60 protein-coding genes and 2 pseudogenes (2 of these 62 only partly in view) are annotated in these 55,556 nt (G+C 67.3%); 33 read left to right on the top strand and 29 right to left on the bottom strand.

Translation table 11 applies throughout. The annotated features are described in order from the left end of the window. The 3 genes from ACFXIV_RS16490 to ACFXIV_RS16480 form a co-directional block, all read left to right on the top strand. On the top strand, nt 1-500 hold the 3' portion of the coding sequence (locus ACFXIV_RS16490; protein WP_379397099.1) for a CoA transferase subunit A. The gene continues 271 nt to the left of window position 1, outside the view; the window shows 500 of its 771 coding nt (coding positions 272-771); its start codon lies beyond the left edge, outside the window; it ends in the stop codon at nt 498-500. Next, nucleotides 497-1,153, top strand: a complete 657-nt coding sequence (locus ACFXIV_RS16485; protein WP_379397097.1) for a 3-oxoacid CoA-transferase subunit B — start codon at nt 497-499, stop codon at nt 1,151-1,153. The genes ACFXIV_RS16490 and ACFXIV_RS16485 overlap by 4 nt, the downstream gene beginning before the upstream one ends. Before the next feature lie 208 nt (nt 1,154-1,361). Then, entirely contained in the window at nt 1,362-2,126 is a 765-nt protein-coding gene (locus tag ACFXIV_RS16480; RefSeq protein ID WP_379397096.1) for a hypothetical protein, read from the top strand. 10 nt (nt 2,127-2,136) lie between these two features. Here ACFXIV_RS16480 and ACFXIV_RS16475 read toward each other — a convergent pair whose 3' ends face one another. Next, the gene (locus tag ACFXIV_RS16475) at nt 2,137-2,502 is read right to left on the bottom strand and encodes a hypothetical protein (RefSeq protein WP_379397094.1); all 366 of its coding nucleotides are present in this window, start codon (nt 2,500-2,502) and stop codon (nt 2,137-2,139) included. 518 nt (nt 2,503-3,020) lie between these two features. Between ACFXIV_RS16475 and ACFXIV_RS16470 the strand changes: the two genes are divergently transcribed. Further along, nucleotides 3,021-3,953 (top strand): hypothetical protein, encoded by a 933-nt coding sequence (locus ACFXIV_RS16470; protein ID WP_379397092.1) that lies wholly within the window; start codon nt 3,021-3,023, stop codon nt 3,951-3,953. A gap of 211 nt (nt 3,954-4,164) precedes the next feature. On the opposite strand, the gene ACFXIV_RS16465 is transcribed toward ACFXIV_RS16470, so the two are convergent. Then, nucleotides 4,165-4,347, bottom strand: coding sequence for a hypothetical protein (locus tag ACFXIV_RS16465; protein ID WP_379397090.1), 183 nt, complete (start codon nt 4,345-4,347; stop codon nt 4,165-4,167). 142 nt (nt 4,348-4,489) lie between these two features. Here ACFXIV_RS16465 and ACFXIV_RS16460 point away from each other — a divergent pair, with 142 nt between their 5' ends. Then, entirely contained in the window at nt 4,490-4,807 is a 318-nt protein-coding gene (locus tag ACFXIV_RS16460; RefSeq protein ID WP_379397088.1) for a hypothetical protein, read from the top strand. Between the two features lie 117 nt (nt 4,808-4,924). Then, a complete protein-coding gene (locus tag ACFXIV_RS16455) occupies nt 4,925-5,716 on the top strand; it encodes an SAM-dependent methyltransferase (protein WP_379421281.1) in 792 nt (263 codons plus the stop codon). Nucleotides 5,717-5,777: 61 nt separating this feature from the next. Here the strand turns inward: ACFXIV_RS16455 and ACFXIV_RS16450 are convergent, their stop codons facing one another. Then, a complete protein-coding gene (locus tag ACFXIV_RS16450) occupies nt 5,778-6,386 on the bottom strand; it encodes a GNAT family N-acetyltransferase (protein WP_379397084.1) in 609 nt (202 codons plus the stop codon). 4 nt (nt 6,387-6,390) lie between these two features. Then, nucleotides 6,391-7,347, bottom strand: a complete 957-nt coding sequence (locus tag ACFXIV_RS16445) for an MBL fold metallo-hydrolase (RefSeq protein ID WP_379397082.1) — start codon at nt 7,345-7,347, stop codon at nt 6,391-6,393. Nucleotides 7,348-7,394: 47 nt separating this feature from the next. Here ACFXIV_RS16445 and ACFXIV_RS16440 point away from each other — a divergent pair, with 47 nt between their 5' ends. The 6 genes from ACFXIV_RS16440 to ACFXIV_RS16415 all read left to right on the top strand — a co-directional run bounded on the left by ACFXIV_RS16440 (nt 7,395) and on the right by ACFXIV_RS16415 (nt 11,150). After that, nucleotides 7,395-7,817, top strand: coding sequence for a MerR family transcriptional regulator (locus ACFXIV_RS16440; protein WP_379397080.1), 423 nt, complete (start codon nt 7,395-7,397; stop codon nt 7,815-7,817). A gap of 107 nt (nt 7,818-7,924) precedes the next feature. Continuing rightward, nucleotides 7,925-8,536 (top strand): DUF4232 domain-containing protein, encoded by a 612-nt coding sequence (locus tag ACFXIV_RS16435; protein ID WP_379397079.1) that lies wholly within the window; start codon nt 7,925-7,927, stop codon nt 8,534-8,536. A 431-nt stretch (nt 8,537-8,967) separates the two neighbouring features. Beyond that, entirely contained in the window at nt 8,968-9,210 is a 243-nt protein-coding gene (locus ACFXIV_RS16430) for a flavoprotein (RefSeq protein WP_379397077.1), read from the top strand. Between the two features lie 13 nt (nt 9,211-9,223). Then, nucleotides 9,224-10,291, top strand: a complete 1,068-nt coding sequence (locus tag ACFXIV_RS16425; protein ID WP_379397075.1) for a UbiD family decarboxylase — start codon at nt 9,224-9,226, stop codon at nt 10,289-10,291. Further along, nucleotides 10,186-10,725 carry a hypothetical protein gene (locus ACFXIV_RS16420; protein WP_379397193.1) on the top strand — a complete coding sequence of 180 codons (540 nt, stop codon included), beginning with the start codon at nt 10,186-10,188 and terminating at the stop codon, nt 10,723-10,725. The genes ACFXIV_RS16425 and ACFXIV_RS16420 overlap by 106 nt, the downstream gene beginning before the upstream one ends. Before the next feature lie 11 nt (nt 10,726-10,736). Further along, nucleotides 10,737-11,150 (top strand): VOC family protein, encoded by a 414-nt coding sequence (locus ACFXIV_RS16415; protein ID WP_379397073.1) that lies wholly within the window; start codon nt 10,737-10,739, stop codon nt 11,148-11,150. A gap of 128 nt (nt 11,151-11,278) precedes the next feature. On the opposite strand, the gene ACFXIV_RS16410 is transcribed toward ACFXIV_RS16415, so the two are convergent. Further along, nucleotides 11,279-12,607 carry a cytochrome P450 gene (locus ACFXIV_RS16410; protein ID WP_379397071.1) on the bottom strand — a complete coding sequence of 443 codons (1,329 nt, stop codon included), beginning with the start codon at nt 12,605-12,607 and terminating at the stop codon, nt 11,279-11,281. 137 nt (nt 12,608-12,744) lie between these two features. On the opposite strand from ACFXIV_RS16410, the gene ACFXIV_RS16405 reads away from it, so the two are divergent. Together ACFXIV_RS16405 and ACFXIV_RS16400 are read left to right on the top strand one after the other, a co-directional pair. Then, complete coding sequence (locus ACFXIV_RS16405) at nt 12,745-13,893, top strand: epoxide hydrolase family protein (RefSeq protein WP_379397069.1); 1,149 nt, start codon at nt 12,745-12,747, stop codon at nt 13,891-13,893. Between the two features lie 56 nt (nt 13,894-13,949). Continuing rightward, a complete protein-coding gene (locus tag ACFXIV_RS16400) occupies nt 13,950-14,603 on the top strand; it encodes a 1,4-alpha-glucan branching protein (protein ID WP_379397067.1) in 654 nt (217 codons plus the stop codon). A gap of 52 nt (nt 14,604-14,655) precedes the next feature. Here ACFXIV_RS16400 and ACFXIV_RS16395 read toward each other — a convergent pair whose 3' ends face one another. Continuing rightward, nucleotides 14,656-15,930: a GH25 family lysozyme gene (locus ACFXIV_RS16395; protein ID WP_379397065.1), complete on the bottom strand. Its 1,275-nt coding sequence runs from the start codon at nt 15,928-15,930 to the stop codon at nt 14,656-14,658. A gap of 210 nt (nt 15,931-16,140) precedes the next feature. Between ACFXIV_RS16395 and ACFXIV_RS16390 the strand changes: the two genes are divergently transcribed. From ACFXIV_RS16390 to ACFXIV_RS16365, 6 genes are all read left to right on the top strand, one after another. Continuing rightward, nucleotides 16,141-17,310 carry a helix-turn-helix transcriptional regulator gene (locus tag ACFXIV_RS16390; protein ID WP_379397063.1) on the top strand — a complete coding sequence of 390 codons (1,170 nt, stop codon included), beginning with the start codon at nt 16,141-16,143 and terminating at the stop codon, nt 17,308-17,310. A 20-nt stretch (nt 17,311-17,330) separates the two neighbouring features. After that, the gene (locus tag ACFXIV_RS16385; protein ID WP_379397061.1) at nt 17,331-17,897 is read left to right on the top strand and encodes a DUF308 domain-containing protein; all 567 of its coding nucleotides are present in this window, start codon (nt 17,331-17,333) and stop codon (nt 17,895-17,897) included. Between the two features lie 157 nt (nt 17,898-18,054). Further along, entirely contained in the window at nt 18,055-18,285 is a 231-nt protein-coding gene (locus ACFXIV_RS16380; RefSeq protein ID WP_379397059.1) for a hypothetical protein, read from the top strand. Next, nucleotides 18,282-18,941 carry a nitrate reductase molybdenum cofactor assembly chaperone gene (narJ, locus tag ACFXIV_RS16375; protein WP_379397057.1) on the top strand — a complete coding sequence of 220 codons (660 nt, stop codon included), beginning with the start codon at nt 18,282-18,284 and terminating at the stop codon, nt 18,939-18,941. The genes ACFXIV_RS16380 and narJ overlap by 4 nt, the downstream gene beginning before the upstream one ends. Before the next feature lie 170 nt (nt 18,942-19,111). Continuing rightward, nucleotides 19,112-19,984 (top strand): NAD(P)-dependent oxidoreductase, encoded by an 873-nt coding sequence (locus ACFXIV_RS16370; protein ID WP_379397056.1) that lies wholly within the window; start codon nt 19,112-19,114, stop codon nt 19,982-19,984. Between the two features lie 216 nt (nt 19,985-20,200). Further along, on the top strand, nt 20,201-20,290 hold the full coding sequence (locus tag ACFXIV_RS16365) for a hypothetical protein (RefSeq protein ID WP_379397054.1): 90 nt from the start codon (nt 20,201-20,203) through the stop codon (nt 20,288-20,290). On the opposite strand, the gene ACFXIV_RS16360 is transcribed toward ACFXIV_RS16365, so the two are convergent. The 3 genes from ACFXIV_RS16360 to ACFXIV_RS16350 all read right to left on the bottom strand — a co-directional run bounded on the left by ACFXIV_RS16360 (nt 20,251) and on the right by ACFXIV_RS16350 (nt 22,395). Beyond that, nucleotides 20,251-21,090: an NAD(P)H-binding protein gene (locus tag ACFXIV_RS16360; RefSeq protein WP_379397052.1), complete on the bottom strand. Its 840-nt coding sequence runs from the start codon at nt 21,088-21,090 to the stop codon at nt 20,251-20,253. The two genes, ACFXIV_RS16365 and ACFXIV_RS16360, sit on opposite strands and share 40 nt — an antisense overlap. Nucleotides 21,091-21,177: 87 nt before the next feature. After that, nucleotides 21,178-21,537: a VOC family protein gene (locus ACFXIV_RS16355; protein WP_354832850.1), complete on the bottom strand. Its 360-nt coding sequence runs from the start codon at nt 21,535-21,537 to the stop codon at nt 21,178-21,180. 9 nt (nt 21,538-21,546) lie between these two features. Continuing rightward, nucleotides 21,547-22,395 carry an alpha/beta fold hydrolase gene (locus ACFXIV_RS16350; RefSeq protein ID WP_379397050.1) on the bottom strand — a complete coding sequence of 283 codons (849 nt, stop codon included), beginning with the start codon at nt 22,393-22,395 and terminating at the stop codon, nt 21,547-21,549. A 137-nt stretch (nt 22,396-22,532) separates the two neighbouring features. On the opposite strand from ACFXIV_RS16350, the gene ACFXIV_RS16345 reads away from it, so the two are divergent. The 6 genes from ACFXIV_RS16345 (at nt 22,533) to ACFXIV_RS16320 (ending at nt 26,465) form a co-directional block, all read left to right on the top strand. Continuing rightward, nucleotides 22,533-23,273, top strand: a complete 741-nt coding sequence (locus ACFXIV_RS16345; protein WP_379397048.1) for an ABC transporter ATP-binding protein — start codon at nt 22,533-22,535, stop codon at nt 23,271-23,273. 64 nt (nt 23,274-23,337) lie between these two features. After that, the gene (locus ACFXIV_RS16340; RefSeq protein WP_379397046.1) at nt 23,338-23,631 is read left to right on the top strand and encodes a hypothetical protein; all 294 of its coding nucleotides are present in this window, start codon (nt 23,338-23,340) and stop codon (nt 23,629-23,631) included. A 23-nt stretch (nt 23,632-23,654) separates the two neighbouring features. Continuing rightward, on the top strand, nt 23,655-24,299 hold the full coding sequence (locus ACFXIV_RS16335; protein WP_379397044.1) for an ABC transporter substrate-binding protein: 645 nt from the start codon (nt 23,655-23,657) through the stop codon (nt 24,297-24,299). Nucleotides 24,300-24,373: 74 nt separating this feature from the next. Further along, nucleotides 24,374-24,856 (top strand): NUDIX domain-containing protein, encoded by a 483-nt coding sequence (locus ACFXIV_RS16330; protein WP_379397042.1) that lies wholly within the window; start codon nt 24,374-24,376, stop codon nt 24,854-24,856. Nucleotides 24,857-24,986: 130 nt separating this feature from the next. Next, the gene (locus ACFXIV_RS16325) at nt 24,987-25,538 is read left to right on the top strand and encodes a carboxymuconolactone decarboxylase family protein (protein ID WP_379397040.1); all 552 of its coding nucleotides are present in this window, start codon (nt 24,987-24,989) and stop codon (nt 25,536-25,538) included. A 99-nt stretch (nt 25,539-25,637) separates the two neighbouring features. Then, the gene (locus ACFXIV_RS16320) at nt 25,638-26,465 is read left to right on the top strand and encodes an alpha/beta fold hydrolase (protein ID WP_379397038.1); all 828 of its coding nucleotides are present in this window, start codon (nt 25,638-25,640) and stop codon (nt 26,463-26,465) included. Between the two features lie 474 nt (nt 26,466-26,939). Here the strand turns inward: ACFXIV_RS16320 and ACFXIV_RS16315 are convergent, their stop codons facing one another. After that, nucleotides 26,940-27,260: a hypothetical protein gene (locus ACFXIV_RS16315; RefSeq protein ID WP_379397036.1), complete on the bottom strand. Its 321-nt coding sequence runs from the start codon at nt 27,258-27,260 to the stop codon at nt 26,940-26,942. A gap of 236 nt (nt 27,261-27,496) precedes the next feature. On the opposite strand from ACFXIV_RS16315, the gene ACFXIV_RS16310 reads away from it, so the two are divergent. Next, complete coding sequence (locus ACFXIV_RS16310) at nt 27,497-28,225, top strand: VIT family protein (protein ID WP_379397034.1); 729 nt, start codon at nt 27,497-27,499, stop codon at nt 28,223-28,225. Between the two features lie 31 nt (nt 28,226-28,256). Here ACFXIV_RS16310 and ACFXIV_RS16305 read toward each other — a convergent pair. Next, nucleotides 28,257-28,424, bottom strand: a pseudogene (locus ACFXIV_RS16305) (IS3 family transposase); the annotation flags it as partial. A gap of 747 nt (nt 28,425-29,171) precedes the next feature. On the opposite strand from ACFXIV_RS16305, the gene ACFXIV_RS16300 reads away from it, so the two are divergent. Next, a complete protein-coding gene (locus ACFXIV_RS16300; protein WP_379397032.1) occupies nt 29,172-31,664 on the top strand; it encodes a patatin-like protein in 2,493 nt (830 codons plus the stop codon). 33 nt (nt 31,665-31,697) lie between these two features. Here ACFXIV_RS16300 and ACFXIV_RS16295 read toward each other — a convergent pair whose 3' ends face one another. Then, nucleotides 31,698-32,408 carry an SDR family NAD(P)-dependent oxidoreductase gene (locus ACFXIV_RS16295; protein WP_379397030.1) on the bottom strand — a complete coding sequence of 237 codons (711 nt, stop codon included), beginning with the start codon at nt 32,406-32,408 and terminating at the stop codon, nt 31,698-31,700. Between the two features lie 390 nt (nt 32,409-32,798). Between ACFXIV_RS16295 and ACFXIV_RS16290 the strand changes: the two genes are divergently transcribed. After that, nucleotides 32,799-33,341, top strand: a complete 543-nt coding sequence (locus ACFXIV_RS16290) for a hypothetical protein (protein ID WP_379421279.1) — start codon at nt 32,799-32,801, stop codon at nt 33,339-33,341. 49 nt (nt 33,342-33,390) lie between these two features. Here the strand turns inward: ACFXIV_RS16290 and nuoN are convergent, their stop codons facing one another. The 15 genes and pseudogenes from nuoN to ACFXIV_RS16215 form a co-directional block, all read right to left on the bottom strand. Further along, nucleotides 33,391-35,004 carry an NADH-quinone oxidoreductase subunit NuoN gene (gene nuoN, locus ACFXIV_RS16285; RefSeq protein ID WP_379397026.1) on the bottom strand — a complete coding sequence of 538 codons (1,614 nt, stop codon included), beginning with the start codon at nt 35,002-35,004 and terminating at the stop codon, nt 33,391-33,393. After that, nucleotides 35,001-36,617, bottom strand: a complete 1,617-nt coding sequence (locus ACFXIV_RS16280) for an NADH-quinone oxidoreductase subunit M (protein WP_379397191.1) — start codon at nt 36,615-36,617, stop codon at nt 35,001-35,003. The genes nuoN and ACFXIV_RS16280 overlap by 4 nt, the downstream gene beginning before the upstream one ends. A 29-nt stretch (nt 36,618-36,646) precedes the next feature. After that, the gene (gene nuoL, locus ACFXIV_RS16275) at nt 36,647-38,518 is read right to left on the bottom strand and encodes an NADH-quinone oxidoreductase subunit L (protein ID WP_379397189.1); all 1,872 of its coding nucleotides are present in this window, start codon (nt 38,516-38,518) and stop codon (nt 36,647-36,649) included. Between the two features lie 19 nt (nt 38,519-38,537). After that, nucleotides 38,538-38,837: an NADH-quinone oxidoreductase subunit NuoK gene (gene nuoK, locus ACFXIV_RS16270; RefSeq protein WP_357010729.1), complete on the bottom strand. Its 300-nt coding sequence runs from the start codon at nt 38,835-38,837 to the stop codon at nt 38,538-38,540. Then, entirely contained in the window at nt 38,834-39,709 is an 876-nt protein-coding gene (locus ACFXIV_RS16265; RefSeq protein ID WP_379397024.1) for an NADH-quinone oxidoreductase subunit J, read from the bottom strand. The genes nuoK and ACFXIV_RS16265 overlap by 4 nt, the downstream gene beginning before the upstream one ends. Beyond that, on the bottom strand, nt 39,706-40,281 hold the full coding sequence (gene nuoI / locus ACFXIV_RS16260) for an NADH-quinone oxidoreductase subunit NuoI (protein ID WP_379397187.1): 576 nt from the start codon (nt 40,279-40,281) through the stop codon (nt 39,706-39,708). The genes ACFXIV_RS16265 and nuoI overlap by 4 nt, the downstream gene beginning before the upstream one ends. After that, nucleotides 40,264-41,466, bottom strand: a pseudogene (gene nuoH / locus ACFXIV_RS16255) (NADH-quinone oxidoreductase subunit NuoH); the annotation flags it as partial. The pseudogene nuoH and the gene nuoI, both read right to left, overlap by 18 nt. 7 nt (nt 41,467-41,473) lie before the next feature. Next, complete coding sequence (locus ACFXIV_RS16250) at nt 41,474-43,945, bottom strand: NADH-quinone oxidoreductase subunit G (protein ID WP_379397022.1); 2,472 nt, start codon at nt 43,943-43,945, stop codon at nt 41,474-41,476. Then, entirely contained in the window at nt 43,942-45,261 is a 1,320-nt protein-coding gene (gene nuoF, locus ACFXIV_RS16245; RefSeq protein WP_379397020.1) for an NADH-quinone oxidoreductase subunit NuoF, read from the bottom strand. The genes ACFXIV_RS16250 and nuoF overlap by 4 nt, the downstream gene beginning before the upstream one ends. Beyond that, nucleotides 45,258-45,974 (bottom strand): NADH-quinone oxidoreductase subunit NuoE, encoded by a 717-nt coding sequence (gene nuoE, locus ACFXIV_RS16240; RefSeq protein WP_379397018.1) that lies wholly within the window; start codon nt 45,972-45,974, stop codon nt 45,258-45,260. Before nuoE ends, nuoF begins: the two co-directional genes overlap by 4 nt. Further along, the gene (gene nuoD, locus ACFXIV_RS16235; protein WP_379397016.1) at nt 45,971-47,302 is read right to left on the bottom strand and encodes an NADH dehydrogenase (quinone) subunit D; all 1,332 of its coding nucleotides are present in this window, start codon (nt 47,300-47,302) and stop codon (nt 45,971-45,973) included. The genes nuoE and nuoD overlap by 4 nt, the downstream gene beginning before the upstream one ends. Beyond that, entirely contained in the window at nt 47,302-48,051 is a 750-nt protein-coding gene (locus ACFXIV_RS16230) for an NADH-quinone oxidoreductase subunit C (protein WP_379397014.1), read from the bottom strand. Before ACFXIV_RS16230 ends, nuoD begins: the two co-directional genes overlap by 1 nt. After that, nucleotides 48,048-48,602, bottom strand: coding sequence for a NuoB/complex I 20 kDa subunit family protein (locus ACFXIV_RS16225; protein WP_379381074.1), 555 nt, complete (start codon nt 48,600-48,602; stop codon nt 48,048-48,050). The genes ACFXIV_RS16230 and ACFXIV_RS16225 overlap by 4 nt, the downstream gene beginning before the upstream one ends. 74 nt (nt 48,603-48,676) lie before the next feature. After that, the gene (locus ACFXIV_RS16220) at nt 48,677-49,057 is read right to left on the bottom strand and encodes an NADH-quinone oxidoreductase subunit A (RefSeq protein WP_379381072.1); all 381 of its coding nucleotides are present in this window, start codon (nt 49,055-49,057) and stop codon (nt 48,677-48,679) included. Between the two features lie 328 nt (nt 49,058-49,385). Further along, complete coding sequence (locus ACFXIV_RS16215) at nt 49,386-49,805, bottom strand: hypothetical protein (protein WP_379381070.1); 420 nt, start codon at nt 49,803-49,805, stop codon at nt 49,386-49,388. A 199-nt stretch (nt 49,806-50,004) separates the two neighbouring features. Here ACFXIV_RS16215 and ACFXIV_RS16210 point away from each other — a divergent pair, with 199 nt between their 5' ends. The 3 genes from ACFXIV_RS16210 (at nt 50,005) to ACFXIV_RS16200 (ending at nt 52,753) form a co-directional block, all read left to right on the top strand. Further along, nucleotides 50,005-51,201 (top strand): FHA domain-containing protein, encoded by a 1,197-nt coding sequence (locus ACFXIV_RS16210; RefSeq protein WP_379397012.1) that lies wholly within the window; start codon nt 50,005-50,007, stop codon nt 51,199-51,201. A gap of 208 nt (nt 51,202-51,409) precedes the next feature. Next, complete coding sequence (locus ACFXIV_RS16205; protein ID WP_354832789.1) at nt 51,410-51,841, top strand: CBS domain-containing protein; 432 nt, start codon at nt 51,410-51,412, stop codon at nt 51,839-51,841. 81 nt (nt 51,842-51,922) lie between these two features. Continuing rightward, a complete protein-coding gene (locus ACFXIV_RS16200; protein ID WP_379397010.1) occupies nt 51,923-52,753 on the top strand; it encodes a dienelactone hydrolase family protein in 831 nt (276 codons plus the stop codon). Nucleotides 52,754-52,954: 201 nt separating this feature from the next. Here ACFXIV_RS16200 and ACFXIV_RS16195 read toward each other — a convergent pair whose 3' ends face one another. Then, a complete protein-coding gene (locus ACFXIV_RS16195) occupies nt 52,955-53,443 on the bottom strand; it encodes a hypothetical protein (protein ID WP_379397008.1) in 489 nt (162 codons plus the stop codon). A 455-nt stretch (nt 53,444-53,898) separates the two neighbouring features. Then, on the bottom strand, nt 53,899-54,747 hold the full coding sequence (locus ACFXIV_RS16190) for a TIGR03620 family F420-dependent LLM class oxidoreductase (protein ID WP_379397006.1): 849 nt from the start codon (nt 54,745-54,747) through the stop codon (nt 53,899-53,901). Nucleotides 54,748-55,390: 643 nt separating this feature from the next. Here ACFXIV_RS16190 and ACFXIV_RS16185 point away from each other — a divergent pair. Further along, nucleotides 55,391-55,556 carry the 5' end (the start) of an epoxide hydrolase family protein gene (locus ACFXIV_RS16185; RefSeq protein ID WP_379397004.1) on the top strand. The gene runs 1,019 nt beyond the window's last position, so only the first 166 of its 1,185 coding nucleotides appear in the window; the start codon lies at nt 55,391-55,393; its stop codon lies off the right edge, out of view.

Raw genomic sequence — 55,556 nt, 5'->3', positions numbered from 1 at the left:
GCGAACTGGAGGTCGAGCTGACCCCGCAGGGCACCCTCGCGGAGAAGCTGCGGGCCGGCGGCGCGGGCATTCCGGCGTTCTTCACGCCGGCGGGGGTCGGCAGCCCGGTCGCCGATGGCGGGCTGCCGTGGCGGTATGCCGCGGACGGATCGGTCGCGGTGGCCTCGCCCGCCAAGGAAGTACGCACCTTCGGCAGCGGCTGGGGTGAGCGGCGTTATGTGCTCGAAGAAGCGCTCACCGCCGACGTCGCGCTGGTACATGCCCGCATCGGCGACACCGAGGGAAACCTGGTGTTCGAGAAGTCGGCCCGCAACTTCAACCCGCTGGCCGCCATGGCCGGACGCTGCTGCATCGCGCAGGTCGAGTATCTGGTTCCCGCGGGCGATCTCGATCCGGCGCGCATCCACCTGCCCGGCGTCTTCGTCGACCGGGTGGTGCACACCGGACCGCAGCTCAAACACATCGAGAAGCGAACCGTCGCCCAGGAGCAGTCGACATGACCACGGCCACCACGAATCTGGGCTGGTCCCGCACCGAAATGGCCGCCCGAGCCGCACGCGAACTCCGCCCGGGCGAATACGTCAATCTCGGCATCGGACTGCCGACCCTGATCCCGAACCATCTGCCCGCCGGCGTCCGCGTCACCCTGCACTCCGAGAACGGAATCCTCGGCACCGGGCCCTACCCGGAGGCGGGCGAGGTCGACGCCGATCTGATCAATGCGGGCAAGGAGACCGTCACGACGCTGGCGGGAGCGTCGTTCTTCGACTCGGCCACCAGCTTCGGCATGATCCGCGGCGGGCACATCGACACCGCCGTCCTCGGCGGTATGCAGGTCTCGTCCGCCGGCGATCTGGCGAACTGGATGGTCCCCGGCCACATGGTCAAAGGTATGGGCGGGGCAATGGATCTGGTCCACGGCGCCGGTCGCGTCCTGGTGCTCATGGAACACACCGACAAGACCGGAGCGCCGAAGATCGTGTCCCACTGCACGCTTCCGCTGACCGGCGAACGGGTGGTGCACCGCATCATCACCAACCTCGCCGTCATCGACGTCACTCCGGACGGGCTGATGCTGCGCGAATGCGCCTCCGGTATCACCGCGGCGCAAGTACGGGCCGCCACCGCCGCACCCCTGGCCGTCGCGTCCTGACCGGCCGACACCCTGCCGACGACTGCCAGCGGCAAGATCCTCGAGCGCGAACTCGTCGCGGCCCACACCGCGACGGCGACAACGGTTCTCGCCGACTACACAGCCTCCGGCGCCTGACCGCCGGATGCGGGGGCGGAACGAACCCCCGCTCCTCACGGGCGACGACCGCAGGGCCGCGCCCGATTCCATCAATGATGATGAGGTACCCATGAAGATGAGGAAATCCGCGGTGGTCGCCGCGTTCGCAGCGACCGCAGTGGTCATTCCCGCCGCGACGGCCTATGCGGAACCAACCGCAGACGGCGAATCCGCGCCGGTGGCATACGAAGTCACCCGGCAGGGCGACTCCGCCGTTCTCACCGTCAGCGACGGCACGCTGCGCCGTCTCGACGAGCAGCTGGTGCTCTTCGACCGCCACGACCGACCCGTCGCCGCGCTCCCGTTGACCTACCGTATAGACGACACCGCCTACCCTGTCACCGCCCGGCTCGACGGCTCGACCGCGACCCTCACACCGTCGAAGGCCAACCCGCAGCAGATCACTCGGGTAGACGCCCGCGAGGTCGTGACCGTCGACCAAGCGGTAACCCAAGTGGCCGAATCCTTTACGCCACGTGACGCACAAGCCCTGGGTGCATTCGCCCAACGCGTCGCAGTCGGTGCGGCCGTCAGCGCTGTGCTCGGTGCCGTCCTCGGCGCCGGTGTCGGCTGTCTGGTCGGCGGTGCCGCGGGCGCCGTCATCTCCAGCCCGGTCATCGCCCTGCTGGTGCCTTTCGTCGGCGCCACCGTCGCCGGCTGCGTGCTCGGCATGGCAACCCTCGGCGCGGTCGGCTCCATGGCCGGCATCGTCCTCGCAGGCGGCCCCGTCACCCTCTTCTCCGCCATCCAGTACTTCTCCACCATCCTCACCCCCTGCGCACCTGAACTCCCGTACTGCAAGGATCCGGCGCAGCCTGCGCCACAGGCGAAGTAGCCGACGCTGCTTATCCGTTCGCGCCGGAACTGCGGGCATCCAGTTCGGCGCGGGCGGTGGCAAACCACGCCTGGGTGCCGACCAGGCCGGCTTCGATGTCCTTCCGGGCGCCCTTGAAGCCGTACAGATCGCCGGCGAATCGGGTCAGCACGGACCCCTCCTGCTCGTCGAGTTCCTCCAGCAGGTCGCCTTCCTCCAGCAGGTAGGCGACACCGGCAACCTCGCCACTGGTCCACACGGACCGGTACTGGTCCCACCCGTTCCGCCTGACCGCAAGCGCCCGTTCGACAAGGTCTGCTCGCAGCGCATCTCGTTCGGCATCGGTCGGCTGCCGAGTCTTGAGATGGTCCCAGTTGATCCGTTCTGCGTCGGACACGTCGGATCCCGTCCTTCCGGGTCGGTTATGGGCGGTACTGCGCAAATGTATGCCGCAGCCGCGATCTTGTCCCTGCTCGGGTCACGAGTCGCCGCATCTCGTGAGAAATGGTACGGGCGTACATGTGTGCCCAGTTTTCGAAGGGTTTCGTTGAATTTCCGTAGCGTGTGGGACAACCAAACGTAAACGAAACGGAATCAAGCGTTTTCAGGGGGAGTGGCGAGCCTGACCCCCGATAACGTTCACTTATCGGTGGTCAGAACGGCTCGGTTCGATTTGGGGTACTTCAGGTTTCGTTTCGTGTTGTTCCGTTGGATTCGACGAAACCAACGCTACGATTTTCCGTTGTGTCGAGCATCTGCAACTACCCCGGCTGCACCAAACCGATTACGCGTGGCGGAGGGCCGGGGCGTCCGTCGGAATACTGTGATCACCCGGAGCACACCCGCTGGCGGGCCTGGCGAGAGCGGCAACGGCAGCAACAGGCCGAGGGGGAGGCGCCCCCGGCGAATGTCACTGTGACGCAACGGGGGCCGGTGACCGTGGCCCGGCTGCGGGCCGATGAGCTGCTCGGCCAGTTCCGTGCGATCGCCGAACAGCTTGGGACGACGCTCAATACCGCCGTGGCCGAGTTGTCCACGCTGGCCGATCCGGCCGTTGCGGAAGCTCAGGTCCAGGCCGTGCAGGCGGATGCGGCACGGCGGATCGCGGAGGCGGAGATGGCCACAGTGGCGGCCGAGCAGGCGCGGCGGGAGGCCGAAGAGGCCCGGGCGGCAGCCGAATCGGCGGCCGAGGACGCGGCGCTGGCCGCAGAGGAAGCCGAGAGCCGGATCGCGGAGGCACTCACCGCCCGCGACGAGGCGCTGAAGGAAGTCGAGCGGGTCACGAAGCGGGCGGCGGACGATGTGTTCGCGGCGCGGGCGGAGGCCGAGGCCGAGATCCGCACCATCCGGCGAGAATCCGCCGAGGACACCGAGCGGGCGCGCCAGCAGGCCGGCGAGGACATCGAGCTGGCCCGCTCGAAGGCGGCCGCCGAGATCGAGCAGGTGCGCCGGGACGCCACCCAGCGGATCACCGCCGCGGGCGCGGAACGCGATCTCGCCGTACAGCGTGCCGCCGATGCCGAGCGCACCATCGAACGGGCCGAAGCCGCTGTGGCCGAACGCAATCAGGTGGTCGCCGACACCCGGGACGAACTGAAGGGGGCCCGCACCGAGGTCGACCGGTCGCGGACGGAACTCGCCGAGGTACGCCGGCAGGCCGCCGCCGATCTGGCCGCGGTGCGCACGGAATCGGCGACCGCCCTCGACAAGACCCGGCAGGAGGCCGCCGAACGGCTCGCTGCCCTGGACGATGCTCGCACCCAGACCCTGGCCCGTGCCGAACGCGCCGAAAGGCAGCTGGATGCCCTGCTCGCGCAACGTGATCCGGCCTCGGTGACGAAGCTGTGAGAGTAGAGTCGGCACTCAATCGATAAATCGCAGGTACCTGATCGATAAGTGGCCCACAGAAATAGGGGCACCGAGGACGATGGCGTCCGGTTGCTGGAGCCCTTAGTGTCGAGCGGGGGTGTAAATGCCCCTGGATTCAAGGTGGCCGATTCGGTTCCGGATCGGCGAAAGATGTTCGTGCAGCGGATGAGTCGGGGCTGGGGCTGCACCCTCAGGAGGAATCGATGTCCGCTCTGGCGGAATGGCGTGGTCCGTCGCGCCTGCAAACGGCCACGCGTATCGCTGTGTTGATGATGACACCGGTGGTCGCGCTGGTGGCGGGTTGCTCGAGCGACTCGGGAAAATCGACCGCGATCGCGACGACGGTCAAGCCGTCGGCCAGTGTGACGAGCACGGTGGCAGTCTCGACTACTTCCGGTGCGCCCGTGGCGAGTCCGGGTGCGGGCCAGCCGGTCGGGGGAAGTCCCGTGGGGGGCTCGCCTGGCGGCGCGGCGCCGCAGCAGCAGCCCCCGGGCGAGTCACCCGATACCCCGCCCGTGTCCGACTCGCCCCCCGGCGGAGCCCCCGCGCCGGACGGTTACGTCAAGTGCACCGACAAGATCAACTATGTCGGTGACCCGCGCAGCAATGCCGAGATCAACCGTCTCGGTGAGATACTCGGCCATTGCCCCGATCCGGTTTCCGCGTCCATAATCCCGACGCCGACCACCACGGTCGCCCCGACCACCACCACGGATCCGGGAACCGTCGCACCGGTCACGACCACGACGACCGCGCCCCAAACCACCACTCCCGCACCGACAACGACGGCGGCGGCGCCGACGACCACGGCCGCCGCGGGCGCTACGCAATAGGCACGATCCGTCGTTCGGGGCGGCTGGCGGCGTTTGCCCGGTTGGCGCAGGATTTCCTGGTGGATAGCCGGTATCGTCGGTGAGGAAAGAGGGGTGTGACACTTGAACATCAACGCCATGCGAGCGCGGCAGTCCCGGCCGAGCGTGGCACGCGTATACAGCTACGTACTCGGCGGGCGTGACAACTACGGTGTCGACAAGGATGTCGGTGACTACTTCATCGAGGACCTACCCGGATCCGAGCGGTTGGCCATCACGAATCGGGACGCTGTGCTGCGAGCCGTGAAGGCCATGGCGGCGGCCGGAATTCGCCAGATCATCGATATGGGCTGCGGCCTGCCTGCCAGCGTCAATGTGCACCAGGTGGTGCGGCAGGTGTGTCCGGACGCCCGCGTCGTGTATGTGGACGACGACCCGTTCGTGGCCTCCCACGGGCGGGCCCTGCTCGCCGTGGATGACGGAATCGTGGTGCTGGAAGCGGATATTCGTGATCCGGACAGCATCCAGAAGCATGCCGACGTACAGCGTGTGATCAACTTCGACGAGCCGGTGGGCATCCTGTTCGGGATCACTCTCAGCTTCGTCAATGACGAAGAGGATCCGGCCGGCGTGGTTCGGTACTGGTCGGATCGCTTCCCTTCCGGTAGCCAGGTCTATATTTCACACTTCCGTTCCGGCGCCACCCGCGAGGCCGTGGCAACCGCGAACAAGATCGTGGAAGCGTTCGGTCGCGGTCGTTTCCGCACCGAGCCGGAGATCGAGTTCCTCTTCGGTGCACTCACACTGGAGGAGGACGGCCTGCGCCCATGCGCCCAGTGGCGTCCCGATCCATCGGAGTCCGACGCCGGCAATCCGGAGCTGACAGTCTGGGAACAGCTGGTGGTCGGCGGCATGGCCCGCAAACTGTAACCCTGTCACGCAAATGCGGTGTTGCCGACCGAATTCCGATCGGCAACACCGCATTTGCGCGTCAGCGCGGAGTGCGCCACATCGGCCACAGCGGTGGACCGCCGGCGGTTGCATCGAGGGTGCCGGTGACGTCGAAGCCGAAGCGTTCGTAGTACGGGACGTTCTGGGGTTTGCTGGATTCCAGGTAGGCGGGGATGCCCTCGGCGTCGCACCGCTCGAGGCGGGACCGCATCAGCGCCTGGCCGTAGCCCTGACCGCGGACGCCGGGCAGCGAGCCGATGACGGCGAGATACCAGTGCGGTTCGCGAGGATGGGCAGCCGCCATGCGGTCGGCGAGCCTGCCGGCCATGAGCAGGCGGTGCCGGAAGGCGTAGGCGAGGCCCGGCAGCTGGGGCGGCATCGCGGTGTCGGCGACGTGCCAGTGGCCGGGTGGCGCCCAGAGTGCCGCGCCGACTACGGAATTCGCGTCATTGCAGGCCACCTCGACACCGCCCAGGGGAACGAAGTGGTGGCGAGCCTGGGCGGCGAAGAGGGCGGCGGCGCGGCGGGCCCGGGTGGCATCGTCCCGGATCAGCCACGTGATGAGTGGATCGTCGGAGAACGCGATGCCGAGCACGCGCGCTAATTCGGGAATGTCGGACATTTGCGCCGGGCGCACGGTGATCCCCATGCGTTCACGGTAGCTGTTCGGTGGCCTCCGCATGAGGTGCTACCAGCTGCTGTGCCGCATCGTGATCATGGGTGGGGATAACCGGCAGGAGCCGCTGCGCCAGGTGCAGCCGGTGCAGAGTTTTGAAGGTCAGGTCGCGATTCTCGTCGACGAAAATGCCTGGGAAGCCGGACTTCTGGCGCACCTTCTCGATCTGCAACGCATGCCAGGCGGCATCGCCCGCCAGCAGGATCCACCCGCGCGCGGTGTGCGCGAGCAGGCCCACGCTGCCGGGCGTGTGGCCCGCGAGATCCACCAGGACCACGCTGCCGTCGCCGAACAGGTCACGGCTGCGGGTGAAGGTGAGCACCGGTGGGCCGTCGAGGTCGTACTCGACCGTGGGACGGTCCACCAGCGCATCGCGCACACCACCGACCGGCGCGACCGGCCCGGTCATAACCCAGTCCTTCTCTGTGCTGTGGAGGTGAACCGGCAGCCCCGGGAAGTCGAGGAGTCCGCAGACGTGGTCCCAATGCGCGTGCGTGGGCAGGGCGAAATCGAGCGCGGGCAGGGTGGGCTCGGACTGCAGGCCGGTGATGGTCGGGATTGTCTCGACGGGCGGGCGCACGACGGGACGAATGGCCGCGGGCAGCTGCGCGATGGCGCGGTGCTCCGCATCGATGCAATAGCTCGGATCGATGATGAAGGTGGCGTCGGGGTGCTGGACGACGAAGGAGGTCAGCGAGCTGGCGATGCGTCGCGGTGTGAACACCCCCTCCACGATCGCCGCGGTCGGCGCCGACCGCGGAAACTGCGGCAGCGGCGTGACCGTGACGGTGCGCTCGGTCGCCGGCAGCCCGGCGTCGGTGATGGACCGCAGGAACCGCTGGTCGATGGGCCGCGGCCGGACCGCGCCGTGAATGGAACTCACTGCCGCGGTGCAGCATTGGATGATGGTGGACTTGCGCACTGGATCGGACATGCTGGAACGCTAATACTTAAGGTCGACATGAAGTAAAGGGGTACATCGTGGCCACAGCCCAGGACATGAGAATCGGTGACGCCGCCGCCGCGCTCGGTGTGGAGACGCACGTGCTGCGGCACTGGGAGTCGGTCGGCCTGCTCGCGCCGCCGCGCAGCCCGTCGGGTCACCGCAGCTACAACGAACACATCCTCGACTACGCCCGCGTGATCCAGACGCTGCAGCGAACCGGACTGTCACTGGACCAGATCCGGCAGCTCGGAGTGAGCGGGTGTGACGGCCGGCGGGACATGATCGCCGACCGCCGCGCCGAGGTGCGCGAGCGCATCGAACTACTGGAGGCGACGGACCGGTTCCTCGAGCACCTGCTCGAGTGCAACCACTCGATCATCAGCGAATGCCCCGACTGCTCGGGGTTCGTGGCGCGAGCGCATGCGCGGCGAGCCGCGGAGTTCCCTGACCGCCCCTAGGCTGGGCGGTGGAGTGAGCGCTCACACTCGCGCGGCGTGAACCGATACAAGGTGTGGGGACGCCGGGGGCCGCCCGCCAATGTTCCCGGACCGGGAGGAGTTGGGAAATGCGCTATCGCACAGGGATTCTCGCCGCACTGGGAGTCCTCGCACTCGGCCTGACCGCCTGTTCGTCGAGTGCGTCCACCACCTCACCACCGGCGACATCGCCGGGCGTCACAGGCGGGTCCACGGTCGCGGGCGGGAGCACCGCGGCTCCCGCCACCCCGCCGAGTTCCCAGGAAGCAAAGACCCCCCCGGCGCGGCAGGCGGCCTGCGGCGCAGGCCAGGTCGACGTGACCGCCGACGTCATGTCCCCGGCCACCGGGCACCGGGGCGTGAAACTCACTTTCAGCCTCGCCGCCGGCGCGGCCCCCTGCACGCTGACCGGGTATCCGGGCGTCGACACCGGCGCGGGCGGCCCACTGCTGCACGCCGATCGGACCCCGCGCGGATACATGGGCGGTCTGCCACAGGGCAGCGACGAACCGCCCACCGTGACACTGGAATCCGGTCGTCCGGGCACCGCGGTCGTCGAGGGCATCGCCGTCGACGCCTCCGGCAATCACTGCCCGCTGTACACGAATCTGCAGGTCACGCCACCGAACTCGACCGACACCCGCACTGTCACAGTGACGATCGACAGCTGTGCCCTGCACGTGCACCCGGTCACCGGGTAAGGCCCGATAGCCAGGGGTTCCGGTAGTAATCGCCGAAAACCAACGGATGTGGCGTAACCGCAGGTAGTCGGCGTGGCGAGGCTGACCGGGACCGGCAACAGGAACTGGACTGGTCCGCGCAGGGCCTAGTGACCGCCCGAGCCGCAGACGTGTCGCTGGAAGGTTGACCGCCCCTGTCGTAATCGGTTACGCCACTGACGTCAATCGTCCTTACGCGCATCTCTTCTACGTCGCTAGTCTTCGAGCTGTTCGTCTGGCGAAACACGCTGACTGCCAGCCGAATTCGATGACTCGGAGGTCCGAACGTGCTATGGACGACGAGGTGAAGCCGCGCCGACTGGTTGTGGGAATCAGTGGCGCCACGGGCATCGCCTATGGGATGCGGGTGCCGGAACTGGCCCGCAAGGCCGGGGTGGAAGACGCATCTGGTCGTGACGCCCGCGGGCCAGCAGACCCGGCGACGCCAGGTGCTGATGGTCCGGGAGACGCCGCTGACGCTCGGGCATCTGCGCGCGATGGCCGCCGTGACCGAATCCGGAGGCACCGTGATGCCGCCGGTCCCCGCGTTCCATCTGCAGCCGCACAGCGTGCAGGACATCATCGACCACTCCGCCGGCCGTGCGCTGGACCTACTCGACATCGACGTACCCGACCTGCCCCGTTGGGGCGACTAGAACAGGAAACCCCGTGGCCCACTCGAGAAGTCTGCGCGAATTCATCGCCCAACTGGAGCAGATAGGCGAGGTACTGACCATCGACAAGGAGGTGGACTGGAATCTCGAGGTCGGCGCGATCATTCGGCGCAGCTACGACTTGCGTGCTCCGGCACCACTTTTCACGAATCTGACCGGTTACGCCGACAGTGGTTTCCGACTGTTCGGAGCGCCTGCGGCACTGAGCTCGCCACGGCACCGGCTGGCCCGGCTCGCACTGTCGATCGGACTCCCGGCCGACGCCACAGGTCAACAGATCGTCGACACCCTCGCCGACGCGCGCACCAGGCCCGGCATCCCCCCGACGGTGGTCGCCGCCGACAGTGCGCCGTGCAAGCAGCACATCATGCGAGGCGACGACATCGACCTATTCGCCTTCCCGACGCCGTGGATCCACGGCAATGACGGCGGCCGCTACATCCAGACCTTCGGTGCCAATATCGTCAAGACGCCCGACGGATCCTGGACGAATTGGTCCGTCAATCGAATGATGGTGCACGACAAGCGAACTCTTGCCTGCCTGCTGCCCAAGTCGCAGCAGATCGGCATCATCCGGGCGATGTGGACCGAGGCGGGCAAGCCGATGCCGATCGCCGTCGCCCTCGGAGTCGAGCCGGGCCTGCCGGTGGTCAGCGGAATGCCGCTGCCCCAGGGTATCGATGAAAGCCACTACCTGGGAGCACTTTTCGGCGAGGGCATCGAGGTCGTGGCTGCCGAGACGGTCGACTTGTTGGTCCCGGCCACCGCCGAGATCGTGATCGAGGGCCACGTCCTGCTCGACGACGATGTCGAGGAAGGCCCCTTCAACGAGTACCCGGGCTACAACGCGATCGGGAGCTCGCTCAAAGCCCGCTTCGAGGTCTCCGCGATCACCTACCGGGACAACGCGATTCTGCCGGTGGTCGCCGCCGGCCGCCGGTCGAGGAGGACGACACTATCACCGGCACGGCGGCCGCAGGTGAAATCCTGCACCTGCTACGCGAGGCCGAGCTACCGATCTCGTCGGCCTGGTACAACTTCGAGGCCGCCGTGCACTGGCTGACCCTGGCGGTGCGTCAGGACTGGCACGAGACGACGGGGCTGGCGTCGCACGAACTGGTCGACAAGGTCGCCGAGGTGGTGCTCGGCGGGCCCGCCGCGGTGCACGCCCCCAAGATCCTGCTGGTCGAAGACGATATCGATATCACCGAATTGGATCAGGTGGTGTGGGCATTCGCCACCCGCTCGCACCCTGACGTGAACCGCGGCGAATTCCATTTCGAACGCAAGCTCACCGATCCACTCGGGATCTATCTGTCACCCGAGGAACAGCAAGGTTTCAGCGCGGGCAAGGTCATCTACAACTGCCTGCTTGCCGACCTCTATCCGATCGGCAAGCGGCCGATCAAGGGCAGTTTCGAGAACGGCTGGCCCGCCGAGATCCAGCGGCGGGTGCTCGCGAACTGGCACGAATACGGCTTCCCCGAGGCGAAATAGATAGGCGGACAATGAGAATCGTCAAGTCATACACCCCGGTTCGAGTAGAGAGCGAGCGTTTCGCACCGACCCTCGACTACTACGAGCAGGCCCTCGGCCTCGCCTGCGATCTGCACTTCCGTTTCGAGGCGGGAGATCTCGATATCGCGACCATCGGGCCGGTGGTACTGATCGGTGGCCCGGCCGAGGCACTCGCGTCCGCCCCCAGGCAGGACATGGTGATCTCGGTGGATTCGCTCGAGGAATGGCAGGCGAGCCTGCTGGCCCGGGGCGCCACCCTCGTCACGCCACCGGCCGACATTCCGACGGGACGAAACATGATGGTGCGCAACCCCGACGGAACGCTGTTCGAATACGTCCAGTGGTCGCAGGCGAAACTGGCCGCAGTCGATCTGTCCCGTTCCGCCCAGCGGGTCAGCCCCTGATCCGAGCGCGCCCGGACGCAGTCGGATCGCGCAACCGTCGGTCCCAGCGTCCGGCCGCGCGGATCGGCCAGCGACTGCCACGAATACGCGACGGTTGAATACGCGCCTCCGCCGGTCCGGGACCCCAGCTACACCCGAACGGTGTTGTCGGTGGTGACCACCACGCGCGCGCCGTGTGCCGGAACGTGGGTGATGTTGCGCATACGCGACGGTTCGCTGCCCGCCCCGTCGGGCAGTGAAAGCTGGTAGCGGGTCAGGATTTCCCGCAGCACCGCCGTGCCCTCCATGAGCGAGAACCCCGCGCCGATGCAGCGCCGCACCCCGCCGCCGAACGGCAGCCAGGTGTTGGCGGCGACCGAACCGTCCAGGAATCGTTCGGGCCGGAAGGTCAGGGCATCCGGGAAGGCTTCCGTGCGCCGATGCGCGAGCAGGATCGAGGTCGCGACCACGGTTCCCTTCGGCAGTTCGTATCCACCGAGTGTCATGTCGCGGGTGAGTCGCCGTCCGGTCCCGCCGATGACGGTGTGCAGGCGCATGGCCTCCTTCAGCACCGCCTCGAGGTACTTCTCGTCCCCGTCGTGCGCGGCCCGGCGCGCCAGGTCCTGGACATCCGGGTTGGCGGCCAGCTCGTGGCAGGTCCAGGACAGCGCCGACGCGGTGGTCTCGTGCCCGGCCAGCAGCAGTGTCACCAGCTGGTCGCGCAGTTCCTCGTCGGACAGCGGTGCGTCGGTGGAGTTCTCGCCGGAGCCGACCGCCAGCAGCCGCGACAGCACATCGGTGCGCGCCTCCAGGTCCGGATGCGCGCGCCGCTCCGCGATCTCGCTGTAGAGCAGCTCGTCGATGGCGTTCTGGTTGTCGCGGAAGCGTTTCCACGGCCCGCGCCGTTCCAGGAACGGATACTTCCAGCCGAAGAAGATGATCGGATCGATATTGACGATCCGGCGCAGCCGCGGCGCCAGCTGGGCGCGGCGGCGTTCGTCGGTCATGCCGAACACCACCTGCATGATGACATCGAGTGTCAGATCGTTCATCGCGTCGAGCGTGGGCACTGTCGACCCCGACACCCACCGGTCGACATGGGTCGCGGCAATGGTGTCGACCAGCCCGCGATATCCGCGCAGTGACGAGCCGACGAACGCCGGCATGAGCAGTCGCCGCGCCCGCGCGTGCTCGTCCTCATCGGTGAGCAGCAGTGAATGTTCGCCCATGATGTGCACCAGCAGTCGATTGCCCTCGCCGGCATGCAGATCGGCGGGGTCGGCGGCGAAGATCTCGCGGATGTGCTCCGGCCGCGAGAACACCACCAGGTTCTCGGCATAGGGCGCGACCAGATGGAGCGTGAAGACGTCGCCGTAGCGGCGCGCGGACCGGCGCACCAGGGTCCCGCGCCATTTGCCGTAGAGGGCGGTCTGCACCGCGCGTGGCAGTGGCGGTCCCGGTGGAAAAGCGGTGCCCACGATGCCTGATCCCTTCACCTGGCCGCCTCGCTGCGGCTGAAACGCTTGTCCAACAGCGTAGAGCGCGGGTGAACCCGAGGGGAATCCGCTGACGGTATAGGACAGCACCTGACCTAGTTGATTCCTACCGTGGACGCATGACGATTTTCGAGCCCTTCCGAATCGAGATCCCGGCCACCGACATCGAGGACCTGCGGACCCGCCTGGCCCGCACCCGCTGGCCCGCGGACCTGCCCGGGGTGGGCTGGACCTACGGCATTCCGACGGCCTACGTGCGGGAGCTGTGCGAGTACTGGGGGAGCGGCTACGACTGGCGCGTCCACGAGGCCGAGCGCAATCGCCACCCGCAGTTCCTGACCGAAATCGATGGTCAGCGCATGCATTTCGTGCACGTCCGCTCGCCGGAGCCGCACGCGCTGCCGCTGGTGCTGGTCCACGGCTGGCCCTTCGAGGATTTCACCGGCATGATCGGCCCGCTCACCGATCCGCGCGCCCACGGCGGCAATCCCGCCGATGCCTTCCACGTGGTCATCCCGACCCTGCCCGGCTTCGGCTTCTCCGGCCCCACCCACCGAACGGGGGACGCCTCGACCGAGCGCAGCGCGGAACTGATCACGAAGCTCATGACCGCGCTGGGATACGGGCGATACGGGGCGCACGGTGGTGACGCCGGGTCCTTCATCGCACCGCAGATGGGCAGGATCGCGCCGCAGCACCTGGCCGGTGTCCACCTCAACGACCCGATCACGATCCCGGCCGGGGACATCGACCCGGCCGACCTCAGCGCCCGAGACCGGGAGAAGCTGGCCCGGTACCAGGACTGGAACCGGTTGGAGACATCCGGCTACGCGGGCATGCACTCCACGCGCCCGCAGACCCTCGCCCCGGCGATGTCCGATTCGCCGGCCGGGATGCTGGCGTGGGTCCTGGATGTTGTCAACACCTATAAGGATCCGGCGAAGCCGACACCCGATGCGGCGATCGACCGCGACCTGCTCCTCACCGATCTGTCGATGCTGTGGTTCACCGATACCGCCGGCTCCTCCATGCGGCTCTACAAGGAATCCCGGCAATGGGGTGCCGCACCGGCCGATTCCGGCGTTCCCACCGGTGTCGCGGTCTTCCCGGGCAGCAGCAGTATTCGCGCTGTCGCCGAACACCGGAACACGATCGTGCACTGGTCGGAATTCGATCGCGGCGGCCACTTCGCCTCGATGGAAGCCCCCGATCTGCTGACCGCCGATCTGCGTGACTTCTTCCGAAAGTTGCGCGGACCTAACGAATAACGCACCGCCGCAAGAAGTTCCGCCGCTATCCCGCCCATCTCTGGCAGGATGACGGCATGGCCGAGATCCACAGGACGACCATGGTGCCCACCAAGCTGGAGCTGCTGGCGCGGTGGCTGCCCACCCGGCACTGGTACTCCGGCGCCGAGTCGCCGGTCCTGTCCAAGTCCGGCGGCTTCCGTCTCGACGATCCGGCGGGCGAGGTCGGCATCGAGCTCATGGTCGTCACCGACGCCTCGCGCACGGAGCCGGTGGCGTATCTGATTCCCATGACCTACCACGGTGCGCGGGCCGAGGACCTCGACCAGGCACTGATCGGCACGTCCGAACACGGTGTGCTGGGCCTGCGCTGGCTCTACGACGCCGCGTACGACCCGGTCTTCATCGAGCAGGCCGCTCTGCTGCTGACCGGCAAGGCCACCGCCCAGGACCAGAGCACGAGCGACACCCCCGACCTGACCGTGCACGTGGTCCCCGGCGACATTCTCTGGCCCGCACCCGGATTCCGTCCGACGGTCATCGACACCGATACCCACACCGATATCGCCTTCGATTCCGACCGCTCGACCAACGCGGGCGCGGAGCTGATCCGCCTCCACCGCCGCCTCACCACCGGACCGGCGCTCGAGCGCGACCGCAGCCACGTCGACGCGCTGTGGTCGGCCGCGGACGGCACCTCGTCACGCGGCGTGTTCCTCAGCGCTCCGTAGACGCGGGCTGGCCGGTGACGCACGGTAGGTCACCGGCGAACCCGGCCGTGGCTCAGTGGTGTTCGAGATCGTCCTTGATCTCGCTGAGGGCGTCGACCGGAGTGAGGTTCTGGCCCAGGGAGTTCTGCCCCAGCTGGGGCCAGCCCTTGCCGTCCTGTCCGAGCAGCTGGGTCCAGATGTCGCGCAGCATGCGGCGGTCGTCGTCGGTGAACATGTCGTCTCCTGTGAGTAGGGTGCGGAATTGGTCGGGGCTGCCGCGGAAGGCATCCACGTCCAGGGAGCGACCGGCTACCGAGCCGCTGTCGCTGAATTGGAATACCGCGACCTCGGCCCCGCCGTAGGGCTGCCAGCCGATGTCGTCGTCGCCCGGGTAGATGACCGAGGCGTAGCCGGAGCGGCCGTCGCCGTAGTTCGAGGTCATCAGCGGCGGAATTCCGCTCAGGTCGGGTGAGCCCATCGTGCCCTCCCAGTACCAGTGCGGCAGGTACGAGAGTGCGACGTGCACACCACGATTCTCGATGGCGGTGCGCACGGCCTCGAACACGCCGATGTCGCCGGAGTTCAGCTCGTGGTCGAGCATGGCCGGGATGCCGTGATCGCCGAGGTGATCGACGAACAGCGCGGCCTGGGCGTCGGCGTCGACATCGCCGCGCACGTAGTGGTAGCCGACGAGGATCTTGCCGGCCGCCAGGGTGGCGTCGCGGAACGCGGGCCAGGAAGCGTCGGTGTAGTAGTCGCCCTCGCTGACCTTGGCGATGACGAACTCGAATCCCTCGGCGAAGACCTCCGTGAGGTCGAGCCCGTCCTGGTAGTTCGAGATGTCGATGCCGAAAATCGTTGCGTTGGAAGTCATATCGGGTCCGTTCTGGTCGGGCGCGGGCGGCTCGGCGGCGTCGGTCAGCATGGTGAGCGGGTCCAGGCGATCCGGGCCCGGCGGCACCCACGAGTACCGGTGCCACTCGAAGTGCAGGTGCGGGGGGACGCCGCCATTGGTGCCGGAGTCGGGATTGACGTGGGCGATACGGTGCCCGGCCTCGACCCGGCTGCCCAGCTCGACCTCGCGGACGATGTGCCCGTAGACCGTGGTGCCCGCGCCGTCCGCCGCCGGATGGTCGACGACCAGCCAGCCCGCCGGATCCGGTCCGCCGAAACCCGTTGCGGCACCGGCATACACGACCGTCCCGCCTTGCGACGCGTACACCGGCTCGCCCCCGCTGCCGCCGTCCTTGCCGAAGTCCACGCCCCAGTGGAAGCCGTCGTCGCGCGGCCCGAATCCCGAGGTGATCACCCGCCCGGCGCCCATGGGCCAATACCTGGTGAAAGCCATGAGCCTTCTCCCCCTTGCGGTACAGCCGATCCGGTGCCCGGCCGTTTGCTGTGACCCGAGTAAAGCGGGATCGCCCGTCCGATTCCTCACCCGAACAGATGAATTTCCCTGTGATAACTCGCTGCGCCCGGCCGATAAACTGGTATCACCTCCGACCGGGGCTCGGCGGCCGGGACGTGATCGTTCTTGATGGGGGGCGGGACAATGGACATGGGGGAGACGGGCATCTCGCTCGCTCGCTTTTCCGAGCTGATCGCGGAGATCAACCGTGCAACAGGGCAGCCCGGCGCGTGGACACGCGCACTGCGAGCCATCACCGACAGCCTCGGCGGCCACCACGGCTGCCTCGTCACGGCACAGGGCGGGCGGCGGTCCATGATCGCGAGCACCGCCGAGGGGCTGCGGGATAGCTACAACGAGCGCTACGGGCGCATCGATCCGTTCGCGGCCGCGCTCGAATCCGCGCTCACCGCAACGGTGCTCACCGGTAGCGAGCTGATCCCACCGGATGGCGGGCGCCGGCATCCGTTCTGCACCGGCTGGGCCGCGCCACACGAGCTCGGGGACGGCATGTTCGCGCGGCTGGCGACGCCGGGCTCCTGGATCGCCGTCTATCCGCGTGCGGACCGGAACCTGGACCGTGTCCTGGCCGAACCGGTGCTGAGGTTGTTCCTGCCGCACCTGGACCACGCCCTCGGCATCGCCGCGCGACTGACCGATGCCGTCATCGACCGGGATCTCGCGCTCAGCGTGCTCGACCGCCACCGGCACGGCCTGGCCCTGGTATCCGGTTGCGGCCGGGTCGATTACGCCAACCCTGCGGCGCTGGCGATATTGCGGGCCGGCGACGGTCTGCGCCTGGGCGCCCTGGCGCGCCTGGAATCGAACGACCCCGCGGTGTCGAGTCGGCTGCGTCGCCTGCTGGCGGCGGCCGCGCAGACCGGCCCGTCGAATGCCGCGGCCCGCCTGCTCATTCCACGCGACCGCGACCGGCTGCCGCTGACCGTGTCGATCCTGCCGCTCTGCCCGGGTTCGCAGGAGTCACCGCGCCGCTCGGCACTGATGGTGATCGTCGATCCCGAACGTGAGGAGCCGGGAGGCCGCGAAACCCTGCGCGAGCTCTACGGGCTGACCCGGGCCGAATCGCAGGTCGCCTTCGAGGTTCTGCGCGGCAGCGGGCTGGCGTCGGTTGCCGAGGAGCTCTACATCTCGGTCAATACCGCACGCACCCACCTGCGCCAGGTGTTCGCCAAGACCGGCACCTGCCGGCAGGCCGAGCTTGTCCGCCTGTTGTCGTGCGTGCTCTCGGGTGCCGGGCAATTCGCCGACGGGCGACGCGCCGGTGCCGGTGAGAACGCAAACGTCCAGTTACCTGGGTAAATAGGTCATATCATTTATGCATGCCCGCCAATCGGATCGAGGGGCGAACCGATGTATTCGCCGACTGGGCTTGGCAGTCGCTGGTCGTGACCGGCGGCTGCTCGGCCGTGCTGGGGGTGGTGATGACGGTGTGGCCGGACAAATCGCAGACGGTGGCGGGGATTCTGTACGGGCTCACGCTGGTGGCATCGTCGGCGGTGCAGTTCGTCGTCGCGTTCGGGGCGCGGATCGGCACCGCGTTGAAGGTACTGGAGGTCGTGAGCGCGATCATCGCGCTGGTGCTGGCCGCCTGGGCGTTCACCAGCGGTGAGTGGGTTGCGTTGCTGTCCTTGTGGATTGGGATGGCCTGGGTGGTGCGGGGCATCGTGCAAGCCATTGTGGGCGTGTGGTCGGAGCAGTTCGCGGGGGCGGGCCGGTTGGAGGTGGTCGGGCTGTTGACGCTCGCCGCCGGTGTGGTGGTCGGGGTGGTCCGGTTCGAATCGCTGACATCGCTGTCGATCGTGGTGGGCCCGTTGACCATTGCCCTGGGTGTCTCGGAAATCCTGCTCGGCGTGCGGGTGGAACGCAAGGTCGTCGGAACCGCCTGACAATTCCCGCGGTCGAATACCGGATCGCTCTCGTGTAACTGACCAGTCTGAAATTCGTCAATTGCCCAAAATATGCCGGTAGGTTCGGATTGTTCGTGTGCTCGGGTAATCGATCGCGCGACGGATGCCGCCGCGACACGCTGAGAGGCAGGGCTGGATGGCGCGAGACAACGGCAGCGGCGTGGTGGGTGGCTGGGGTCCGTTCGGTGAGAGCTCCGGGCAGCTGACGCCGGTCGCGGTCGAGAACTTCCGGATGCTGCGGGAGCGGCAGACCGCGGACGGGCCGGGGTCGGTCGCCGGATCCGCCCGGGTCAACCTGCTCAACTGGGACGGTCCCGGCACGCCCGACGGGCTCATGCCGAAACAGCCGGGGAGCCATCGCAAATGAGGCGCAGGACCGCGCGAGCCGAGCCCGGCCACGACCAGCGGACCGCAGCCTGGCAGGTGCAGTCGGTGCTACTCGGCTATCCCGACGAGGCGCTGCTCGACTCGCTGCCCATCCTGGCCCGGGCCGTTTCGACGCTGCCCGAGGCAGTGGGTGCACCTTTGCATCCGGTGCTGTCCTACCTCGAGACCACGCAACCGCCCACTGTGGCAACCGAATACGTCAACACCTTCGATCATCGCAAGCGCTCCAGCCCGTACCTGACGTGGTTCCTCTACGGCGACACCCGCAAACGCGGCATGGCGTTGCTGCGGTTCAAGCAGGTCTACCGCAGCGCCGGTCTGGTGCTCGGCGACGACGAGCTGTCCGACCACCTGGCGGTGGTGCTCGAATTCGCCTCGGCGCATCCGGTTCCCGGGCAGCGGCTGCTCGAGCAGCACCGCGCGGGTTTCGAGGTCATGCGCCTGGCGCTGCGGGAGGCCGGCGCGCCCTGGACGGGCGTGCTGGATTCGGTCTCCGCAACCCTGCCCGCCCTGCAGGGCACCGAACGCGAGGCCATTGCCACGCTCCTCGCCACCGGGCCGCCGGACGAGGACGTCGGACTGAAGCCGTTCGCACCGCGTACCTCCATGCCGAATTTCATCGGAGGCCAACGATGACGCTCAGCGCCGAGGACGCAGGCGGGACGTCAAGACCCTCGGCTGATCGCAGCCGAAGCGTGACCGGGAGCCGGTCGGCCGCTGATTCGATCTCGCATCTGGGCCAGGGTGCCCAGTGCAAGCCGAAATCCGTTCATCCGGATATGTTCGGGCTCGGTAGGGTTCGGCGGGTGGCGAGGATTGCGTTTCTGGGTGTCGGGCGTATGGGTGCGGGGATGGCGGGGCGGCTGGTGGATGCCGGGCACGAGGTGACGGTGTTCAATCGGACGCCGGCGAAGGCGGACGAACTCATCGGGGCGGGAGCGGCATTCGCGGCGACCCCTCGGGAGGCGGTGCGTGGCGCCGAGGCCGTTTTCGCCATGGTGGCCGACGATGACGCCTCGCGGGCGGCATGGCTGGGCGCGGATGGCGCGCTGGCGGGGGAGTATGCGCCCGGCGCGTTCGCGGTGGAGTTTTCGACCATCTCCCGGCCGTGGGTGCTGGAACTGGCGAAACATGCTGCAGCACAAGGTCTTCGTTATCTCGACTCGCCGGTGACCGGGTTGCCGGACGCGGCGGCTGCGGGGCGGCTGACGCTGTTCGTCGGCGCGGACGCTGCGCATCTCGACGCGGCGCGTCCGCTGCTGGCGCCGCTGTGCATCGACATCGTGCATTTCGGGGCGGTCGGGGCGGGCACGAGCTACAAGCTCATCCAGAATCTGCTGGGCTCCATCCAGATCGCCGCCACCGCCGAAGCGCTGCGCACCGCCGAACTCGCCGGACTCGACTTGGCCGTCGTCACCGACACCCTGTCGCGAAGCGGGGCAGCCAGCCCGACCGTCATCCGCATGTGTCAGGAGATGACGGCCGGCGTCCATGACCGAGATATCGCCTTCACCGCCGCACTCCGTTTGAAGGACACCCGGATCGGCGTGGAACTGGCCGATGCGGTCGGCACCCCCGCCACCCTCGGCCACACCGCCGAGCAGATCTTCCAGCGCCTGGTCGACGCCGGGCACGGCGACCTCTCGGAAACCAAACTCATCGACCTCCTGCGTGAATGAAACCTCGATCCGCCACGGCTGCGGCCGGTCGCGCGGCGCATGCTGTTCTCCTGAGGTGACCATGACGAGTCTGGCCGCGCGTGCCGACCATGGGATGACTGTGGATAGCTCTCTACACCGGATACGGTCTGGCGCTGGCCGATCGCATGCCGCCCGCAGGGGTCGTCGTTCTCGCGGTTCTGACCTATGTGGTGCAGTTGCGGGTGAGCCTGGTGGTTGCGACGGCACCCGTACGGTCCGGTGGGGTGGCTGTTGCGCGCGGCCACCTACGTGTCCGTGCCCGCCCGGCGGAAGGCTCCGGCGTGAATTGTGGTCCATTGCCTGAAGGTTCGCGGTGCACGGCCGGTGACCTGCTCGACGGTGGGCCGCACGATGGACTCGTCGATCGCGCCGGCGACGTAGAAGTCGAAGAACGCGTCCACGTATTCGACGGGCGTGGATTTCAACATGTCGGCGCGGGCGTCCTCGTCGCTCAGGCCGACGCATTCCAGGTCCCGGCCGAGCACGTCGCCGAGAATGGCGATCTGTTCGGCGGGCAGCAGGGATTCGGGTCCGGTGGGCCACAGGATTTCGCCCCGCAGTGCGGGGTCTACGAAGGCGTGCGCGGCGACAGCGGCCAAATCGAAGGGATCCAGGCTCGCAGTTCGCACGGTCGGGAACGGGACCCGCACGGTATTGCCCGCCCGGAGTTGCGGCAGCCAGCGCAGGGCATTGGAGCCGAAAGCGCAGGGACGCACGATCGTCCATGCTGCGCCACAGTCGGTGACCTCCTGCTCGGACGCCATCATGTAGCGGGTGACCGCATTGCCGGTGTCACCGGTCGCCGCGGAGACACCGGACAGTTGGACGATGTGTTCGACCCCGGCCTTGGCGGCTGCCTGCGCGACCCCGGGGTAGCCGGGCAGCAGGAACAGCGCCCGAACCCCGGTCAGCGCGGCCGCCAGAGTGTCGGGCGCGGTCATGTCGCCCGCGACCGCCTCCACACCGGCAGGGAGGGCGGCCTTCGCGGGATCGCGGACCACCGCCCGCACCGGTTCCGGGCCACCTGCCAGCGCCCGCACGAGTTCGGCGCCGACATTGCCCGTCGCGCCCGTCACCAGAATCATGTCTCGCCCTTCGCATCCGGTCCGGGTATCGGCCGTCGGTTCAGGCTGTCACGAAAAGCAAACGGGCGCAAAGCATCCGATGAACAACTAGGGCAGATCGTAGGCGGTGGCGTGGCGGGGCTGATACAGCCCGATCTCGCCGGCGCCGGGCACCTTCAGCATGGTGAGCATGCCCCAGCCCGCATTGGTGACCTCCGAGGTGAATTCGACGCCCTTCGCGTGCAGGTCGTCCATGGCGGCGGCCAGGTCGTCGCACATGAGGTACAGCTCGGCGCGGCCGCTGTCCGGGGCGGCCGCGGGATGGACCGCGAGTTCGGCGGGCGGTGACTTGAAGATCAGCCATCCGTCGTGCGCGTCGACGTGGGCCAGGCCGAGGACGTCACGGAAGAAGGCCCGCGCCGCCTCGGCGTCCTCGGCATACAGGATGGTGTGTGCGCCGGTGATCATGCGCTGACGCTAACAGTGGCCGGTGCTTTCGGCCCGTAGGCGGGCGGTCATGGCGTCGGCCAGTTGCGCGGCGAATTCGGGTGCTTCGGTGCGCATTCCATTGTGGGCGCCGGGGAATTCGGTGACTTCGCGGCCGATCCGGCGGGCGATCTCCACGGCGGGGCGGTACGGCAGGCAACCTCGCGTCTCGCGCCCGACCGCCAGGACCACCCGGTCGGCCACCGGGGCCAGCGCCTCGTAGTCGGGCAGGTACGAGGTGAATTCCCGTAGTTCGTACTCCAGCATGAGCGGACCGTTGGCCGCCAGCCGCGCCCACATCTCGGCGGCGCGCGGCGGTAGCTCGGCCGGTACGGGAGACGGCTTCATCGCATGGCCGATCCCGGCCAGGAAGCGCGCGCCCGCCGCGGCCGCGCCCTCGGTGCGGAACAGTGTATAGACCTCCTCGATCATGGCGCGCTGTTCGGCGGCATCGGGAAGCACCGCGAAGCACGGCGGTTCGTGCGCCACCAGGAGGCGCACCCGATCCGGCTGCCGGGCCAGTAGATCCAGGCCGACGATCGCACCCGCACTGCCGCCGACCACGAACGCGGGCTCTTCGGTGAGATGGTCGAGCAGCCTGAACGCGTCATCGCTCTGCACCTCGACCCGCTGTGTCTGCTGTGGCCCGTCCAGCACGCTGCGCGAATACCCGCGCGGATCCAGCGACACCACCGTGAACCGGTCCTCGAGCACCTCGGCGATCGGATCGACCAGGGCCGCGTCACCCCCGCCGCCGGGCAGGAACAGCACCAGCGGCCCGCTGCCGCGCACCTCGTAGTAGAGGGACGCGCCGGGTACGCGCAACATCTCGGATCGCATTGCGGTATCTCCTCTTTCGAATTCGGACTGCATGGCAACCGCAGGCGGCAGAACAGCACCTAACCTATGCACATGAGGGTAAAACCTAATGTACATAGGTTCACATGGTTCGCCAAACGAGATTCCGGTTCGGTTCGATGGAGAGCGGATCAGTCGAGCTGGGACGTGGTCCGCCCCGGGGTGCAGCCGCAGGTCTCACCGATACTGAGCTGGACCTCGATCGGCGCCGCGGGCGCGTCGGCGGACTATCGACGCTGCTGCACTGCCTCGCCGGGCTCATCACCCCGACATCGGGCGCAGTCACCGACAACGGCGTACCGGTGCTCGCGCCCGACCCGCGCCGCGGCGTCGCCTTCCAGCGCGACGTGTTGTTTCCGTGGCTGAGTGTCGTGGGCAATATCGACTTCGCGCTACGGGCACACGGGGTTCCGGCCCGGCTGCGCCGCAGCCGGATCGACGAGCTGATCGGCCTGGTCGGGCTGCCCGGTGAGGTACGCGGCAAACGACCCACGCAGCTCTCCGGCGGAATGCGCCAGCGTGTCGGGATCGCGCGCATGCTCGCCGGTGAACCCGACATCATGCTGATGGACGAGCCCTTCGCCGCACTCGACGCGCTCACCCGGCTGAAGATGCAGGACCTGCTCATCGACCTGTGGAATCGGCTGCGCCGCACCATTGTCTTCGTCACCCACGACGTGGACGAGGCAATTCGGTTGTCCGACACCATCAGTGTGCTCGGCGGCGGCCGGATCACCAACCGGATCCCCAATCCGCTCCCCCGACCCCGCCCCGCCGATGCCCTCGCCGATCAGCCCGGCTACAGCGAGCTGCGGCGCATCCTCCACCACGAACTCGGTGTCGAGAGCGTGACGGCGTAGACCGGCACCTGTTGCCGGCCAAGCGATTCAGCCCAATCCGTGAATTACGAAAAGAAGATCAGCCGTGAAGAAACTCATCCGCCCGCTGACGGCCGCCGTCGCACTCCTCGCGCTGCTCGGGCCGCTCACCGCCTGCGGCACAGCCGGCAATTCCGACCCGAAGACGCTCACCGTGGGATTCGTTGTCGACCCGTCGTGGGCCCAGATCCCGGTGGCCCAGCAGTCCGGGTACTTCGCGAACCACGACGTGAAGGTCAAGGTCGTCAACTTCTCGACCGGAGTGGAGGCGTTGCAGGCGACGCGGCCCACCAGCTCGACATCGCCACCGCCGCCGATGTTCCGGCCGCGGCCACCCTGACCCGCTCACCGGCACTGCGCATCGTGGGCGACGGATCCCGGTGGCAGGGTTCCCGCATCGTGGCCCGGCGCAGCGCCGGCATCACCTCCCTCGACAACCTCGCCGGGCATTCGATCGGCACGCCGCTGGGCACCAGCGCGGCCTTCTTTGCCTCGGATGTGCTCTCGCACAACAAGATTTCGGCGAATCTCGTTCAGGTGGCGCCGTCCGCGACGGTCACCGCTGCCACGCAGCACAATGTCGACGCCGTCTCGATCTTCCAGCCCTACCAGGCCCAGGTGGCCGAGGCACTGGGCGACGACGCGGTCCAGCTCGCCGGTGGGAGCTACAACCAGCACAGCCTGTACCTCGCGAGCGATACCGCGATCTCGGCGAAATCGGCGGCGTTGACCGCCTTCTTCGCCGCGTTGAACGACGCCGGAGCTCAGCTGACCGCGCGATCCGACGCCGCGGTGTCCGCGGTCTCCACCGCCACCCAGTTGTCCGCGGACCTCATCCGGAAGATCCTCCCGGAGTTCGACTATGCCCTGCTGTTGCGACCGGACCTCGCCGATACCCTCGGCGCGCTCGCGAGCTGGGCGAAAGAACAGGGGTCGGTCGACCGATCGACCCCGCTACCCGACTACCGGACGCTTCTCGACACCACCTTCGTGAGCCACGGGAACTGACTCGTTCCGCCAGTCCGCCACCCGCTCGGTCAAGCTCGACCGAGGCCGGAAGGTGCCGGTTACTGTTGTGCCGCATGGGTTCCGAACTGAACGACTATGTCGCCGGACTGCCTCGCAAGCGCATGGGTGCGGGCGCGCTGTTCGTCGACGAGCAGGATCGGGTGCTGCTGGTCGAACCGACCTACAAGCCGTACTGGGAGGTGCCCGGCGGGGTCGTCGAGGCCGGTGAATCGCCCTACCGTGCGGCCGTGCGGGAGATCCGCGAGGAGCTGGGGCTGAGTGTGCCGATCGGGCGGCTGCTGGCGGTCGACTGGGTACCCGCCGGTCTGTATCCCGACGACGGGGTGATGATGGTGTACGACGGCGGGCGGCTGGCCGCCGAGCAGATCGACGCGATAACCCTTCCGGCGGACGAACTTCGGAGCTGGGCGTGGTGTGACACCGAGACGGCGTCACGGCTGCTGCCCGCGGTTCTGGCCCGGCGCGTGGCGGGAGCGCACCGGGCCAGAACCGCGGGGATCACGGTCTATCTGGAGGATGGCTTCGAGATCGGTTGACGCTCGATCGGAGCGCGGCCAGGCCCCGGAGGGTTCGCCCGGTCATGAGGCAATATCTACTACGTCTCGTCGTTTTCGGCTTAGGATGTCTTCAAGGGAGCATCCGCGAACGCGAAGGGGAGTGGAGCGCATGCGAGTAATCACCCGAATCCTGAACTACGTCAAGGCGATGCGGCGGGCTCGCCGTAATCGGACAGATCTCGTCGGCTGGCTCATCCGGCGGCCGCAGCTGCTGGTCGGCACCATGATCCAGGAGACGATGCTGCTGTTCTCCAACCGGGTCGACCCGCATCTGAAGGACCTGGCCGAGCTCAAGGCCGCCGCTCTGGTGAACTGCCAGTTCTGCCTCGACATCGGTTCGACGCTGGCCCACTACGGCGGACTCACCGAAGCCCAGGTCACCGAGCTGCCGAAGTATCGGGACAGCGACGCGTACAGCGATCTGGAGAAACTCGTCCTCTCCTACGCCGAGGCCATGACTCTCACGCCGACCTCACTCGATCTGAGTGAGATTCGCGCCCGGCTGCTGACCCACCTGAGCAAGGCCCAGCTCGCCGAACTGACCGCGGCCATTGCGTGGGAGAACCAGCGTGCGCGCGTCAACCAGGCACTCGGCGTGCGCCCGGCCGGTATGGCCGAGGGCATGACCTGTGCGCTGCCCGAACCCCGCCAGGCCGGCTGACATCTTCAGGTTCACACCTTTTCCATTCGCGCAGCAACGAATTCGGCGCGGTCGTACCGTCATAACCCGGTGTCCATGTACTGACCACTTGGAGCAACCATGACCTCGACCGCACCCGTCACCTCCGGAACCGTCGCCGTGCCGGACGGCACCATCTACTACGAAGTCCGCGGCAGCGGCCCACTGATCGCCCTGATCGGCGCGCCGATGGATTCCGGACCGTTCGGCGCGCTGGCCGAACTGCTCGCCCCCGACCACACCGTGCTCTGCAGCGACCCGCGGGGCCACGGCCGCAGCCCGGTCAACGACACCGACAAGGACTCGACCCCGGAACTGCGCGCCGACGACCTCGCCCGTGTGCTCACCCATGTCGGCCAGGGCCCGGCCACCGTGCTCGGGTCCAGCGGTGGGGCGATCACCGGTCTGGCGCTGGCCATCGCCCGGCCCGATCTCGTGCCGACCCTCATTGCACACGAGCCGCCGCTGCGCGAACTGCTCCCCGATCGCGACGAGCTGCGTGCTCGGACCGACGAGGTCCGGGCCGTCTACGAGACCGGCGATGTGCTCGGCGCGGTCCGCAAATTCTTCGCCATGACCGGCCTGTTCATGCCCGAGGAAGTGCTGCAGGAGATGTTCGGCGGCGAGCGGGACCCGCAGTCGATCGCCTCCGACGACTTCTTCTACCGCCACGAGCTGCACACCACCTCCGGCTGGCAGCCCTCCCTCGACGCCCTCCGCGCCACGCCGACGAAGATCATCATCGGCATCGGCGACGAATCCGCCGACAAGTTCTGCGACCACACCTCCCGGGCCCTCGGCACCCAGCTCGGCATCGAACCGACCCTTTTCCCCGGCGGCCACGGCGGTTTCATGGAACAGCCCGACGCCTTCGCCAAGCGTCTGCGCGAAATCCTGCAGGACAACTGACAGACTTCGTCGACGACCATGCATGGGCGGCAGGGCCACCCGGGTTTTGCCTGCAGCTATGCATGGTCGTCGGTAAATGTGAGGATTAGGCTGAGAACACACTGATCCGAGGGTGCGGAGGTGTGGACTATGAGGATTCGAATGGTTCGGGGCGTGGGATTCGGGGTGGTGGGGCTCGCGATATTCACGGCCGCCGTGGCGGTCTCGCCGGCGGCTCACGCCGATGGGCAGCGCTACGTGTGCGACGAGGTGCAGGTCACGATGGACGGGCACGGGCTCGGGACCGGGAATTGCGTGTCCGCGGGAGGCGGGGCACCTGCCATGGGATTGATCACCGGCGCTTTCGATATCTCGAGGCGCTCGGACAACTACACGGTGCATTGTTCCGACAATGGCGGCACGACCGGGGAATCATGGCTCCCGGGTGAGGTGAACGGGGGCTCGACACAATGCGCTCCGACTTCCTGACCGGATTCAGTCGGGACGAATTGCCCAGCGCGCGTAGGTATTTTCGGGATTCACCGTAATGATGTCGGCGACCTGCACGATATCGTCGGGTATCAGGCCGCCGAAATGCGCGAGGCTGGGGACGATCACCGCATCGGCCTCGACGCGGGAGATCAGCGTGCGTACGCGCACGAACGGGCGATCGGTCTCGGGGCCGAAGACCAGGGTCTTGCACAGGTCGTAGCCGAGCCGGCGAGCCAGATGCTGGATCTGAGCCTCGTCCCAGTGTTGCTGTGCCCCCGACACATCGTGCCGGAGGAATCCGATCGCTGATGGTTGTGGCCGCATCTCGCCGCTCTCTTGAACTGATCCGCCTGGCGCCGGTGTCAACGCTACGGCTAACCTGCGCCGAACATAGGGTGATCGGCCGAGAAACTGCTCCTCGCAAACGTGTCGCGATCGGAGTGTCCGCGCTCACGCCACCGCGAATACCACCGAAAATGCTTGGTATGCAATGCATTACCTAATTTCGGTGAGCCTCTCTTTGCTGGCGGGAAACCCTCTGAAGCATTACCGTTCCCCTCGTGAGGGACGATTTCGACGGGTCGGTGGCGGTCGCGCAACCGACCGAACCGCATGCGGTGGGATTGGCGACGCGCCTGAATTGGCTGCGCGCCGGCGTATTGGGAGCCAACGATGGAATCGTCTCCGTGGCAGGCATTGTGGTCGGTGTGGCGGCGGCCACCAGCAACAGCACCGCGATCATGACCGCGGGCGTGGCCGGACTCGCGGCCGGCGCGGTCTCGATGGCCTTGGGCGAGTACGTCTCGGTGAGCACCCAGCGCGACAGCGAGCGCGCGCTACTGGAAACCGAGCGACGCGAATTGGCCGAGCAGCCCGAGGCCGAACTGGCGGAGCTCGCGGCCATCTATCGGGCGAAGGGCCTCTCGCCGGCCACGGCTCAGGCTGTGGCGGAAGAACTCACGGCCCGGGACGCGTTCACCGCGCACGCGGAGGCCGAACTCGGCATCGACCCGGACGAACTGACCAACCCGCTGCACGCCGCACAGTCCTCGGCGCTGTCGTTCACGCTGGGCGCGCTGCTGCCCCTGCTGGCGATCCTGACGCCCCAGGCGATCCGGGTACCACTCACCATGGCCGCGGTGCTCGCCGCACTGGCCTTGACCGGGGCCGTGGGCGCCCGGCTCGGCCAGGCGCCGGTGGCGCGGGCGACCGTGCGTGTACTCGCGGGCGGTGCGCTCGCCATGATCACCACCTATGCGATCGGGCACCTGGTCGGCGTCGCGATCTGATCGGGAATCGCTGCGGCCAACCAGGCCTCACGCGATGAGGGCGGGCGAGTTGGTAGGTCCGTTCGATCCAGGTGACGATCGCGATGCGCAATTCCTCACGGCTGCACCAGGATCGGCGGTTGAGGACGTTGCTGTGCAGCAGCACGAAGAACCCCTCCGTGGCATCGTTGTCACCGGCCCCGCCGACGCGGCCCATCGACCTGGCCATGTCGCTGCGGCGGGCCACCGCGTTTTCGAGCCGATCTCGACCCCGCCGATGTAGCGGTCCCTTCTTGCATTGGATACCCGATGGTGCGACGGCCCGGACGCTGTGGAGATTGCGTCCGGGCCGAGCTGCCCCGGCACTGCATGCGCTGCCCAGCGCAACTGCTGGGCACCGGAGGTCCTACGGCGCCGCCGGTGGCGGGAGTCTGAAGTCTGCCGCCGGTGACACGGGGGTGCATTCCCTGCGCGGTGCCGCGCGCAGCGCGCCGCGTAGTGCCCGGATCAATACCGGCGGGCGCGAAGTTCCGCCGGTGCCAACGAGTTTCGCGTATCCGGCTGGGCCTGGCATCTGAGGAAAGCTGGTAGGCACGCAAGGTCTCTGGCTTGGCACGACTGGTCGGTCATGCGCGGAGGACGGCCACGCCCTGTGCGCCGGTTTCGCCACGCAGGCAGCCCGCGGCGGGGCCAGCGACCAGGAGATCACGCGGCAGGGCCGCCGGTCCGATCCCCGGACCATGCACGGGGACATTCGGACCGCGAATCTACTGGAAGACAATTCCGTGACCGAACTTTGTTTGTGATACGTGTTCAGGAATAGACTGCGTCACGATTCTGGTCGGCAGTCCAGATTATTGGAAGTCTCCGCATCGAATCGAGTAGTGCTATACGCAGGTTGCCCAGGCGGCCGGGGGATAGGGTGATGGCATCAACTATCCGGGTGTCTCAATAAGGGGGGACCTCGATGTCTCGGGATGCCGAACCTGCTGAACTGCGCATAGCGCTCGTGTGCTATGGCGGTGTATCGCTTGCCATTTACATGCATGGCATAACTAAAGAACTGCACAAACTCGTCCGCGCATCGCGTGCTCTGGATCAAATTCTGGAAAGCGACTCGCAGGTCGTGAATCCGTTCGTGGGAGCCGATGGTCAACCATCGGATACGGAAAGCGTCTACTTCGACGTCCTTTCGCAGATGCGGGCGAAGGGGCAGCCGCTGTCGGTCGGGATCGACATCATCGCCGGAACCTCCGCCGGGGGCATCAACGGCGTGGTCCTCGGCAAGGCCATCGCGCAGAACGCGGATCAGGGACCGTTGAAGCGGCTCTGGATCGACGAGGCCGACCTGGGAATATTGGCACGCAGTGTGCATATCGGCGGGCCGAATCTGCGCACGGCGCTGGCGTTCATCGGCAAGTTGGCGACCTTCTGGACCGATCGCGCGGTATTGAACGGCGAAGTCATGTCGCGGCTCCTGTATCAGGCGCTGGCCGGGATGGATGAGAAGCGACCGGTCGCCTGGTCGGCGAATTCGCGCGGGCCCGCGGCCGAAACGCTGATTTCGCGAACCGGTGAGTTGTCGCTCTTCGTGACCACGACCGATCTCAACGGATTCGACGTAGCGGTCGCGTCGAGCGATGGCGGTGTGGGTCAGCGGGACCGGGAGCATGCGCAGGTACTCGAGTTCATCCGGGACGACAACAATAAGGACGCATTCGGCCCGCAGGCGACACCGACCCTGTCCTTCGCGGCGAGGGCGACCTCCGCCTTCCCCGGTGCGTTCGAACCGGTCAATCCTGGAACCTTCCCGGCCCAGGCTCAGTTTCCTCCGGACACACGCGTGAATACCGATCTCTTCCACTACAGCTATCAAGAAGGCGGCCGTAACGCGGACGTCGCCTGGTTCGTGGACGGCGGCGTGCTCGACAATGCGCCGTTCGACCTCGTCGTCGACGCGATCAGCCGCAGGCGGTCGTCCACCGAGGTGCATCGCCGGCTCGTCTACATCGAGCCGGATCCGGGATGCGCTCTCTCGGCTCCACCTGCCGACACCAACAGCGGCAAGGCCGCGAAACGCAGTTGGGCAGCGGATGTTCAGAAGGTGCTCGTCGGAATCAGGGGCAGCCGATCACTGATCAGAGATCTGATCCGACTGCGTGACATGAACGAGAAGATCACCGAGATGGGCGCCATCGCCATGCGCCAGGAGATCGAGGTTCTCGACCGGATCAGCGCTGCCGTCGCATCGATACCCGGGTGCGAACAGGCTGTGCCACAGGTCAATTCGCAAGATCTCGGTACGGCCATCGAGGCAATGCCCGCACTCGGGTTCTTGAGCGACCAGGAGAAATTCCAGGAGGTTTCGGACAACATGCACGCCGAAGCCGTCACCGCACTCGGTTCGACCTGGAATACCTATCAACGGCTGAAGGTCGAGGCAGCCGCCCGATGCATCGCGGACGCGATCGTGCAACATTTCGCATTGCCTGGCGAATCGGGGACCGCGGTGTTCATCCGATGCGCCATGGCCGCCTGGCTGCGCCGCCAACCATGCTGGACCGCAAACGACTCCGCGGAACTGTCCACGCTCCTGCAACACATCGATACCCCGTATCGGCAGCGCCGGATAATGTTCATCCTCGCTGGGCTCAACAAGCTCTATACGGCCGAGGGCGGGCCGCCGCGGGCGGATATCAACGATCTCAAGGGCCAGGCATGGTCGCAGCTGGATGAGATAACGGCTGCACCCGTTGCCGCGATTCGAGCCCTGGCCGACAAGGGGCTGCTCGACTTTCTGCGCCCACAACGGTTGCAAGCCAACGTGTTCGAGGGCGAGAGGTTTCGGACGCCGGAGGACTTCGCCGGATGCGAGGAGAATGCGAAGAGTTTCACCGACCTCAAAACCGCTTACGCAGAACAGATTCAGGAAAGACTCGGAAACGGTGGACAGGCGCTCTGGGACGCGTTCGCGGCGACGACTCAGATGTGGAGCAAGCGCGATCGCATCCTCCTGGCCAGCCGGTACCTGGGCTTCCCGCTCTGGGACGGGCTGTTGTTCCCGACGATCTCATTGGCGTACCTACCGCAATTCACTCCCATTCCGATGACTCAGTTCAGCCCCCTTCGCGCGACCGCACTCCAGCCGCTCGGCGCGGGCAAGCTCAAGGGTGTCGAGCTGCACCACTTCGGCGCGTTCGCCCACGCACCCGACCGGGAGAACGACTACCTGTGGGGCCGGCTCGACGCCGTCGAGCTGATACTCCGCACCCTCGACGAAACATTCCCGGACGGAACACCACTGGGCCGAACCCTGCTCCCGCGGGCGCTGTCTGCTGTGCTGACGACCGAAGATGATCTCCGGCGGATCCCGGCGCAATTGATCGAGTCCCTCCGCGCACAGATTCCGGTGCTCAGCGCCAAGATCGCCGAAGGCGGTGACGCCGCACGCTGGCCATAGCGAAAACAGCGGGCGGCCGACTTCAGCGCGGGACTACCAGGGCAGCGGGCCATTGATATCGAAGAAGCCGCCGGTCGGGCCGTCCGCGCCGATCAGCGCCATCCGCACGATGATCTCGGCCGCTTCCTGAACTGTCTGATGTCCGCTGTTGTTGTTGAGATCGGTCTTCGTGTAGCCGGGCTCGACCGAATTGATGCGCAGCCACGGAAAAGCCTTGGCGTACTGAATGGTCAGCATATTGACCGCCGTCTTCGACGCCGGATAGGCCACACCGGGATACGCATGGGCCGGACTGCCCGGCGTGGCGACCCCGGTCAGCGAGGCCAGCCCACTGCTGACATTCACGACCACCGCCGCCGCGGACTCCTGTAGCACCGGCAGAAACCCGTGCAGCACCCGCACCGTCCCGAACACATTGGTCTCGAACGTCTCCCGCATGATCTCCGCCGTCAGCCCGTCCGCCCCGACCACAAGCCCGTCCGCACTCATCTCCGCCTGGATACCCGCATTGTTGACCAGCACATCCAGCCCACCCTCGGCCCGAATCTCCTCTGCAGCCGCGACCACGGATCCCTCATCGGTGATATCGATCCGAATCGCCTGCGCCCCCACCTCTTTCGCCGCCTGCCGCCCCCGCTCGGCGTCCCGGCTCCCGAGATACACCGTGTGCCCGTCCGCCACGAGTCGCCGCGCAGTCTCGAAGCCGATCCCTTTGTTGGCTCCAGTCACAAGGATTTTGCTCATGCCCCGAACCTAGAATCTGGAGCACACTCCAAGTCAACCCCGGACGCCGGGTTCAGGTCATGGCGGCCGTAAAGAACGACGGAGATCGCTCAATGCCTGGTCAAGGGCGCGAATGGTCACCGACAGGTAGCTGTTGTCGGCCTGTGTATCCGTTCGATCTCGATGGGAGTTATGTGGTCATTCGTCCGTTACGGTGATCTTCCCACTTGAGCCATGTTCGCCGCCAAGGATTCGGGAATGAGCTCGAAGGGTGCTATTGGTTTGCTGCGCGGTGGTCGGGCGTCGGGTACGGGGACCAGCGCAGTGGTCTGGGGTTGTGTTGTCGGCGGTAGGGCTGCTGGTGAACTCGGCGGGTCTGGTGGCAGCCCGAATTCCGAAAGGGGTAGGGCAGTGGCGATCCTCGATGATGGTGTCGTGCAACAGGTTTCGTTGTCGGCCGAATCGCTGTTGGACGAATATGGTGCCTGGTTGGCTGGGCATGCCGCTGCGCTGGAGTTGTTCTTCGCGCAGGACGCGCCGAGTGTGGGCGCGCTCGACGACCCCTGGACATTGCCGGGGCTGCAGGCCGCCGTGCGGGTGGCACGTACACGGATCGTGGATCGTCGTGGCATCCTCGCCCCTGAGAATCGCGCCCTGATCGATCGGTTCGGACGGTTCGTCGGGGAAGTGTTCGTGCGTCAGTTCGACGGATCGTGGACCAACGTGCTCGACAACGCACCGCCCGACGTGCAGGTCTGGCCGATGGTCCGCTGCACCGGCTACCTCGCCTGCATCGCACCACACAGCGCGATCGAGATAGCCATCGCACAGGGCCGCCCCCAGGGACCCGCGGCAACACCCGACGGCATCCTCACCGATCTGTACCGGGGGGTGCGGGACAAATACCTGACCTGGATCGCCACTGACCCGACGCCGTACCGGGCGACAGCATGAATCGGGCCCGCCGCGAATGTCGCAGCGGGCCCGATCGATTGGCCGAGGCTCAGCGGGTGAAGGTCGAGGCGTTCTTGGCCAGGTCGAGCAGGGGTTGGGGGAAGATGCCGAGGACCAGGGTGGCCGCGGCGGTGAGGGCGATGACCGAGCTGGTCAGGGTGGGGTAGACGACGGTGGGCGGGGTGGCCGACGGGTCGGTGAAGAACATCAGGACGATCACGCGGATGTAGAAGAAGGCCGCGATGGCGCTGGAGATGACACCGACGATGACCAGGGTGGCGGCCTCGCCGCCGGTTGCCGCGGCGAACACGCCGAATTTGGCGATGAAGCCGCTGGTGAGCGGAATACCGGCGAAGGACAGCAGGAACAGGGAGAAGATGGTCGCCAGCCAGGGGGAGCGGCGGCCCATGCCGGCCCAGGCGGGCAACGCCGTCGCCTCGTCACCGTTCTCGTCGCGGACCAGGCTGATCACGGCGAAGCCGCCGACGGTGCCGAGGCCGTAGACGGCGAGATAGAACAGGACGGACGAGACGCCCGCGGTGGTCGCGGCCACCAGAGCGGTCAGGATGAATCCGGCATGTGCCACCGAGGAATACGCGAGCATGCGCTTCATGTCGGTCTGGGTGACGGCGAGGATCGCGCCGACGACCATGGTGGCGATGGCGACCGCCGCGAGCACCGGCCGCCAGTCGTTGCGCAGGTCGGGGACCGCCACGTACAGCACGCGCAGCAATGCACCGACTGCGGAGATCTTGGTGGCGGCGGCCATGAATGCGGTGATCGAGGTCGGCGCACCCTGGTAGACGTCGGGTACCCAGGACTGGAACGGGACCGCGCCGATCTTGAACAGCAGGCCCACCGCCAGCATGGCGATGCCGAGAATGGCCAGGGTGTGCGAATTTCCGGCATCGCGGGTGACGGCTTCGGCAATGCCTGCCAGGCGGATGGTGCCGGCGTAGCCGTACAGCAGCGCCATGCCGTAGAGGAAGAAGGCCGACGAGAACGCGCCCAGCAGGAAGTATTTCAGCGCGGCCTCCTGCGACAGCAGCCGGCGCCGCCGTGCCAGCCCGCACAGCAGATACAGCGGCAGCGACAGCACTTCCAGCGCCACGAACATGGTGAGCAGGTCGTTCGAGGCCGGGAACAGCATGAGACCGGCGAGCGCGAACAGGGTGAGGGGGAAGACCTCGGTGGTGGCCACTCCGGCCTTGGTGGCGGCGATTTCGTCGACGCTGCCGGGCGTGGCCGCGGCCTGCGGGGTGAAGGCGTCCACCCCGCCGCGCGAGGCGGTCAGGCTCCAGGTGCCGGGCCCTTCCCGCCGCACCGGCATGCGGTCGGCATGGCGTTCGGCGATGAACAGCAGTCCGAGGATGCCGACGACGAGGATGGTGCCCTGCAGGAACAGGGAAACCCCGTCGATGGCAACCGCGCCCACGACCGCCGTCTCGCGGACATCGCGCAGTCCGATCACCGCGCCGAGCGCGAACGCCAACCCGCCCAGTCCGAGCACCAACTGGATCCCGTATCGGAATCGCCTGGGCGCGAAGGCTTCCACCAGTACGCCCGCGACGGCGACGCCGAACACGATCAGCATCGGGGACAGGTCTCGATATTCGATGCTCGGTGCCGGGACTGTCGCGGCGAGCAGCAGACCTCCACTCATTTGTGGACACCTCCCGTGGTCGTCTGGGCGGCTTCCGGCTGCACGGCCGGCGCCGGGTTGTGCTGTCCGATGGTGGTGAGGGTGCGGGCGACGGCCGGATCGATCCGGTCCAGCGCCGGTTTCGGGTACGCGCCCAGGAACAGCAGGGCGAGGATGAGCGGGACCACGACCACCAATTCGCGGGGAAGCAGGTCGTAGAGCCGCTCGTTGCCCTCCTTCACCGGGCCGGTCATCATCCGCTGGTACATCCACAGCACGTACAGCGCCGCCAGCACCAGCGCGGAGGCCGCGAGGACGGCCGCCACCGGGTATCGGGTGAATGTGCCGATCAGAACCAGGAATTCGCTGATGAACGGTGCGAGACCGGGCAGCGAGAGGGTGGCCAGACCGGAGATGAGGAAGGTGCCCGCCAGGATGGGTGCGACCTTCTGGACACCGCCGAACGCGGCGATGAGCCGGGTTCCCCGGCGCGACACCAGGAATCCGGCGATCAGGAACAGCGCCGCGGTGGAGATACCGTGGTTGACCATGTACAGCGTCGCACCGGTACCGCCCTGGGTGGTGAGCGCGAAGATGCCGAGGATGATGAACCCGAAGTGCGAGATCGAGGTGTAGGCGATCAGTCGCATGACGTCGGTCTGGCCGATGGCCAGCAGCGCGCCGTAGATGATCCCGATCACCGCGAGCACGCTGATCAGCGGCGCGTAAGTCGAAGTGGCGGAAGGGAACAGCAGCAGGCAGTAGCGCAGCATGCCGAAGGTGCCGACCTTGTCGACCACCGCCATCATGAGCACCGCACTGGCCGGGGTGGCCGACACCGCGGCGTCGGGCAGCCAGGTGTGCAGCGGCCACAGCGGGGCCTTCACCGCGAAGGCGAACATGAAGCCCAGGAACAGCGCGTTCAGCACCGCGGGTGTGGCACCGAGGTGGCCGGAGTTGGCCGCCTCCATGACCGTCCGGAAGTCGAAGGTGCCGCCGCCATTGCTGCCGAGCTTGTCGCGTGCAGTGATGACGTAGAGCCCGATGACCGCCGCGAGCATGATGAGCCCGCCGAACAGGTTGTACAGCAGGAACTTCACCGCGGCCCGCGACCGCTGCTGCCGCACCGCCGCATCCCCGGTCCGCGGCCCGAAGCCGCCGATGAGGAAGTACATCGGGATGAGCATGACCTCGAAGAACACGTAGAACAGCAGAATGTCCAACGCGGTGAACGAGATCAGCACCATGGATTCGACGACGAGGGTGAGTGCCACGTAGTAGTGCGCGACCCGCGGGCCGCTGCCGACCTCACGCTCGTCCTGCCATCCGGCGAGCAGCAGCAGCGGCACCAGCCCGGTGGTCAACAGGACCAGGACCAGCGCGATGCCGTCCATGCCGAGGGTGTAGCCCGCCCCGAAGGCGGGGATCCACTGCTGCTTCTCGACGAACTGGTATTGCGCGCCACCGGTTTCGAACCGGGTGGCCAGCCAGATGGCGATGCCGAGGGTGCCCAGCGAGATCAGCAGCGCGAAGACCCGCACCCCGGTGCGCCGGCCCGCCGGAAACAGCAGTGCGAGTGCGGCCCCGGCGAGGGGCACCGCCCACAGCATGGTGAGCCAGGGGAATTCCCGCACGGCGCCCAACGGGGAACTAGCAAGGTCGTTCACAGGAACCTCACCGCCAGCAGGGCGGCGACCACCAGGGCCGCGCCGGTGAACATGGACAGGGCGTAGGAGCGCACGAAACCGGTTTGCACGCGCCGGATCCGGGCCGACAGGCCGCCGACGACGGCGGCCGTGGTGTTGACCAGGCCGTCGATGCCGCGGTTGTCGACGAACACCAGCGACCGGGTCAGGTGCTGGCCGGGGCGCATGAACGCGGCCTCGTTGGCGGCGTCGCCGTAGAGGTCGCGGCGGGCGGCCTCGACGAGCGGGCCTGCGGCAGGGGCCGTTTCGGGGATCTTGCCGTGTGCGTACTGGTCGTAGGCCACCCAGATGCCGGCCGCCACCACCGCGAGTGCGAAGAAGGTGATCGCCCAGGACGGGATGAACGGTTCGGCGTGGTGCTCACCGACGACCGGGGCCAGCCAGTTGGTGAGCGAGGAGCCGTAGGCGAAGAGCATGCCGGAGAACACCGAGCCGAAGGCCAGCAGGATCATCGGGCCGGTCATGGAGGCGGGCGCCTCGTGCGGGTGTACGCCTGCACGCCAGCGGCGTTCGCCGAAGAACGTGAGAATCATGACGCGGGTCATGTAGAACGCGGTGATGCCCGCGCCGCACAGTGCGGCGAAGCCGGTGATGATGCCGCCGAATCCGCCGTGCGCGAACGCCGCCTCGATGATCCGGTCCTTGGACCAGAACCCCGCGAACGGCGGAACACCCAGGATGGCAAGGTATCCCAGCCCGAAGGTGACGTAGGTGACGGGCAGCAGTTTGCGCAGTCCGCCGTAGCGGCGCATATCGGTCTCGTCGTCCATCGCGTGCATGACCGAGCCCGCGCCGAGGAACAGCCCGGCCTTGAAGAAGCCGTGCGTGAGCAGGTGCATGATGGCCGCCGCGTAGCCGATCGGGCCGAGCCCGGCGGCGAGGACCATGTAGCCGATCTGGCTCATGGTCGAGGCCGCGAGGGCCTTCTTGATGTCGTCCTTGGCGCAACCGATGATGGCGCCGAACAGCAAAGTGATTGCGCCGACTGCCATTACGGCGGCTTGTGCGCCGGGAGCCAGATCGAAGATCGGGTTCGAGCGGGCGATCAGGTAGACACCGGCGGTGACCATGGTGGCCGCGTGGATGAGCGCCGACACGGGCGTCGGGCCCTCCATCGCGTCGCCGAGCCAGGACTGCAGCGGCACCTGCGCGGACTTGCCGCAGGCCCCGAGGAGCAGCAGCAGCCCGATGGCGGTGAGGGTTCCGGTGCCGGCCTGCCCGGCGGCCCCGAACACGGTTCCGAAGTCGATGCTCCCGAAGGTCGCGAACATGACCATGAGCGCGATGGCCAGCCCCATGTCGCCGACTCGGTTGACCACGAACGCCTTCTTGGCCGCCGTTGCCGCGGAAGGCTTCTCGTACCAGAACCCGATCAGCAGGTAGGACGCCAGGCCGACGCCTTCCCAGCCCAGGTACAGCACCAGGTAGTTGTCGGCGAGGACCAGCACCAGCATGGCGGCCAGGAACAGGTTGAGGTAGGCGAAGAAGCGCCGCCGTCCCGGATCGTGGGCCATGTAGCCGACCGAGTAGATGTGGATCAGCGAGCCCACACCGGTGATCAGGAGCGCGAAGCACATCGACAGCTGATCCAGTTGCAGGGCGAAGTCCACCTTCAGCCCGGTCATCGGCAGCCACTCGAACAGGCTGTAGTGGACGGCCCGTTGCGCATCCGTCCGATCCAGCATGTCGCTGAACGCCCAGGCCGCCACCAAGAACGAGGCCAGCGCCATGAGGGTGCCCACGAGGTGGCCCCACGTGTCGCTGATCCTGCCGAGCAGCAGCAGGACCACGGCGCCGGCGAGCGGGAGCGCCGGCAGCAGCCACAGCATCATCTGTGCGGTATCCATGTCAGTACCGCAGCAGGTTCGCGTCGTCGACCGAGGTCGAGCGGCGGGCACGGAAGATGCTCATGATGATGGCCAGGCCGACCACGACCTCGGCGGCGGCGACCACCATGGTGAAGAAGGCGAACACCTGGCCGTCGAGGTTGCCGTGGGTGCGGGCGAAGGTGACGAAGGCCAGGTTCACCGCGTTGAGCATGAGCTCGATGCACATGAACACCACGATGGCGTTGCGCCGCACCAGGACTCCGGCCGCGCCGATGGTGAAGAGCAGGGCCGAGAGATACAGATAGTTGTCCGGATTCACCGCAAGCCTTCCTCGTGGGAGTCGTTGCCGTTCTTGCCGCCGTGCGCGTCGGTGCCGTTGTGGCCGTTGCCGTTCCGGTGACTGTCACTGCCGTTGCCGACGGTGAGCACCACGGCTTCGGTGTGGGCCCGGTTGCGCCGGTGCCGCAGGATGGTGCTGACCGACAGCTCCTCGAAGGAGCCGTCCGGCAGTCGCGCGGGGGCGTCGACCGCATTGTGGCGGGCGTACACGCCGGGCGTCGGCAGCGGCGTGACCCGGGTGCCCTGGCGGAAGCGTTCCTTCGACAGCGTGCGCTGATCGGTGGGCGGCCCGAACTTCTCGCGGTGCGCGAGCACCATGGCGCCGATGGTGGCGGTGATGAGCAGCGAGCCGGTCAGCTCGAACGCCCACACGTAGCGCACGAAGATGAGTTCGGCCAGCGCCCCGATGCTGTAGTTGCCGCCCAGGCCGGGCCCGGTCTCGGCGACGCTCTTGCCGGACATCCCGTGCGCGATGCCGCCGATGAGGAGCATGCCGAAGCCGATGCCCACCACGATGACCGCGAGCCGCTGCCCGCGCAGCGTCTCCCGCAGTGACTCGGCGGAATCCACGCCGACGAGCATCAGCACGAACAGGAACAGCATCATGACCGCGCCGGTGTAGACGACGATCTGGACGATGCCCAGGAACAGCGCGCTCTGGGCGATGTAGAACGCGGACAGCGTGATCATGGTGGCGGCCAGGCACATGGCCGAGTGCACGGCCTTGCGCGCGCACACCATGCCGAGCGCGCCCAGCACCGCGACCACGGCGAGGATCCAGAACTGCACCGCCTCACCGGTGGAGGTGTGGGTGACGATCTGCTGGGCCGGCTGGGACAGGTGGTCGATCATTGCTGCGTCCCTTCCGCTCCGGCGAGTTCGCCTGCGGCGCCGGGGACTTCACCGCGGTAGTAGGAGCCCTCGTCCGCACCGGGATACATGGCGTGCGGCGGGGCGATCATGCCCGGCTGCATCGGCGCGAGGAGGTCCTGCTTCTCGTAGATGAGGTCGGCCCGATTGTCGTCGGCGAGCTCGTATTCGTTGGTCATGGTCAGCGCCCGGGTCGGGCAGGCCTCGATGCACAGGCCGCAGCCGATGCAGCGCAGGTAGTTGATCTGGTAGACGCGTCCGTAACGCTCACCGGGAGAGAAGCGTTCGTCGTCGGTGTTGTCCGCGCCCTCGACATAGATGGCGTCGGCCGGGCAGGCCCACGCGCAGAGCTCGCAGCCGATGCACTTCTCGAGACCGTCCGGGTGCCGGTTCAGCTGGTGCCGGCCGTGATAGCGCGGCGCGGTCGGGGTTTTGACCTCGGGATACATCTCGGTGTTCGGCTTCTTGAACATGGTCGAGGCGGTGACAAGGAAACCGCCGAGCGGTTCCAGCAGACCGGCTTTCTCCGTGGCCGCCGGAGGTTCGGCGGGCATCGGCGGCACCGGGAAGTCCGAGTAGGCCCGGGTGGAGTCCGGATCCGGCGAAGCCTTGGTGCGATCGCCGCCCGCGTGCCCGGCCCGGATGACGAGCGCGAGCAGCACGACCGCGACCACGATCCCGCCGATCACCATGCCTGCGGTCTGGATGTGGGTCCCGTTGTCCTGCAGCACCTTCAGGGTGGCGACGTACATGACCCAGGCCAGCGACACCGGGATGAGCAGCTTCCAGCCCAGGTTCATGAACTGGTCGTAGCGCAGACGCGGCAGGGTGCCGCGCAGCCAGATGAACACGAACAGGAACGTCCACACCTTGGCGATGAACCACAGCACGGGCCACCAGCCCGAGTTCGCGCCCGCCCACAGGCTGATCGGGAACGGCGCGTGCCAGCCGCCGAAGAACAGCGTGGTGGCCAGCGCGGACACGGTGGCCATATTGATGTACTCGGCCATCATGAACATGGCGAACTTGAGCGAGGAGTACTCGGTGTGGAAGCCGCCGACCAGCTCGCCCTCGGCCTCGGGCAGGTCGAAGGGCGCCCGGTTGGTCTCGCCGACCATCGACACCGCGTAGATCAGGAACGACGGCAGCAGCAGGAAGACGTACCAGGTTCCGTTCTGCGCCTTGACGATTCCCGAGGTGGCCATGGTGCCCGAGAGCAGGAACACCGCCGCGAAGCACAGGGCCATGGCGATCTCGTAGGAGATGACCTGCGCGGTGGAGCGCAGGCCGCCCAGCAGCGGGTAGGTGGAGCCCGACGCCCAACCCGCCAGCACGATGCCGTACACGCCGACCGAGGCCATGGCCAGGACGTAGAGCACGCCCACCGGCAGATCGGTCAGCTGCAGCGCCGTGCGGTGCCCGAACATGCTGACCTGCGGCCCGAACGGGATCACCGCGAACGCCATCACGGCCGGGATGAGCGAGATCACCGGCGCGAGAATGAAGATGGGCTTGTCGACGATGGCCGGGACGATGTCCTCCTTGAGGAGCATCTTGACGCCGTCGGCGATGGACTGCAGGCTGCCGCGCGGGCCGACCCGGTTGGGGCCGACGCGCATCTGCATGAAGGCCACGATCTTGCGTTCGGCGTACACCGCGAGCATCGGTATCAGCAGCAGGAAGACGAAGATGCCGATCGATTTGACCAGCACCAGCCACCAGGGGTCGTGGCCGAACATGGACAGGTCACTCACGGTGGTCCTCCCGTCGGATGCGCACGAGGTGTCCGGGTGTGGTGCCGAGCTGCACCAGCACGTCGGAGCCGGGGGAATTCATGGGCAGCCACACCACGCGGTCGGGCATCTCGGTGATGACCAGGGGCAGGGTGATGTGGCCGTGATCGTTGCCGACCGTCACCGGATCGCCGGTGGTGGCGCCGATCTCGGCGGCCGTGTGCGCCGAGAGCCGCACCACCGGGGTGCGGGCGGTGCCGGCCAGGTTGGGTTCGCCGTCCTGGAGGCGGCCGCGGTCGACGAGCATGCGCCACGAGGCGAGCACCGCGGTGCCCGCATGCGGCTGGGCGACGGGGTGCGGGCGGTGCACCGGGGTCGCGGCGGGCGGGCCTTCCCACGCGCCCAGATCCGCCAATTCGGCTCGGGCACTGGCCGCGTCGGCCAGGCCGAGCCGGATCCCCATGTCCGTGGCGATGGCGTCGAGCACCCGGTATTCGGGCATCGGCGCGGCCTCGCGGCGGACAGTGGCGTCGCGCAGGGCGGCGTCGAACTGGCGGTGGCGGCCCTCCCAGGTGAGGAAGGTGCCGGTCTTCTCCATGGCCGAGGCGACGGGGAAAACCACGTCGGCGCGGTCGCTGATATCGCTGCGGCGCAGTTCCATCGACACCACGAAGCTCGCGGCGTCGATGGCCGACAGGGCCGCGTGCGGGTCGGGCAGGTCGCCGACCTCCACCCCCGCGATGAGCAGCGCGCCCAGTGTCGGGGCGGCGGCCAGGATGGCGCTGGTGTCGCGGCCCGGAGCCGCGGGCAGATCGTCGACATTCCACGCGTCCCGGACCTGCTGGCGTGCAGCGGAATCCGCGACGGGGCGTCCGCCCGGCAGGAGCACCGGAAGTGCACCGGCCTCCAGCGCGCCGCGCTCACCGGCACGGCGGGGGATCCAGGCCAGGGCGGCTCCGGTCTCGTCGGCCAGGCGGGCGGCCGCGGACAGGCCACCCGGAATGCCGCCGAGACGTTCGCCGACCAGGATCAGGGCACCGGGCTCGCGCAGCAGGTCCGCGATCTCGCGCACGCGGGTGTATCCGGCGGTGGCGGCATCGGTCTCACCGGTGCGGACCGCCTCCAGCACATGCGGTTCCGAGCCGGGCGCGGTGATCAGCAGGGTGCCGGACATGCGCTGCAGACCGCGGGTCATATAGGGGGCCAGCGAGTAGATCGGGGTGCCGTTCCTGCGGGCCGCCTTGCGCAGCCGCAGGTACACCATCGGCGATTCCTCTTCGGCCTCGAAGCCGGCGAGCAGCACGAACGGGGCGCGTTCGAGCGCCGCGTAGTCGACCGTGATGCCCTGTCCCGCAATGCGAGCCGCCAGGAAGTCGGCCTCCTCGCCGGAGTGCTCGCGGGCGCGGAAGTCGATGTCGTTGGTGTTCAACGCGATTCGCGCGAACTTCGAGTACGCGTAGGCGTCCTCGAGCGTGACGCGGCCGCCGATCAGCACACCGGCATTGCCGCGTGCCGACGCCAGTCCGCGCGCCGCGGCCCTGATCGCCTCGGACCAGGAGGCGGGCTGCAGCGTCCCGTCCTTCCAGCTGCGCACCATGGGCGTGGTGAGCCGGTCCGGTTCGGTGGCGTACGCGAATGCGAAACGGCCCTTGTCGCAGTTCCATTCCTCGTTGACCTGCGGGTCGTCACCGGCGAGGCGGCGCATGACCTTGCCGCGGCGGTGGTCGGTGCGCTGGGCGCAGCCGGAGGCGCAGTGCTCGCACACCGCCGGGCTGGACACCAGGTCGAAGGGCCGGGCGCGGAAGCGGTAGGTGGAGCCGGTGAGCGCGCCGACCGGGCAGATCTGCACGGTGTTGCCGGAGAAGTAGGAGTCCAACGGCTCCCCGGCGGCGATGCCGACCTGTTGCAGCGCACCGCGATCCATCAGTTCGATGAACGGGTCACCGGCCACCTGCTGGGAGAAGCGGGTGCAGCGCGCGCACAGCACGCAGCGTTCCCGGTCCAGCAGGATGGCCGCCGACAGCGGAATCGGCTTGGGATAGGTGCGCTTCTCGCCGTCGAAGCGGGATTCGGCGCGGCCGGTGGACATGGCCTGGTTCTGCAGCGGGCATTCGCCGCCCTTGTCGCAGACCGGGCAGTCGAGGGGGTGGTTGATGAGCAGCAGCTCCATCACTCCCTCCTGGGCCTTGGCGGCGGCGGGCGAGGTCAGCTGGGTGTGGATCACCATGCCCTCGGCCACCGTCTGGGTGCAGGAGGCGACGGGCTTGCGCTGTCCCTCGATCTCGACCAGGCACTGCCGGCAGGCGCCGACGGGATCGAGAAGTGGATGGTCACAGAACCGCGGGATCTGGGTGCCGATGAGTTCGGCGGCCCGGATCACCAGGGTGCCGGCGGGCACGGAAACCGTTGTGTCATCGATGGTTACGGTCACCATGTCGGTAGGGGTCACCCCGCCGCCGGTCGTGGAGCTCACTGTCGAGGTCATCGCGCTCCTTCAGCCCAGACGGTGGACCGGGCCGGGTCGAACGGGCAGGCGCCGAGGCGGATGTGCTCGGCGTACTCGTCGCGGAAGTACTTCAGGGAGGAGAAGATCGGGCTGGCCGCGCCGTCGCCGAGGGCACAGAAGGACTTGCCGTTGATGTTGTCGGCGATGTCGGCGAGCTTGTCCAGATCGGTCTCGTGGCCCCGGCCGTTCTCCAGCCGCTGCAGCAGCTGGACCAGCCAGTAGGTGCCCTCGCGGCAGGGGGTGCACTTACCGCAGGATTCGTGGGCGTAGAACTCGGTCCAGCGCAACACCGCCCGCACGACGCAGGTGGTGTCGTCGAAGATCTGGAGGGCCTTGGTGCCGAGCATCGACCCCGCGGCCGAGACGCCCTCGTAGTCGAGGGCGACGTCGAGGTGCTCGTCGGTGAAGATCGGGGTGGACGATCCGCCCGGGGTCCAGAACTTGAGGGTGTGGCCGGCGCGGATGCCACCCGCGTAGGTCAGCAACTCCCGCAACGTGATTCCGAGCGGCGCTTCGTACTGTCCCGGTCGCGTCACGTGACCGGAGAGCGAGTAGATCGTGAAGCCCGGCGACTTCTCCGTGCCGAACGACCGGAACCAGTCCACGCCATTGGCGATGATGGACGGCACGGACGCAATGGATTCCACATTGTTGACCACGGTCGGGCAGGCGTAGAGACCCGCCACCGCCGGGAACGGGGGACGCAGGCGCGGCTGGCCGCGGCGGCCCTCGAGCGAATCCAGCAGGGCGGTCTCCTCACCGCAGATGTAGGCGCCCGCACCGGCGTGCACCACGATCTCGAGGTCGAAACCCGAGCCCTGGATATCGCGGCCGAGATAGCCTGCGGCATAGGCCTGCTGGACCGCCGCCTGCAGGCGGCGCAGCACCGTCACCACCTCGCCGCGCACGTAGATGAAGGCGTGCGAGGCGCGAATGGCGTAGGCGGCGATGATGACGCCCTCGACGAGGGTGTGCGGGCTCGCCAGCATGAGCGGAATGTCCTTGCAGGTACCGGGTTCCGACTCGTCGGCATTGACCACCAGGTAGTGCGGCTTGGTGGTGCCGTCGGGTCCGGGGCCCTGCGGGATGAAGCCCCACTTCATGCCGGTGGGGAAGCCCGCGCCGCCCCGGCCGCGCAGCCCGGAGTCCTTCACCGTGGCGATGACCTCGTCCGGGTTCATGCGCAGCGCCTTCGGCAGTGCGCGGTACCCGCCCTGGCCGCGGTAGGCCGCCAGGGTCCAGCCCTCCGGGTCCTCCCAGTGCTTGGAGAGGACGGGAGTCAGAGCGGTCGTCACTGCGCGCCTCCGTCGGTCGGCTTCTGTTCCGCGACATGCAGATCCCGTTCGGCGACATGCAGGCCCGCAAGGGTGGCGGGTCCGGCGGCGCCGTCGGTGGCCCCGGGCCGCTGGTCCTCGTATCCGGCGAGAATGCGGGCCGTTTCGCGGAAGGTGCACAACGGGATGCCGCTGCGCGATCCGGTCACCGGTTCCCCGCGCCGCAGCGAATCCACCAGTCCCTTGGCCGATTCCGGGGTCTGGTTGTCGAAGAACTCCCAGTTGACCATGACGACCGGCGCGTAATCGCAGGCCGCATTGCACTCGATGTGCTCGAGGGTGACCGCGCCGTCGGCGGTGGTCTCCCCGTGTGTGATTCCCAAGTGCTGATTCAGCTCCGAGAAGATCTGATCGCCGCCCATGACCGCACACAGTGTGTTCGTGCAGACACCGACGTGATAGTCACCGGTCGGCGTGCGCCGGTACATCGAGTAGAACGTGGCCACCGCCGTGACCTCGGCATCGGTCAATCCCAGCTGCTCGGCACAGAATTCGATGCCGGTCCCGGAGACGTACCCCTCCACCGATTGCACCAGATGCAAAAGGGGAAGCAGTGCAGAACGCGCGTGGGGGTACCGGTCGATGATCTCGCGGGCCTCGAGTTGCAGGCCCTCGCGCACCTTCTCCGGGTAGGGAATCGGCCGCGTGGTCAGGTTGAGCAGGATCTCGGTCATCGGTCGACACCACCCATCACGGGGTCGAGGGAGGCGACGGACGCGATCACGTCGGCCACCAGGCCGCCCTCGCACATCGCCGCCACCGCTTGCAGATTCGTGAAGGAGGGGTCGCGGTAGTGGACCCGGTAGGGCTGGGTGCCGCCATCGCTCACCATGTGCACGCCCAGCTCGCCGCGCGGGGATTCGACCGCCACGTACACCTGGCCGGGCGGGACGCGCAGGCCCTCGGTCACCAGTTTGAAGTGGTGGATGAGCGCCTCCATGGAGGTGCCCATGATCTTGCCGATGTACTGCGGCGAATTGCCGAGGCCGTCCGGCCCGAGCTGCAGATCGGCAGGCCATGCAATCTTCTTGTCCTCCACCATGACCGGGCCCGGCCGCAGCTTGTCGAGGCACTGCTCGACGATCTTGACCGACTCCTTCATCTCGTTGACGCGGATGAGGTAGCGGCCGTAACAGTCGCAGCCGGTGTCGACCTGGACGTCGAACTCGTAGTTCTCGTAACCGCAGTAGGGCTGGGACTTGCGCAGGTCGTGCGGCAGGCCGGTGGCGCGCAGTACCGGACCCGTGATGCCCAGCGCCATGCACCCGGTGAGGTCCAGGTAACCGACATTGCGGGTACGGGCCTTCCAGATGGGGTTCTGGTTGAGCAGAAGTTCCATGTCCCGCAGGCGCTTCGGCAGCAGGTCCAGCAGCTCGCGCACCTTCTGCACGCCGTCGTCCGGCAGATCCTGGGCGATACCGCCGGGCCGGATGAAGGCGTGGTTCATGCGCAGACCGGTGATGGTCTCGAACACGTCCAGGATCAGCTCGCGTTCCCGGAAGCCGAACAGCATGGGGGTGAGCGCACCCAGCTCCATGCCGCCGGTCGCCAGCGCGACCAGATGCGAGGAGATGCGGTTGAGCTCCATGAGCATCACCCGGATTACATTGGCGCGCTCGGGGATGTCGTCGGTGATGTCCAGCAGCTTCTCGACCGCCAGGCAGTACGCCGTCTCGTTGAAGAACGGCGCCAGGTAGTCCATGCGGGTCACGAAGGTGGTGCCCTGCACCCAGCTGCGGTACTCGAGGTTTTTTTCGATGCCGGTGTGCAGGTAGCCGATGCCGCAGCGGGCCTCGGTGACGGTCTCACCCTCGATTTCGAGAATGAGCCGCAGCACCCCGTGCGTGGAGGGGTGCTGCGGGCCCATGTTCACGACGATGCGTTCCTCGGCGACCCCGTTCAGGGCAGCGGAGATCTCGTCCCAGTCGTTTCCCACCACGGTGACCGTGTGTTCGGGTCGTTCCTCGGTGTTGCGACGGGACTTGGTGTCGATGTCGTTCATCAGCTGTACGTCCTCCGCTCGTCGGGCGGCGGGATGCGCGCGCCCTTGTATTCGACCGGGATCCCGCCGAGCGGATAGTCCTTGCGCTGCGGGTGGCCACGCCAGTCGTCGGGCATGGCGATGCGGGTCAGCGAGGGGTGACCGTCGAACAGGATGCCGAAGAAGTCGTAGGTCTCCCGCTCGTGCCAGTCCACGGTCGGATAGACCGCGTACAGCGAGGGCAGGTGCGGATCGTTGTCCGGCACCGAGACTTCCAGCCGCACCCGGCGGTTGTGGGTGATGGAGTTGAGGTGATACAGCGCGTGCAACTCGCGCCCGGTTTCCTCGGGGTAGTGCGCGCCGCTGACACCCAGGCACAACTCGAACCGCAGGGCTTCGGTGTCGCGCAGCGTCTTCGCCACCGGCACCAGGTGCTCGCGGCGGATGTGCAGGGTCAGCTCGCCACGGAAGACGACGATCTTCTCCACGGCCTCGTCGAAGGTCCTCGCGAGCGCCAGGCGCAGATTCGCGATGATCTCGTCGAAGACGGGACCGTAGGGCGCGGGTGTGCCGCCGGGCATGGCGACCGTGCGGACCAGCCGGCCGTAGCCGGAGGTGTCGCCGGTGCCGGAGACACCGAACATGCCCTTGCGGACGCCGATCACCTCGTCGGCGGGCTCGGCGGCTTCGGTTGCCTCCGGGGTGTTCTCAGTCGGTTCCACCGCCGCCTCCGGGGGGCTCTCCGCGCCGGTAGGTGCATCAAAGGTCATCGCAGCAGCCCCTTCAACTGAATGGTCGGGGTGCTGGCGAGCGCGGCGCGCTCGGCCTCGCGCACGGCTTCCTCGCGATTGACGCCGAGCGGCATCTCCTGAATCTTCTCGTGCAGCTTCAGGATCGCGTTCAACAGCATCTCCGGCCGCGGCGGGCAGCCGGGCAGGTAGATGTCGACCGGCACGATGTGGTCGACGCCCTGCACGATGGCGTAGTTGTTGAACATGCCGCCCGAGGATGCGCAGACACCCATGGCCAGCACCCATTTCGGTTCGGTCATCTGGTCGTAGACCTGGCGCAGCACCGGGGCCATCTTCTGGCTCACCCGGCCCGCGACGATCATCAGATCGGCCTGGCGCGGCGAGGCGCGGAACGCCTCCATGCCGAAGCGGGCGATATCGAATCGCCCGCCGCCGGTGGCCATCATCTCGATCGCGCAGCATGCCAGGCCGAACGTCGCCGGCCAGAGCGAACTCTTGCGCATATAGCCGGCGAAATCTTCCACCGTGCTCAGCAGGAACCCGCTGGGCAGTTTCTCCTCGAGACCCATGTCGGACTACATCTCCCGGATCGTTACACCCCGCCTCGCACGGGGTGTGTCATTGGAAATCCCCTGTGCGCCAATCAATCCCAGCTGAGGCCGCCGCGCCGCCACTCGTAGGCGTAGGCGACCGAGACGTTGAAGATGAACAACGCCATGGCGGCCAGTCCGAACACTCCGAGCGCGTCGAAGTGCACGGCCCACGGGTAGAGGAACACGATCTCGATGTCGAAGATGATGAACAGCATGGCGGTGAGGTAGTACTTCACCGGAAAGCGCTGGCCCGCAGCATTTCCCGGCCCGCCCGCGACAGCGTGTGGGGTGGGTTCGATACCGCATTCATAGGCTTCGAGCTTTGCCCGGTTGTGGCGTTTGGGGCCGATCAGGGCCGCCAGAAAAATGGAGAACACCCCGAACGCGGCGGCCACCGCGCCGAGAACCAGGGTCGGCACCTCGATATTCACAACAGCACTACCCCTCCTGCGAGCTGGACGACGCAATACGGACGGCAGCTGCCGAGGCGCGGGCTGACATCGTCGTCCGCCGGCCAGTCTCGTTCCCCGGGCACCGCTCAGCGACGACACGGACGTTCGGGGAGTGAGGCGGCGGCTTCATTGATACCGATGCCCGCGCTCGTGTGAGCTACGGCACAGCCTACAACTCGGATGAGAAGATACATCACGATTCGCAATCGCGTTTGATCGAATTCGGAACGGTCTTTTATGACCGATTGGACGCAATCGCGAATGTCACGTGACAGGGGTTTGCCCTGATCACGAGGGCGAACGAAGATCAGGCCGCGAAGCTATTACCGAGCACACCCAGGACAGTGTCGGTGAGCCGGATAGGGTCGATGGGGTGGGGCACCGCGGCCTCGGCGCGCGACCAATTGGCCAGCCAGGCGTCGTCCGGGCGGCCGGTCAGCACGACGATCGGCGGGCAGTCCGCGATCTCGTCCTTGAGCTGCTTGGCCAGGCCGAGACCGCCCTCCGGGGCCGACTCGCCATCGAGGATCAGCAGATCCAGATTGCCGGCGTCCACGCGCTCGAGGACGACCGGCCCGGTCGCCACCTCGAGATATTCGATGGGCGGCAGATCCGGGTGCGGCCGTCTGCCCAGCGCCAGCATCACCTGGCTCCGGGTATCGGCGTCATTGCTGTAGACGAGGACCCGCACCGCGGCGGGACGTTTCGCATCGGCCACGTTCCGCATGCTACGTCCCTGGTGGGGGAGTGCGGGGCAGCTTCGCCCGAAGTCGCGCGCGCGTCGCGGAATCGCCTGTCGCGCGACACGTCGATGGCCGATTGTTCGTAATTCGCGATCGGTACGATCCAGCCAATGAGGGGATACATCACGCAGCGCCTCATCGAAACCGACGTGCGGACCGACGGGCTGGCGGGGGCCGGGTGAGATGAGCGCGCGGGTCGAGGTGGTGCCGGGCAGCCACCTGGTGGCCAGTGTGGACGGCGTGGTCGTGGTTGTCGCACACCGGGATTCGCGGCCGCTGACCGCCGAATCCGACGCCGTGGCGGTGCTCGACAAGCTGCTGGATCTGGTCGCCGAGGCGTCGTCGCGGGAGACCCGGCGGACCGGGCGGACCTTCGCCCGGTTGGTCAGCACCTGGCTGATGGCTCGCGACGACGAGGAGAACGTCGAATTCGGGGTGCTCACGCCGGGCAGCCGCGGGCTGGCCGTATTCCTGCACGGGCAGGTCACCGCGATCCTGGAGGGTGAGCAGCGCCGTGAGGTACTGCACGGGCGCGACGCGGGATTCAGCGTCGACCGGGTGGTCAGCCCCGCGCCCGCGCGGGCTGCGGCGGTGTTCGTGGACGACGGCGAGCCGCGGGCGACGCTGCTGCCGCCGGGTGTTTTCGCACTGCGCGATGGGCGGGTGCCCGGGTCCGGGGCGGTGATGTGGCGGGAGGACGCATCCGATACACCGGCCGGTGGTGTGTCGGCGGGAGCACGCAGTTCCGGGGCGCGCACGAATCCTGATCGCCGCGTGCGGCAATCGAGACGCAACGGGCCGCCGGCGAACGAGCCTGCAAGGTCGGGGGACGCCGTGTCCGGCACTGCAGGCAAGAATGCATCGCGTGCCACTCGGCTCGGGGTCGTCGTGCACGGATACGATTGCGCGCGTGGGCATCTCAACGATCCGCGCGTGTCCCTCTGTGCGGTGTGCGGCATTCGGATGGAGCCGGTGACCCGTGTGCTCACCGAGGGCATCCGGCCGCCGCTGGGTGTGCTGCTGCTCGATGACGGGACCTCGTATGCGCTCGACAGCGATCTGGTGATCGGGCGGGAGCCGGAACGATCCGACCAGGTGCGCCGCGGTGCGCAGGCGATTCGGATCCCCGACACCTCCGGCGGCATGTCGCGGGTGCACGCCGAGATCCGGCTCGTGGGGTGGGACGTGCTGGTGATGGACCGCGGGTCGGCCAACGGCACCCACATTCGCCCGCCGGGCCGTCCGGATTGGGTGCCCGCGGCACCCGGGCGGCCGACAGTACTGGAACCTGGCAGTCAGCTACTTCTCGGCGGCCGCGTATTCACCTTCGAGTCCTCGATCAGTCCGGGCTCCTCACCCCAGGATCGACTGAGAATTTAGTCAGGTTCGGCGGGCTTTCGGCGCAGCTACCACGGCAGATACTGCCAGTCAGCAAATATTTAGATAACTCTGTTGCCGGAAGATGGCACACGGGTCTCGATGCCCACGCATCCGGTTAGGCATCGAATCGCAATCTTTGCTGGTCACACCCGGTTATCAGCGGCATCCTAGTAACCACGGATAGTCCCGAGCGTTGGGCGGTGGACACATGCGAATCTCCGAAATACTGCGCCGGAAGGGCAGCGGCGTGGTCACGATTGCACCGGATGCATCAGTGCGTGAACTGCTCAGAGTCCTGGCGACCCACAATGTGGGCGCGGTGATCGTCTCGCGAGACGGTGCCGCCATGTCGGGCATCGTCTCCGAACGAGACATCGTGCGCCGACTCCATGACCAGGGCGCCGCACTCCTCGACGCCTCCGTCTCCTCGATCATGACCGCCGCCGTGCACACCTGCTCGCCCGACGACCGCGTGGAAACCCTCAACGCCACCATGACCGAGCACCGGATCCGCCACCTCCCGGTCCTCCGCGACGGCCGGATGATCGGCATCGTCAGCATCGGAGACGTCGTCAAAAGCCAGATCTCCGAACTCGAAACCGAGCGCGAAGCCCTGGTCAAGTACCTGCAGCACGGCTGACGGATAAACACACTCGTTTCACCCGACTGCCTGCCCGATACGATCGAATCGATTCGTCGTATCGAGGAAGGCTCTGCGCCCGTGCAGTCCGAAAACCCAACGCCTGACGACACTCTGGGCGATTTCACCAAGCGCACCATTGCACTGGAAGGCGCGGACAAGACCGTCTATGTGGCAGGCAGCGGGCCGGCGGTGATCGTCATGCCGGAGATGCCCGGCATCAGCCCCGACGTGCTGCGCTTCGCGCGGTGGGTCCGCGACGCGGGCTTCACCGTCTACGTGCCCTCACTGTTCGGTGTGGACGGCGCGTACCCGACGGTCGAACTGGGTGACCCGATCGCACGGAAGACCTGCGTCAGCAAGGAGTTCCGAGCCTTTGCCGGCGGGGGTACCAGCCCCGTCGCCGTGTGGCTGCGCGCCCTGGCCCGCCTGGCCCACGCCGAATCCGGCGGCCCCGGCGTCGGCGCGGTGGGCATGTGCTTCACCGGAAACTTCGCGCTCACCATGACTCTCGAACCCGCGGTCATCGCCCCCGTTATCAACCACCCGTCCCTCCCACTCGACGACCCCGCCGGCCTCGAGCTCTCCCCGGAGGACGCGACCGCCATCGCCGCCCGCTTCGAACGCGACGACCTCCGCGCCCTCGCCTACCGCTTCGACAACGACAAATGGTGCACCGGCCAGCGTTTCGCCGCCTACACCCAACTCCTCGGCGACCGCTTCGACGGCCGAGTCCTCTCCGGCGCCCACGCCAACCCCAACCCCCCACCGTTCTTCCAGCACGTAGTCCAAACCCCCCACAGCGTCGTCACCGCCCACCTCGTCGACGAACAAGGCCACCCCACCCTCCAGGCCCGAGACGAAATCCTCACCTACCTCCGCACCCGCCTCCACCCCGAACCGCCCGCGTAGCCTCCCTCAGCCGCCGGAGTATCCGACCCCCGCCGCCCTACGCCGACGAGGGGTTCCTTGGGGACGATGGACGAGCCACTTCACGATGCTGCGCCCCGGCGACAGCACCATCACCTATCAAGTCTCGGATGCTTTCACCGACTGATTCGCCGGGGTCCCAGTCGCTTTCGCGCCAAACGATGGATGGCGGCGGCTCGGCCCTCACCGGCGTTTCTTGAGCCTTGGCGTCTTCGGTGTCTGTTCGACTTTCCGCGCAGACTCGCCCCCCGATTCGCGGCGGTGCCTGCGCAGCGCAACATCCACTGGTTCTGCGCCGACGATACGGAGGTGTACTCCCGGTAGCCCTTTGTGTGCGCCGTGCTTGGACATGCGGGTCACCACCGCGTCCCCGACGCGCAGGGGTTTGTTGAAGTTCGTCGGGACATACGCGAGGACCTGCATCGGGGCAGCGCCAGGTCTGTCGTAGGGCGTGAGGGAAACCACCCGAGGCAACGGCGACTTGTTCGGGCGGTCGGTGGACGCAGGTTCCCGGGTAGGACCGACGTCGGTCACCACAAACGTCCTGTCCGGCCATTTCTTCCGTCGTGTCGCCGCGTACCCGAGCGCGGCCGAATGATACGAGTGACCAGAAATTGCGAGCTTGACGCCATTTTCACCTTCCCCGCGAAGCTTCTGGCTGCTTTTACTCATTACCCTCACCTTCCCGCGAGTCGTCTGCGGGTAACGGCGTGCCCGCAGCTGTGCTGAGCCCGGTTGAGCAGGGGACGTATCCGCTGCTCAGCATGCCACCACGCAGGGCAGGCCGAGGCCGAACCCCACTAAATCCGGCATGTGCAGGCCATCCCACCTAATCGTGCTGACCGATCCGTTCCAGTGCACCGAAGGAACGTGGATCGGGCTCGTCGGGTTCGCCGTCCGACCGCAAACCAGCGGAATTGCATCTGTCGCAACCGGCTTCTCTTGGGGTCACCGAGGTTTCGAAGCGGTTCAGCCAGAGGTTTACGCAGCTCAGTGGCTTCGCGGGTGACTGTGGCAAATCACGACAGGTGTCGTGCGCCGACCGGAGACGGCACTCGGTCGGGAGAGCCGGCTCGGTTGTTGCACCCCAACCGAACCGGTCCTGTGGCCTCCGCGCCGGGCCACCTTCAGCTGATCAGTTGACCAGCGAGGGTTCGCAGTCCCGGCATGGGCCCCTCGCCTTCTCCGGGCAGGACCTGGATGGCGACATGGTCCGCGCCGGCAGCGAAGTGGCCGGCCAATCCGGTGGCGATCGTTTCGGGCGTCCCGTGCAGGATCAGGTCGTCGATCAGCCGATCGCTCCCGTCGCCTGCGACGTCGGGCTCGTCGTAGCCCTGCCGCAGGAGGTTGTTGACGTAGTTGGAGAGTCGCAAGTAGGGATTACTGACGAAGGCGCGGCCACGCCGGCGAGCCTCCGCGGGGTCCGTGTCGACGACCACCGTGTGCTCGGGGGCGAGCAGCGGGCCCGGGCCGAGGAGGCGGCGGGCTTGCTGGGTGTGGCCGGGCACCGTCAGATATGGGTGGGTTCCGGCGGCGCGGGCGGCGGCCAGGCGCAGCGTTCGCGGTCCGAGCGCGGCGAGGACGCGACGGTCGCGGGGATGCCCTTCGGCGTCCAGGGCGTCGAGGAACGATTCCATGCGCTGGTACGGGGAACGATAGCCGGTCACCGTTTCCGGGTGGCCGGGTCCGATGCCCAGCAGGAAACGACCAGGATGGCGAGCCTCCAGGCGGTCACAGGACTTGGCTAGCGTGGTCGGGTCGTTGGTCCACATGTTGACGATCGCGGTCGCCACGATGACGTGCCCGGTCGCGTCCAGGACCTGCTCGACCAACCGGAGCTCGCTCTCGTCACGCTGGCCCAGGCCGAGCCACACGGCGCCGTAGCCCAGCGCCTCGGCCTCGACCGCATAGCCGATGCGGCGGGCATCGTCGTACACGGGGTGGAGCCAGGCTCCATATCTACCGAGTGGGATCATTGTGCTGTCTCCTCTCTCAGTGCTCGATGACCAGGTTCGCCAATGCGCCCGTCCCGCAACGTGAATCGGAATTGCAGATCGACGACGCCGCCGGGGAAGTCACCGTCGAGGCGGTGCACTGGTGTTAAGCACTCAGGTTGGGGTGGGTCACCCGGGAGAACTCGCCGATCGTCAGCCCTCGCGCATGGTCCCAGTATCAACTCTCCCGTTACGGGAGGGTCCAGTGCGCCGGCCGGGGTTGACACTCCGGTGACCGGACGGTCGAGCGTGGTGCTCACGCCCCGCAGCGGGCCTGCACACACGACTGGGTGGGATGGCCACGATGAAGCCACAGGACCTGACCGGCGAGGTACCCGCCATGTCCAACCAGCACGCCCCGCAGTCCGCGTAATGGACGCCGCGAACACCACGAAGAGAGCATCCGATGAGCATGACTGCGGTGACCGAGTTCACCATACTGACCTGATAGTGGACTATCGGTCGACGAAATTGCCCTACCCACTCGAGGGTGGACACGTGTTGCCAAATAACGGCGGTCCTGAGTGTCGAAGAATTCTCATATACAACGCACGTTCGCGAATAAACGATAGAAGTCGATGCGATTCAAGTCCCACGCACACAACAACCAATAGTAGGGAGCGACATGACCGAGATCCGTCCATTCCGCGTCGAGATCAGCGACGCGGTGATCGATGACCTCCGCGAGCGACTGGCGCGGACGCGCTGGCCAGAAAGGGAGCCCGTCGACGACTGGTCGATGGGAATTCCACAAGCCTACGTGCAGGGCCTCGCGGGGTACTGGGCGGAGT

Source organism: Nocardia sp. NPDC059236, from assembly GCF_042754085.1.
Lineage (GTDB): Bacteria > Actinomycetota > Actinomycetes > Mycobacteriales > Mycobacteriaceae > Nocardia.
The sequence above is the reverse complement of the archived record's forward strand: the minus strand, read 5'-3'. Positions and strand labels throughout refer to the sequence as shown.

Excerpts from the sequence above, each read along its gene's own strand:
- ACFXIV_RS16485 (WP_379397097.1), top strand. The coding sequence starts at position 497 with ATGACCACGGCCACCACGAATCTGGGCTGGTCCCGCACCGAAATGGCC.
- ACFXIV_RS16480 (WP_379397096.1), top strand. The coding sequence starts at position 1,362 with ATGAAGATGAGGAAATCCGCGGTGGTCGCCGCGTTCGCAGCGACCGCA.
- ACFXIV_RS16455 (WP_379421281.1), top strand. The coding sequence starts at position 4,925 with ATGCGAGCGCGGCAGTCCCGGCCGAGCGTGGCACGCGTATACAGCTAC.
- ACFXIV_RS16450 (WP_379397084.1), bottom strand. The coding sequence starts at position 6,386 with ATGGGGATCACCGTGCGCCCGGCGCAAATGTCCGACATTCCCGAATTA.
- ACFXIV_RS16445 (WP_379397082.1), bottom strand. The coding sequence starts at position 7,347 with ATGTCCGATCCAGTGCGCAAGTCCACCATCATCCAATGCTGCACCGCG.
- ACFXIV_RS16435 (WP_379397079.1), top strand. The coding sequence starts at position 7,925 with ATGCGCTATCGCACAGGGATTCTCGCCGCACTGGGAGTCCTCGCACTC.
- ACFXIV_RS16415 (WP_379397073.1), top strand. The coding sequence starts at position 10,737 with ATGAGAATCGTCAAGTCATACACCCCGGTTCGAGTAGAGAGCGAGCGT.
- ACFXIV_RS16405 (WP_379397069.1), top strand. The coding sequence starts at position 12,745 with ATGACGATTTTCGAGCCCTTCCGAATCGAGATCCCGGCCACCGACATC.
- ACFXIV_RS16400 (WP_379397067.1), top strand. The coding sequence starts at position 13,950 with ATGGCCGAGATCCACAGGACGACCATGGTGCCCACCAAGCTGGAGCTG.
- ACFXIV_RS16395 (WP_379397065.1), bottom strand. The coding sequence starts at position 15,930 with ATGGCTTTCACCAGGTATTGGCCCATGGGCGCCGGGCGGGTGATCACC.
- ACFXIV_RS16390 (WP_379397063.1), top strand. The coding sequence starts at position 16,141 with ATGGGGGAGACGGGCATCTCGCTCGCTCGCTTTTCCGAGCTGATCGCG.
- ACFXIV_RS16385 (WP_379397061.1), top strand. The coding sequence starts at position 17,331 with ATGCCCGCCAATCGGATCGAGGGGCGAACCGATGTATTCGCCGACTGG.
- ACFXIV_RS16380 (WP_379397059.1), top strand. The coding sequence starts at position 18,055 with ATGGCGCGAGACAACGGCAGCGGCGTGGTGGGTGGCTGGGGTCCGTTC.
- narJ (WP_379397057.1), top strand. The coding sequence starts at position 18,282 with ATGAGGCGCAGGACCGCGCGAGCCGAGCCCGGCCACGACCAGCGGACC.
- ACFXIV_RS16360 (WP_379397052.1), bottom strand. The coding sequence starts at position 21,090 with ATGATTCTGGTGACGGGCGCGACGGGCAATGTCGGCGCCGAACTCGTG.
- ACFXIV_RS16355 (WP_354832850.1), bottom strand. The coding sequence starts at position 21,537 with ATGATCACCGGCGCACACACCATCCTGTATGCCGAGGACGCCGAGGCG.
- ACFXIV_RS16350 (WP_379397050.1), bottom strand. The coding sequence starts at position 22,395 with ATGCGATCCGAGATGTTGCGCGTACCCGGCGCGTCCCTCTACTACGAG.
- ACFXIV_RS16345 (WP_379397048.1), top strand. The coding sequence starts at position 22,533 with ATGGAGAGCGGATCAGTCGAGCTGGGACGTGGTCCGCCCCGGGGTGCA.
- ACFXIV_RS16330 (WP_379397042.1), top strand. The coding sequence starts at position 24,374 with ATGGGTTCCGAACTGAACGACTATGTCGCCGGACTGCCTCGCAAGCGC.
- ACFXIV_RS16325 (WP_379397040.1), top strand. The coding sequence starts at position 24,987 with ATGCGAGTAATCACCCGAATCCTGAACTACGTCAAGGCGATGCGGCGG.
- ACFXIV_RS16320 (WP_379397038.1), top strand. The coding sequence starts at position 25,638 with ATGACCTCGACCGCACCCGTCACCTCCGGAACCGTCGCCGTGCCGGAC.
- ACFXIV_RS16315 (WP_379397036.1), bottom strand. The coding sequence starts at position 27,260 with ATGCGGCCACAACCATCAGCGATCGGATTCCTCCGGCACGATGTGTCG.
- ACFXIV_RS16300 (WP_379397032.1), top strand. The coding sequence starts at position 29,172 with ATGTCTCGGGATGCCGAACCTGCTGAACTGCGCATAGCGCTCGTGTGC.
- ACFXIV_RS16295 (WP_379397030.1), bottom strand. The coding sequence starts at position 32,408 with ATGAGCAAAATCCTTGTGACTGGAGCCAACAAAGGGATCGGCTTCGAG.
- nuoN (WP_379397026.1), bottom strand. The coding sequence starts at position 35,004 with ATGAGTGGAGGTCTGCTGCTCGCCGCGACAGTCCCGGCACCGAGCATC.
- nuoL (WP_379397189.1), bottom strand. The coding sequence starts at position 38,518 with ATGCTGTGGCTGCTGCCGGCGCTCCCGCTCGCCGGCGCCGTGGTCCTG.
- ACFXIV_RS16265 (WP_379397024.1), bottom strand. The coding sequence starts at position 39,709 with ATGATCGACCACCTGTCCCAGCCGGCCCAGCAGATCGTCACCCACACC.
- nuoI (WP_379397187.1), bottom strand. The coding sequence starts at position 40,281 with ATGCCCGCCGAACCTCCGGCGGCCACGGAGAAAGCCGGTCTGCTGGAA.
- ACFXIV_RS16250 (WP_379397022.1), bottom strand. The coding sequence starts at position 43,945 with ATGACCTCGACAGTGAGCTCCACGACCGGCGGCGGGGTGACCCCTACC.
- nuoE (WP_379397018.1), bottom strand. The coding sequence starts at position 45,974 with ATGACCGAGATCCTGCTCAACCTGACCACGCGGCCGATTCCCTACCCG.
- nuoD (WP_379397016.1), bottom strand. The coding sequence starts at position 47,302 with ATGAACGACATCGACACCAAGTCCCGTCGCAACACCGAGGAACGACCC.
- ACFXIV_RS16230 (WP_379397014.1), bottom strand. The coding sequence starts at position 48,051 with ATGACCTTTGATGCACCTACCGGCGCGGAGAGCCCCCCGGAGGCGGCG.
- ACFXIV_RS16225 (WP_379381074.1), bottom strand. The coding sequence starts at position 48,602 with ATGGGTCTCGAGGAGAAACTGCCCAGCGGGTTCCTGCTGAGCACGGTG.
- ACFXIV_RS16215 (WP_379381070.1), bottom strand. The coding sequence starts at position 49,805 with ATGCGGAACGTGGCCGATGCGAAACGTCCCGCCGCGGTGCGGGTCCTC.
- ACFXIV_RS16210 (WP_379397012.1), top strand. The coding sequence starts at position 50,005 with ATGAGCGCGCGGGTCGAGGTGGTGCCGGGCAGCCACCTGGTGGCCAGT.
- ACFXIV_RS16205 (WP_354832789.1), top strand. The coding sequence starts at position 51,410 with ATGCGAATCTCCGAAATACTGCGCCGGAAGGGCAGCGGCGTGGTCACG.
- ACFXIV_RS16195 (WP_379397008.1), bottom strand. The coding sequence starts at position 53,443 with ATGAGTAAAAGCAGCCAGAAGCTTCGCGGGGAAGGTGAAAATGGCGTC.
- ACFXIV_RS16190 (WP_379397006.1), bottom strand. The coding sequence starts at position 54,747 with ATGATCCCACTCGGTAGATATGGAGCCTGGCTCCACCCCGTGTACGAC.